This is a genomic window from Pseudoalteromonas sp. Hal040 (assembly GCF_037162425.1).
GTDB classification, from domain to species: Bacteria; Pseudomonadota; Gammaproteobacteria; order Enterobacterales; family Alteromonadaceae; genus Pseudoalteromonas; species Pseudoalteromonas gelatinilytica.
The window spans coordinates 807,400-865,070 of the sequence record NZ_JARLUU010000002.1 but is presented as its reverse complement, the minus strand read 5'-3'; the positions used below and the strand labels follow the sequence as shown (position 1 = coordinate 865,070).

Sequence of the window (57,671 nt, the reverse complement as noted above, 5' to 3'; positions counted from 1 at the left end):
TTGTGTGGCTTTTCGGTAATGATTTTTTAGTTTAGTTAGTAAAAAACTGATCTGATACCAATTTGCAATAATGCTTAATTAAGTAACTAAAAAAATGGGTAGGCAATGCCTACCCAAGCAGGGGATTAAATTGGGGGATCACATGTTGTTTCAAATTAACGACGCTAAGTTTGCCTAGCATCCATTACAGTTGTGTTGCACATTCGTGATAGTTTAAAGACAGTTGTAAAGCCCCTTTACAAGCTATTATGGTCAACATAAATAAGCTCGTCTGTTTTAAAACCATACTCTTTTGCTGTGTTTATAAAGTCCTGCATTTGCTGTTTTGTCACGGTCGGTGTGCGCGACAAAAACCATAAATACTCTTTGTTATAGCCAGTAATATAAGCGTATTGATAGTCTTGCTTATCTAATTCAAATACTACATATGAGCTATAGAATGGCCCAAAGAATGATACCTCTAAGTGACCTATGTCTTGTTGCTCTGCAAACTTCGCTTTACCTTCAGCTTGCTGCCATTCTTTATCTTCAGCGCTGTAACCTTTATTGATAACTTTTACACTGCCATCAGGGTTGATTGAGTATTCAGCGGTAATCCCCTCAAGGCCGCGTTCAAATGAATGATCTAAACGTGCAATTTCGTACCAAGTCCCTGTGTATTTGTTTAACTCAAAATTATCGACGGGTTTGATGTTGTCTGGCACGCCTGTACACGCAGATAAAATGGCTGTGATACATAAAATCCCGATTAACTTTAATGGTGTTTGCACGTTTTTACTCCCTTTAAAAATTAAACAAATTAATACGTTAATAGCACTAATTTAGTTCAATTACGGTAAACTATTAATGTCTAAAATTAAAGATAGAGAACAGCATGAAAATTTGGGTTGATGCAGACGCCTGCCCCGTCGTTATTAAAGAAATATTATTTCGTGCCGCAGAGCGCACACAAACCTTCACCACATTAGTGGCGAACCATGCGATGCGAGTACCCCCTTCAAAGTATATTAGCCGTTTGCAGGTATCTTCGGGGTTTGATATTGCCGATAACGAAATTGTTAAGCGCATCGAACCAAATGATTTGGTGATCACCGGTGATATTCCTTTAGCTGCTGAAGTTATCGAAAAAGGCGCACAAGCGCTTAATCCACGCGGTGAGTTGTATACGACTGAAAACATTCGCTCACGTTTAAATGTTCGTGATTTTATGGAAACAATGCGCTCAAGTGGCGTTGAAATGGCCGGTGGCCCACCGCCGTTAAGCCAGGCTGACCGACAAAACTTTGCAAATAATCTTGATCGAATCCTCGCTAAAAAGTCATGAGTGTCGTTAATAGTGCGCCACTGCAAGGTTTTGGTGATGAGGCGTTTAAAGTCGCTGTTTATATAGAAAAGCGCCCGCCGATGCCTGCTTGGCAACAGCTTGACCATTTGCATGCAATGCAACCCGGCCAGATAAACGAAATAAACCAAGCGTGTGGAAATGGTTGGCGCAAAGTTTTTAACGTGTATGGCAAAATGCTGTTTGCACTACCAAGTGAATATTATGATTTCGCTAAAAAAGCAGCTGACTGGCAGAGCTATCGCGATGATCAACTGCTGCAAGCACATAGCCAAACTGCATTACTGTTTAGCCCGCCGATATTAGGCAAACCAGAGCAATTACATATAATTGCAGGGCGAACTCATGCTAAACAGCTTATAAATGATGGGCTTTTACATTGCCAATTAACTTGGCTCGATGATGAATTTGCTATTAGTAAATCTGATAAAGTGATTGTCTGCCCTTATTTTGACTATCGCCAGTTGAGTAATATTAAAATTGCACGACTTAGTCAGCTTGTTGCCGATATTTTTTCTTAGTTTCTGGTTTATTGCGTTATTGAGTTAGCAAACTAAGCTTTAAATACTGTAAAGCTTATTAGTGCTCTAGATGAAAATATTGGTTGTTGACGATATGCCTCTTATGCGCCACGTGTTGATAAACATGTTGCGTAGGCTTGAGTATAAGGATATAACGGAGGCGACTGATGGTGCTCAAGCGTTTGGCTTACTCGAAAAACACAGCTTTGATCTGGTGATTACTGATTTGCACATGCCGAAAATGGATGGTAAATGTTTGCTTAATCATATTCGCGAAAACCCAGTCCTAAGTGATTTACCTGTATTGATGGTAACCTGTGAAGACAGCAAGCAAACAGTAAGCGAGATGATAACAGCAAAAGTGAACGGCTTTATTATCAAACCATTTTGTTTAAATACACTGCAAAAACAGTTAAGTCGAATTGTTAAACCAGAATAACCTGTTAAAAACTGGAGTTAAGAGCGATGTTTAAGCATTTAACAATAGTAAGTTTATTCACTGCCAGCACTGCAATGGCGAGTGCTGAACAATTGACTTTGTATACTGAAGTGTTCCCTCCCTATAACTTTGTGGAGCACAATCAGCTCACCGGTATTAACACCAAAATCATGGAATCTTTGTGCGAAAGAGCCAAGTTGAGCTGTACGTTTAGTGTATTGCCTTGGAAGCGTGCAATATCACTAACCCTCGCCCAACCGAATGCAGGCATTTACTCTACTTCACGTACCGCAAAGCGAGAAACTCAATTTTACTGGGTTGGCCCTTTGGTATCTGGGCATTCATGTTTATACCGTTTAAATAATCGCAACGACATTAAAGTAACGAGTACACAGTCGTTGCAAAACTACACCATTGGCGTATCTCGTGGTGATGTATATCAAACCGTTCTTGCTGATTTTAACCTCACTGAAGGCCAGCAATTTTTAACTTACTCAAAAAAGTTCGAAGAGCTTAAAATGTTTAAGCAAGGCAAGCATGATTTGCTTATTGGCTCCTCTCTCACTCTGTCATCACAATTGATGAATGTAGGTATGAGACCAGACCAAGTCACACCGGTATTTGAGTTAAAGCACCCTGCTTTAGTGGGTAATTACTTGGCACTTAACAAAAACACATCCCCAGAGGTGGTCACTAAGCTGCAACACGCTCTCGATACCATAAAGCAAGAAAACCTGGTTGATCCTCTTGTTGATCAGTTTGTAGAAGAGGATAGGCACTCTCACGGCGAAGCATCCAAAGTCTCAGAGCAGTGCTTAAATGGCTCTGCTATTTATTAAGTTGGAGTGATTTTAGGTAAGTTAGCCGCTATTTTTCTTATTTTAGAAGTCAATCGCGATTTTTCGCGCTAGAACGCAAAGCCATTGCCTCATCTTTAATTGCTTTTTATAGTGGTTAAAAAATAACAAGGGCAAAAAACTATGAAACCAACTCCACTCATTAAAAGCTTAGTGCTAGCAATATGCTTAGGCACAACAGGCGCCACTCAAGCTTACGATCGCATCACAGGCCATAACTTTGCTAGTCGTTCTGAAGTCATCGCACAATCAGGTATGGTTGCAACATCACAGCCGTTAGCTACGCAAGTGGGCTTACAAGTATTAAAAGACGGTGGTAATGCCATTGATGCAGCTATTGCGGCAAATGCAGTACTTGGTCTGGTTGAACCGACCGGGTGTGGAATTGGTGGCGATTTATTTGCCATTGTTTGGGATAACATAAGCAAGCAACTTTACGGTTTAAATGCCTCAGGCCGTTCACCACAAAGCTTGTCTTTTGATACTTTAAAAGCGCAAGGTGACTACATTCCTGCTTATGGGCCCTTGCCCGTGTCGGTACCTGGTGCGGTAGATGGTTGGTTTGAGTTACATAAAAAGTTTGGCAAAACACCAATGAAAGCCTTACTCCAACCAGCTATCGACTACGCTGAAAATGGCTTCCCTGTTTCTGAATTGATTGCCTATTACATGCAAAAAAGTGTGGCTGCACGAGGTAAATACCCAGGCTTTAAAGATGTTTATATGCCTGATGGGGCAATGCCAGAAAAAGGGGAAATCTTTAAGAACCCTGCCCTTGCAAACACCTATCGCAAAATTGCCAAAGGCGGCCGCGATGCCTTTTATAAAGGCGATATTGCTAAAGAAATTGGTCGCTATATGAAAGAAAACGGCGGCTACTTATCGTATGAAGATTTAGCTGCGCACCATAGTGAATGGGTTAAGCCTGTGAGCGCCGATTATAGAGGGTATACGCTTTGGGAATTGCCACCAAATGGTCAAGGTATTGCTGCACAGCAAATTCTCAATATTCTTGAAGGTTACGATATCAAAGCAATGGGCTTTGATAGCCCAGAATACGTACATACCTTTGTTGAAGCGAAAAAACTCGCGTTTGCAGATCGTGCAAAGTACTACGCCGATCCAGCATTTAACACCATTCCCGTACAAACACTCATTTCGCAGCAATATGCTGACCAAAGACGCAAACTGATAGACCCTAATAAAGCCGCAAAACGCGACCATGCAGGCCCAGTAGAAGGCGATACCATTTATATGACGACCGCTGATAAAGACGGCAACATGGTTTCACTTATTCAAAGTAATTACCGAGGCATGGGCTCAGGTATGACACCGGCAAAATTAGGTTTTGTATTGCAAAACCGTGGCGAAATGTTCGCCCTTAAAAAAGGCCACATGAACCAATATGAGCCAGGCAAACGACCATTTCATACAATCATTCCTGCGTTTGTCACCAAAGATGGTAAGCCATATATGAGTTATGGCGTAATGGGCGGTGCAACACAGCCACAAATGCATGCTCAAATACTGATCAACATGATTGATTTTGGCATGAACCTGCAAGAAGCCGGTGATGCACCGCGTATTCTGCACACAGGTTCATCGCAACCAACCGGTGAGATCATGGAAGACGGTGGTTTTGTTAGCTTAGAGTCAGGTTTTTCAATGGAAACCCGCCGCGAGTTAATGAAAAAAGGCCACACCTTACAAGACGCGGTTGGCCCATACGGTGGTTATCAAGCAATATTGAAAGACCCAAAAACCGGCGTTTATTACGGTGCATCTGAAACCCGCAAAGACGGCCAGGCCGCGGGGTATTAGGCTATTGTAGGTTGGGTAGAGCGCGCCGAAACCCAACAAACTTAGGTAAAGTTAGCGAGTTACAAGGGGAAAGAGTAAAGGCGCTTTAAGCTGTAAGTCATAAGCTTTAAGTCGTTGATGCCTACTCGCTGCTGAGATGGATTAGTTACCGTAGGCGTGAAATTTATTTCGCGCGATGGTTAATAGCTCGTAGGTTGGGTAGAGCGGAGCGAAACCCAACAAGTTAGCGAGTTTCAAGAGTAAAGTTAGCGAGTTTTGAGGCAGCAGCGTTTTACATCGCGTAGGCGTGAAATTTATTTCGCGCGATGGTTCTAACTCATAACCACATACTCTGCAAATATTATGAAAGTAAGCGTTGAGCCATTTTTCTTTCTGAATATCTTTAGCATCAATAAAAAATTTATAGTTAGCAATGCATTACGTTATTTGTTAATAGTAGATTTATTAAACATAATGAGCGTGGCATCGGCATAAATATGCGCGAAGTGTGCACGATAAAATGTTAGTTAACAAAGGGACTTTGGTGGTGTTTGAGAGTATTGCGATCTATTCAGGATTAATTGCAACAATCTGGATTTTCATTGGTGTATATGTAGCAGGTAGGTTTTATACTGGTTATAGCCATTCTAAGCAATTTTGTAGTGAGTTAGGTGCGACTGGTAGCCCAACTGAAAAATTGTCTCCTTTAATTAATAATTATCCTCTTGGTTTTCTATTTTGCTTTTTCGGTTGGTATCTGGCTCAACTCTCAAATGTTTCAACTTTAGTGAATGTTGCGGGTTGGTTAGTTATAGCTCATGGTGTAGGTACATGGGTCGCAGGTTACTTTCCAATGGACGCCGATCCATTTACTAAGCATCCAACTTTTAATTGTAAGGTACATTCTTGGGCTGGTTTTATCATGTTGCTTTCATTCGTTATTGCACCGATATTAGTTGCTATAAGTCCAACAACTGAAATTATCCCGTTATATTTCCGTATTTTTTCATTGCTTTCTGTTGTCGCGACTGGTTTATTTTCTTTTTGCAATGGCCAAAGCTGTAAAATCCCAAAGTAATCCTGGCATCTATCATCGTATTTCATATGGCTTTCAGCTAATTTGGCTAAGTGTTTTTTCATTAGTATTGGTGTAATTGTGAACTAACAAGTCATTAAACCAGAACAAAACAGTTGGTTTTTGCTCGTGCCTCGCTTATTTTAACCTGTTATTTGAGGCGTTAGCTTTTACTCAAGGAGAGAGTTTATCAAATACGCAGAAGAATATTCAAAACCTGAACAAATTAGAATAAAAGCATTAATTATTTTAGCTTGCGCTTTAGCCGTGATAATTAGCATAAAATGGTTTATTCCATTTTTAGAATGGTATGTAGATACCGTTCACTGTCACACTCCTTTCGGTTATTCTGGGATTTCAGTCTTATGGTATTCAACCTTTGTCGGATTTCCTTTGTTAAGTGCTATTTTTATCGGTCTATTTACACTACCTGTAGGTATTAAGGGGTTTATGCATGGACAGTTCCCACCGAAGGGAGTAAAAGTGCTTCAACCTACAAAGATTCTTACTGGATGGCGCGCAAATCTTAAGTTAACTGCACATATACTTATTCCTCTGTTTTTTTATTTTTTTCTATTTGGGGCTATTTTCAAGTTGATGAAATGCCAAATATAAAGGATGATTTTGATTACAGTGTATGTAAAAGCTAACAAGCGCATTAAGCTAGAGACTGCCAACAGTTTGCTCAGTTGCAAACATTTTAAAGACAAAGACTTATAACAGGCAATCAAAATAGAATCCGAAAAGCTTGGCTCAGGCTTGTTCCTTGCCGATTATTGCGACGTTATATTACTAAATTATCATGGAGTGTAATTCTTAAATGGAAGTTAAAATATTCACAAAAATCATAAAGCCTAAACAAAGTTTTTGGCCTAGTTCACCTACATCATCTGATTGTGGTTTAGAAACTGAAATCAATCTTTGGTTAGCCTCTCAACCTGATATAGAAATTAAAAATATTACTCAATCACAAAGCGGTGGTTCATGGATGCCTGCAACGGTAATCGTAACTGTTTGGTATAAAGTAAAATAACAAGAAAGTTAAGCTAGACTACTAACTAGTTGGGTTTCGCCGCGCTCTACCCAACCTACAAAACATCGCGCGAAATAAATTTCACGCCTATGTGTTGGAACTTTACTCTTTTCCCTTGTAGCTCGCTAACTTGTTGGGTTTCGTCGCGCTCTACCCAACCTACGAGCTGACAGCTCTAGTAAACCCCTAACTCCCAACCACATACCCTGCAAAACCAAGCACTTTAAAGTACTGTTTTGGGGTGCTGAAGCGGGTTTCATTCATTAATTCTGCAAAACGAATTCGGTCTAATGGGTAAAAATCGTGCTCTAGGTTGTGGCGCATGCGTTCTACGCCGACTTCGGTTAAACCTAACTGCGTACACAGCTGTAGTTGAGATTCGCGCTCAAAAGTGGTTTCTGGGCGCATTAAATCGGCAATGTATAAGTTGCTCGATTTCTTAAGCTTGCTGTGAATCGCTTTTAATAGCGCTTTTTTATCGCCGTTATCTTCAACAAAATGCATGACCAGTAAACACAGTGCTGCGTCACATTGAGTGTCGATGTCGTTGATATCACCGCAGTGTACTGTTACGCGATCGCTGATATTGTGCTGGCCAAACTGTTGCTCGGCAATATCGAGCATGTCTTGTGAAATATCTTGAGCAATAAATTGCCAGCTTGGTTTTAGCGCCGCTAATTCGATGATTTCTTTACCAGTTCCGGCACCAACCACTAAAATGCACGCATCATCGCTCAGCGTGGTTGCTAATTGGGCGGCGGTTGCTTGATGTAATAGCTCATAACCTGGAACTAGGCGCAAAATGCGTTCGTCGTAGTGATTTGCTTCTTCGTGATTAAAAGTTGGCATGCTAATCCTTTAAATAACTGAGATGGTCGAATAACCACCTGGTTTTTTCGCTATATGCACTTGGGTGGCAACGCGTTCGGTCATTTCTGATACGTGCGAAATAACCCCTACTTTGCGGCCTTGTGCTTGTAGTGAATCAAGAGCATCCATCGCGATGCTTAACGTTTCACTGTCCAACGTACCAAACCCTTCGTCGATAAACAAAGAGTTTATTTGCACTTTATTCGACGACAATGAAGCAAGCCCAAGCGCTAGTGCTAACGATACTAAAAATGACTCACCCCCCGATAATGTATTAACAGAGCGCTGCTCATCGGCCATGTCTTTATCGATAATAGCGATATCGAGCGTTTGCCCTATGGCTGTTAATTTGTAGCGTTTATTTAGTGTCTGTAAGTGACTATTCGCGTAGTGCAGCAGTATTTTTAAAGTTTGTGTTTGCGCTAAATTACGCATGGTTTTGCCGCTGGCATCCCCCAATACCTTATTGAGTAAATGCCAGTGCTCATAGCTTTTTTGTTGTTCCACTAATAGCTTTTGTTTATCAGCCAGCGCTTGGCTATTTTGTTGATGGGTTTTAAGCTCAGTCGCAACTTGCAATAATGCGTTGTTCGTTTGTACTTGTTGCTCTGTGGATTGATTAAGCTGTAATTGCAGCTCATCTTCACCGAGAGCTGGCTTGTCTTTTTGATGCTGAGCCAGCGCCTGCTGTCGTTGTTTTAAAAGAGCCTCTGCGTCTTTTAAGCTACTTTCGCTGGTGTGGTAATCTGCCAGAGTTTGTTTTATTTCAGTGGGGCTTATCGTTAATAACTGACTAACGGCTTGCTCATCTAAGCTTGGGTGCTGTGCTTTAAAATCGTTAAACCACAGACTAAAGCGCTCATTAAGTGCCGCTTGCTCTGCAGTGAGTTCTTTTTCACGCTCGTCAAAATTGGCGATTTGAATGGCTTGTTCGTCACGCGCCTTCACCGCATTACTATGGTTTGTCTGGGCAAGTTGCAGTGCCTGCTGCGCTGAATCTATCGCCTTTTCAAGCTCTGCTATAAACTCATCTACCGATATCGCCTCGTTACTAAATAAGCCCTCGCGCTTTGATTTTATCTGCGTGAGTTCGTTTTGAGTTTGGCTTAGTTGCTCGTTGCACTGAGTTAAATAGGTATGTGCTTCGTTTAGCTGCGGCGTTACATGTGCAAGGTGCTGCTCAATGGCTTTTAAGCTAGTTTTAAGCTCATCTGCCGTTTGCAGCGAAGCTTGATAAGCCTCAACATGCTCTGAAATGACCTCTAAAGAAATGCTTTGTGTATTAAGTGCTTGCCACCAAGTTGCACTGGCGAACTGTTGATTCAATGTCGTATAAAGTTGCTGATGCTCATCATTGAGCTCATTTAAACGAGTTTGCAGATTATTCAGCTGTTGCTGCAATTCGTTTAATTGCTGCTCTTTGCTATGTAGCGCTTGTCCTTGCTGATTATACTCAGCTTGCTTAGCCGCAAGCGTGTTTTGCAGTTGTTGTTGCTGCTCGAGGGTTTTGTAATATTGCTGTTTTTGCAAGCTTAGCTGTTGCTGACGCTCGTTTAACTGATCTTCGGTTAAATCATTTAGCTCAGTACGATTAGCCGCCATGGTTTCTTTGAGGCTCTGTTGTTGCGCGCTCAGTTCTGAGATTTGCCCGTTTAACGAGCTTATCTGTTGGCTGCATGCCGCCAGCTCATTACTTTTAGCTTGCTGTAATGCGTGTAGAGTATTTAAGTGCTGTTTGGCGTTAGTTAACTGGTTGGTAAAGTCGTTAATAAGTTGACTAAATTGCTCGTTTACCATTTCTTCATGCATAAACGGGTGCTCTTTTGAGCCACATACTGCACACGGCTCCCCTACCTTTAAAGTGGCGCGTAACTGGCTAACCCCTTCACTGGCTCTTAACTGCACTTGCTGTAAGTTTTGCTCACAAAACGAAACCTGCTGCTGTGCTTGCTCTGCACCTTGCTGCGCATCTTTTAATGCTGTTTGTAGTTGCTGCTCAGTTTGGCTTAATGTGTTTATCTGGGTTTGCCAATTTTTTAACTGCTGATGATTAGTTTGCCACACTTGGCGCTTTTCAATCAGGTGCTTAATCGCCTCAAGCCCCGCATCAATATCTGCCATTGATTGGGTGTTTAAACTCGATTTAAAGGCGGTATCTTGCTCATTTAGGCGGTTAATTTCTTGCTCAAGGGCTTGGTATTGGGTTTTGCACTGCTGCGCGGCTGTTTGCTGTTCATCAATTTTAGGTTGAAGAGCTTTTACGTTTTGCTGTGATTGGCTAATTGTGTGCTGTTGCTGGCTAAAGCGGCTTAACTCACTTTTATAGAATGACCAGTCTTTCGCTAATGGTTGCCATTGTGCGTGTGTTTCTAAATAGCCATTGATTTGCGCTTGTTGCTCTAGCTGTTTTTGCTGCTCGGCTTTATGGCTATTTAGTGTATTAGTCAGCTCTTGATGATGGTGCTTCGCTTTCTCTGCTTGTACTTTTTGCGCCGCTGCTTGCTGGTTTAATACGGCAAGTTGCTTATCTAACTCACGGGCCTGGCTAATAATAGGTTGCGCGTCTTTTTGTGCTTGCTTTGCTTGGTTTAGTCGCGTGGTTTGCTTTTCAAGCGTTTGCTCAGCGTCTTTGATCAGTGTTTTATGGTCAACGTTTAAAAGCTGCTCGCGGTTTTTGTTAAGTTGTCCATGTTGAGCAGTAATCGAAGTGACGCGTTCACGGTTATCTTTTATTTCTAGGCATTGCTGAGCTTGTTTCGCTTCAGTGGCTTTTTCAGCAAGCGCGTGTATTTGCTGCTGTAACTCTTGCTTTGCTTGCTCAGCTTGGTTTAGCTGTTGCTGCTGCTGAGATGCTTGCTTGTACCACGCTTGGTACTGCTCAAATTGTTTTATTTGTTTTTGTAACTCAGCAAGTTTAGCCTCAAGCGCTTTTTGTTCTGTTTGTTTAGTTTCGACCTGTTCAGGACTTAAAACCTGATAGTTACTTAAACTTAATTTTAACTGCTCTAATGCTTGCAGCTGATCACGATGGCGTTCAAAAATTCGCTGACCAATACGGCTAAATTTATCGGTGCCAGTTAAGCATTCAAGTAGTTGCGCACGCTCATCCCCGGTTGCTTTTAAAAACGCAGCAAATTCATGTTGCGCAAGAAGTACTGCGCGTGAGAACTGCTCAAAGCTCAAACCAATAATACGCTCGATTTCTTTCCCTGCCGCGCTTCTGTCAGCGATTAGGGCTTCATCAGGTAATGAATAAAGGCTATGTTGTGCGGGTTGTAATTTGCCGTCAGCGCGATTTCGCGCTCGGCTAAAGCTTAACCTTGCTCGGTACTGTTGTTTATCTTGGCCAACAAAGTCGACTTCGGCAAAGCCCTGCCCTGCCCCGCGGCGTAATAAATTACGCGAGTCATTGAGTTTGATATTGTCGCCGTTAAAGTCAATTTTATTGCCTGTATCGCCGCGTAATCTTGCTGTTTTGTTATAAAGCGCTAAGCAAATGGCATCGAGTAAAGTACTTTTACCCGCCCCGGTATCACCGGTGATTGCAAACAACCCTGCTTCTTTTAAAGGCGAAGCGCTAAAGTCGACTTCGGCGTCTAAGATAGAGGCGAGTTGATGAACACGAACTGCTAAAATTTTCATAGTAGGTCCTCTGCATTCAACTCATCGATCACTTGGCTTAGTAAGCCTTCTAGCTCTTTTGGCACCGCCTGCCCTGCCATATCTTTATTATTTGCAAATGCTTGCTCTAAAAGTGAATGTGGGTTTAGTGCTTCAATTTGCGAGACATCTTCAAATAGGGTTTGTTCATCGTATTGCTGATTGCCCTGCTGACGTACCCTTTCAATACCACAAAACTTAACCTGCTTACCTTCAAGGGCGTGTTCTATTTGCTCTCTAAAAGTGGTGTCAGTGTCATGGGCGCTCAATTTAACCCGCAGGTATGGCGCTAAACCTTCATCCGTTAAATCGAGCTGTTTTATAAGCTCGCAGAGTTCGTTCAGTGGCACACAGTCTTTTTCTGGTAGCAAAATGACTTTACAAAAGCTAGGAATGTAAAGGGGGTTTACAGATGTACCTGAGTCACTAATCTCGACTAGCACAACTTGATGCTGATAGCGTCTTTCAGAAAATGACATCGGCATTGGCGTGCCACTGTAGCGAATGGTCTCTTTCTTCGCGACGCTTTGAGCCTTATGAAGATGCCCTAGCGCGACATAATCAGGTTGATCAGTAAATATGCTTGCCGATATCGCATCTTCACCACCAATAACTAAGTTACGTTCAGAATCAGATGAGATGTCTCCGCCTTTTGCATGTAGGTGGCCCATGGCAATTAATGGCGCGTTAGGTAATTCGCTTACTGCTTGTAATGCATCTTTGTAAGCAAGGGCAACGGCTTGGTTGTAACTTAACGGTTGCTCTTGTTGGCGGTTATAGCTGCTTAAATCACTGCTACGTAAAAATGGCATGGCAACAACATGCGCATCACCGTTTTTTGTGCTGATGGGCAGTACAACTTCATGAGGAACATTGCTATCAAAGCGGCCAACAACATAGGTATCAAACTGAGCCAATAAAGGCTTTGCCGCCATAATACGATTTGCTGAATCATGGTTGCCAGCAATAATCACTATGTGTAAGTCAGGGCAATGCTGCTTAGTGGTTTTAATAAATTGGTAGAGTTGGTTTTCTGCGCTGGCAGGAGGTGTTGCCGTATGATAAATGTCACCCGCAACCAGTAGTAAGTCAATCTTCTCTGACACAAGCGTATCGGTTAACCAAGCTAGAAATGCTTGATGCTCATCGAATCGAGAATGCTCGTAGAATTGTTGGCCTAAATGCCAATCAGATGTATGAAGGACTTTCATTAAACGCTCTTATTATTTGTTAAGAGCGTCAATATACCTAAGCTGAGCCAAGATGCCCAGCCTGGTTTGTTAACTTAAGCTATACCAAGCAAAAACCACCATTGGCAAAGCTAACAATGCCATTATCATAGGTACTTTAAGCGCTTTCGTTTGCTTAGCTTGTAAAATCTTAAGGGCATTTGTTTCATTACATGCCGCTACTTTGTCGATATAAAAATACCCTGAATCTAGGTACTGTTTACAATTTTGTTCGTCCGCTGGAATTGCAATTAGTTCTTGTTGTTTTTTTAGGATATAGAAATCCATACGCTCACCGAATTCTATGCTGATTACCAAACATTTTGGGGTTTAAATTCATGCTTCGCAGACCCCAAAATCAAAAAAGTGGGCGATTTTAAATACAAATGGCAGTAAATTTCAATAGCAAATGTCGCAAAATTTAATTTATTGCAAAAATAATGGCAATTAAGGATAAAATTACCAGTGTAGTCGGGTAAATTAGCCATTTTTTAGACCCATTTACACCAGGAGATGTACGAGATAATGCATCTGACTCATCGCAGGCTGCAATGACCTCGACAAATTCAAATCCGCGTTCTTTGTACTCGTTTAGAATTGATTCTTGAGCAGGAATGGCTGCTAAACGAGAGTCTTTTTTTACAATATAAAACTTCATCTAATCACCCTTTCATCATTAACTAGAATTTAAGCAGAGTATCTACTAATTAACTGTAATACTTTGGGATGAATTAGTGCTGAACTAAAATTAACCAGTGTTGTGTAAACCCCCTTTACAGGACTTTATTTAAGGCGAATTCACTGAAAAAAATTGGCTCGCTTAGATGTGCTGAATACTACCTGAAAAATCCCGCACTTTATCGTTATTTTATTGCAACTTTGTTAGCAGTTTGCGATGGTACGCTGGCAAATTAATTACAGGATTAACAATGAAAAAAGCAGTTCTTAAGTTGAGTGCTTTGGTATTGCCTTTAGCAGTATCTTCAGCTGTCATGGCGTCATCTGTTGAGCAAACTAAAGGCTCATTCGTTGACAAGTTCCGTCAGCTAGATGAAGCTCTTCCAACTCCAAACGTATATCGTAGTGCAGCAGGTGAACCCGCTGAACATTACTGGCAACAGCAAGTAAACTATGACATTGATGCAAAGCTTGATGAAAAGAAACGCCGCTTAACAGCAAGCCAAACTATCGAATACAAAAATAACTCGCCGCACACGTTAAAGTACCTTTGGTTACAACTAGACCAAAATATCTTTAAATCTGACTCAATTGCTGAAATGACATCTACTTTCAATGGTAAAACATTGCAAGGTGACCCTCAGCCTAAAGAAACTAAATTGAGCTTAGGTCAGTTACGTCGTCAGCAATTCATGGCCGACAACGAGCTGGGTTATCAAATCGCCAATGTTAAAGACGAAGACGGAAAAGAGCTTAAAGTTACAGTCGTTGATACCTTAATGCGTATTGACCTTAACAAGCCACTTAAACCGGGTAAAGACGTTGAGTTCAGCATGGACTTCGCCTTTAACATTGTTGAAGAAGATGCCGTTGGTGCACGTTCAGGTTATGAACACTTTGAAGAAGATGGCAACGATATCTTCTTATTAGCACAGTGGTTCCCTCGTCTTGCTGCATACACTGATTATGAAGCATGGACGAACAAAGCCTTCTTAGGCAGTGGTGAGTTTACGCTTGAATTTGGTAACTATGATGTTGAGTTAACCGTACCTGCTGACCACATCGTATCGGCAACGGGTAAACTTGATAACCCAAGCAGCGTTCTGACGAGCACACAGCGTAAGCGCCTTGAGCAAGCTGAAGATGCTAAACGTCCTGTTTTCATCGTGACTGAAGAAGAAGCGTTAGAAAACGAGAAAGAAGGCACAGACAAAACAAAAACATGGCACTTTAAAGCTGAAAACGTACGTGACTTTGCATGGGCGTCTTCACGTAAATTTATGTGGGATGCAAAAGGCTATCATCAAGGTGGTAAAGATCAGCCGTTAGTAATGGCGATGTCTTTCTACCCGAAAGAAGGTGGCGACCTTTGGAAGAAATATTCGACCGAAGCTGTTGTTCATACAATGCAAGTGTATTCGCGCTTCTCGTTTGACTACCCTTACCCTGTGGCTCAGTCTGTAAATGGCCCTGTAGGTGGTATGGAATACCCAATGATCACCTTCAATGGTCCGCGTACTGACCTACAAGACGATGGTACTCGTACTTATTCTCAAGCAGAAAAACGCTTCTTAATCGGCGTTGTTATCCACGAAGTAGGTCACATTTACTTCCCTATGGTGGTTAACTCTGATGAACGTCAATGGACGTGGATGGATGAAGGTCTAAACAGCTTCTTAGATGGTGTTGCTGGTCGTGAATGGGACCACACAATTCCTTGGGGTGTTGAGCCACGCGATGTTGTTGATTACATGAAGTCTGAAAACCAAGTGCCAGTGATGACACAGTCAGACAGCGTATTACGTTTAGGTCCGAATGCTTATACTAAGCCAGCTGCTGCACTTAACATTTTACGCGAAGTGATCCTTGGCCGTGAATTATTCGACTTTGCATTTAAAGAATATGCACAGCGTTGGAAGTACAAACGCCCTACTCCTGCAGATTTCTTCCGTACTATGGAAGAAGCGTCAGGTGTTGACCTAGATTGGTTCTGGCGTGGTTGGTTCTACACCACAGATCACGTTGATATCTCGCTAGACAAGGTTTACCAACTGCGTTTAGATACTAAAAACCCTGATATCGACTTTAATCGTTTACGTGATATCGAAGCTGACAAGCCAATGCCGTTATTCGTAAAACGTAATAAAGAAGAAGGTAAAAAACTGTGGGTTGAAGAAAACCCTGATGTAACTGACTTCTATGACGAAAACGACCGCTTTACGGTAACTAATAAAGAGCGCAACGCGTATAACAAATTCCTGAAAGGTTTAGAGCCTTGGGAGCGTAAAACGTTTGAGCGTGCAATCAAAGAAGATAAAAACTACTACGTACTTGAGTTCTCAAACTTAGGTGGCTTAGTCATGCCTATCTTACTTGAGCTTACTTATGAAGATGGTACGAAAGAAGAGCAGTACATTCCTGCTGAAATCTGGCGTCGTAATCACAAGCATGTACAAAAGCTCATTGTTACAGAAAAAGGTAAAAACCTAGTGTCTGTTACCGTCGATCCACGCTGGGAAACAGCGGATGTTGATGTAGAAAACAACAACTACCCGCGTCGTATTATTCCATCGCGTATCGAAGTGTACAAACGTGAGAAGAGTAAAGCGAAAGTCAGCCGCGATATCATGCAAGATATTAAAACTGAACTGAAAAATGACGACGATAAAGATGCCCAGGAGCAAAAATAATGCGCTTTGCTGCGATTATTTTTGCTTTGTTACTGAGTGCGCCAACCATGGCGCACCAGTTAAAAGCATCTGTAACAACGGTGCTGTTTAATAAACGCACCAACAACATAGAGCTGATGCATCGTTTTTATTTACACGATACAGAGCACGCCGTCGACCATTTGTTTGACGGCAACGCTGATATCTTAAGTAATAAAGAAGACCAAAAGCGTTTTGCTGATTATGTTGAGTCACATATTGCTCTACAAACTTTAGATGGCAAGCCACTTGAGTTGAAAGAAGTCGGTGCACAAGTTGATGGTAAATTCTTTTGGGTTTATCAAGAAGTCACGATCCCTGAGGGAATTCATGGCATTCGAATGAGCAACGGAGCACTACGCGACCTTTGGCCAACGCAAGTGAATATGGTTAATATTGAAGGTAAAGGTAAGGTAAAAACACTGACCTTTAGCCAAGATGATACCTGGCTTGAAGCTAGATTTGAGTCGGTAAATCCAGAGTAATACCAAGCCAAAAGGATTAAAAAAGTCACTTTTTTAATCCTTTGATCCTTTAATTAACCCATTTCGTAAACTATCTTATTAATGGGCATCAACATTTTCCCAATTCTCATATACAGGGATTTATATGACTATCCATGACAACAATATTCGTGGCGTAATCTTTGACTTAGATGGTACTTTGGTTTCATCGGAGTTAGACTTTTCACTCATCAAAGCGCAGGTAGGCTGTCCTCTTGAGAGCGATTTACTGGCGCATATTGCTTCGTTACCTTCGCCTTACATGCGCGAAGAAGCGATGAATATCGTTCATCAGCATGAGCTTATTGATGCACAGCACGCTCATTTATTGCCAGGCGTTGCAGAGGCGATAACCAGACTGAAAGAAAATAACATTCCGATGGCGATTGTAACTCGCAACTACGACCGTGCAGCGGCGATTAAATTAAAAAATAACCCCTTACCAATAGAAACTGTACTGACTCGCTCTGATGCGCCAGCTAAGCCTGATCCAAGTGCCCTGAATGCAATTGCAACATTATGGGAACTTGACCAATCAGAGTTACTTTATGTCGGCGATTACCTATTTGATATTCAGGCTGCGCATAATGCCAATATGCGAGCTTGCTTATATGCACCAGATGAAATTCCTGAATATGCGAATCAAGCTGATTATGTGTTGCACCATTTTTCAGAACTGCCTACTTTAGTCGGCTCTTTTCAAGAAAATAATATGTTATGTTAAATGGCTTTGTTTTTTCTTTTTCCTGAGATTTATTGTTAGTTTTTTATTTTTCAAAATGTCCTAGTACTAGCCCAAGCGGTCATGAGTTGCTAAAATATCGGCAATTATCAAATGTATTCATAGAGGCATAAGATGGGCAGAGCATTTGAAGTCCGCAAAAACGCCATGGCTAAAACAGCCAATGCAAAAACTAAAGTAAATTCTAAGTACGGTAAAGAAATCTACGTTGTTGCTAAAAATGGCGAACCAGATCCAGAAGTAAACCAAGCGCTAAAGCGTATTATTGAGCGTGCGAAAAGAGACCAAGTTCCAGCACACGTAATCGACAATGCAATCAAAAAAGCGGCCGGTGGAGCAGGGGAAGATTATTCTCCAGCACGTTACGAAGGCTACGGCCCAGGTAACTGTATGGTTATTGTGGACTGTTTAACTGATAACCCTAACCGTACTATCAAAGATGTACGTTTACCGTTTACAAAAACAGATTCAAAAATTGGTACACCGGGTTGTGTTGCACATATGTTCGATCACTTAGCTGTATTAGGCTTTGCTGGCGAAGACGACGAAGTTGTACTTGAAGCGCTAATGATGGCTGATGTAGACGTAACAGATGTAGAAGTAGAAGACGGTAAAGTGTCTGTTTTCGCTCCACATACTGAGTACTACAAAGCAAAAACAGCCCTTGAAGAAGCATTTGAAGGTATTAACTTTGAAGTAGATGAAATCACGTTTGTTCCACAAGTTCATACTGACATCACTGATCCAGATGATATCGCAAACTTTGAAAAGTTTATTTCTATGCTTGATGACTGTGATGACGTACAAAACGTTTATCACAATGCGATTGTCAAAAACTAATTTTTAAAAAATTAGTACGTAAAAAGGGGCATTTGGTAACAAATGCCCCTTTTTTAATAGATTTTTATTATGCCATGAATGGTGGCTATTCACAGTAGTTATGAGTTTAGTCAAAAAAAGCAGCCCTTGGGCTGCTATGAACGACACATGAAACTCGAAGGGGAGTTGTGTAGTGGCTAATTTAACGACTTATACTTTATACGGAACGCATGCAATAATGGTTCAGTATAGCCACTAGGTTGTTTAACACCCTCTAATACAAGGGCTAAAGCTGCTTGATAAGCAACGTTTTGTGCTAAAGTTTCGGCTGAATCAGCCATATTATTGTAGGCAGGATCACCTTCATTTTGTCCATCAACAACTTTTGCCATGCGTGCCATGGTTTTTCTAATTTGCTCTTCAGAACAAACGCCATGATACAGCCAGTTGGCCATGTGCTGGCTTGAAATACGCAGTGTGGCACGGTCTTCCATTAAACCGACATGGTTGATGTCTGGTACTTTTGAGCAACCAATACCTTGGTCAATCCAACGTACAACATAACCTAAAATACCCTGAGCATTGTTATCAAGTTCGGCTTGAATATCTTCTTTGCTTAAGCTGCTGGCATCTTTCATAAGCGGTGGAGTGAGTAAGCTGGTAAGGCTTGCTTGTTTTCGGTCCATAAGCGCTTTTTGACAGGCAAATACATCAATATCGTGATAATGCATTGCATGCAGAGTTGCAGCAGTAGGAGAGGGCACCCACGCGGTATTTGCACCACTTTTCGGATGACCACTTTTTTGTTCCATCATTAACGCCATTTTATCTGGCATTGGCCACATACCTTTACCAATTTGTGCTTTACCACTGAGGCCTGTAGCTAAGCCAATATCAACGTTGCGGTCTTCGTATGCGCTGATCCAAGGTTCAAGTTTAATAGCGCCTTTTGGCAGTACTACACCTGCTTGCATTGAAGTATGAATTTCGTCGCCAGTACGGTCTAAGAAACCGGTATTGATGAATACCACACGCTTTTTAGCTTCGAAAATACACGCTTTTAAATTAGCTGAAGTGCGGCGCTCTTCATCCATAATACCCATTTTAATGGTGTTTGCTGGTAAGCCTAACAGCTGCTCAACACGGGTAAACAGGGTATTAGTGAAGGCCACTTCTTCTGGACCATGCATTTTTGGCTTAACAATATTAATGCTATTGGCCGTTGAATTTTTAAGGTTGCTTGTGCCTTTTAAATCATGAAGCGTCGCGGTGCTGGTGATAATGGCATCCATAATGCCTTCAAACACGTCATTGCCTTCACTATCTTGGATAGCAGGGTTAGTCATTAAATGGCCAACGTTACGCACAAACATCATGCTACGGCCTTTTAGCGTGATTGTTTCGCCATTTACACCTTGATATTGGCGATCTTCTGCTAAACGACGCTCAATGGTTTTACCTTCTTTGGTAAATGCTTCTACAAGGTTTCCTTGCATTAAACCAAGCCAGTTTTGATAAACGTTTACTTTGTCTTCGGCATCAACGGCAGCAACCGAATCTTCACAGTCCATAATCGTTGTAAGGGCTGCTTCAAGTAGTACATCTTTAAGGCCAGCTTTATCTGCTTGGCCGATTGGGTGATGATGGTCAATTTGCAGCTCAATATGTAAGCCATTATTTTTCAATAAGATAGCGCTTGGGTTTTGCGCTTCACCTTGGTAGCCAATAAGTTGTTCAGGGTTTGCTAAACGAACCTGACTACTGTCACGTAATGTGATTAAAAGCTCATTATTTACAACCGAATAGCTGGTGCTTTCGATGTGTGAGCCATTTGCTAAAGGCAATGCTTTATCTAGGAACTGGCGGGCATAAGCCATTACTTTAAAGCCACGCACAGGGTTGTATGTAGAGCCTTTTTCAGCGCCGTCGTCTTCACTCAACACATCAGTGCCGTATAGCGCATCATACAAAGAGCCCCAGCGAGCATTTGCTGCGTTTAAGGCAAAGCGTGCATTGCTTACTGGCACCACGAGCTGCGGCCCCGCTGTGCTTGCGATTTCAGGCTCAACTTGCTCTGTTTCTATGCTGAAACTAGCGGGTTCAGGAACGAGGTAGCCAATCTCTTCAAGGAATGCTTGATAATTCGCTGCATCCCATACAGGGTGCTGCTTGTGATAGTCATCAATCTTAGCTTGCAGTTGTTCGCGTTTTTCTAAAAGCGCACGATTGATAGGTGTTAGTTCGTTGACGATATCAGCAAAACCTTGCCAAAAAGTGTCTGTGTTAATGCCTGTTCCTGGTAAAAGTTGCTGTTCAACAAACTGTGCAAGTTGTTGATCAACGCTTAAACCGTTAAGTGAGAGAGTGGTCATAATAATGTCCTTTAAACGAGCTTAAATTGATCATTCATGGCTCAACCATATCGTAAAAAAGGCTAACAAGCAGGTTATTTGTCATTCACTGAAAATATAGTGGCAATAACAACTATAAATTTACTAAATCCAAAAAATCCGCCTAATGTTGAATTAAGCGCTACGAAGCAAACGCCAAGTAGCCACTCTCACTAACAAAAAATAGATAACCCGTTCGAAGGATTTTTATTATGACAACATATCAACGCGAAACCGATAACTTAGCTACTTTATGTCAAACACAAGGCAAAACGTGGCAGTCAATCAACCCTGAATACGCAAGCCGTATGCGCTTACAAAACCGTTTTCGTACGGGTCTAGACATTGCTCAATACACTGCAGACATTATGCGTGCAGACATGGCAGCTTACGATGCTGACCACAGCCAATACACACAATCATTAGGTTGTTGGCATGGTTTCACTGCACAGCAAATGATGATGGCAATTAAACGTCACAACAAAACAACTAAACGCAGCTATGTATACCTAAGTGGCTGGATGGTTGCGGCACTTCGCTCTGAGTTTGGTCCATTACCTGACCAAAGTATGCATGAAAAAACATCTGTTCCAGCGCTAATTGAAGAAATCTACACTTTCTTAAAGCAAGCTGATGCACGTGAACTTGACCACCTTTACAAAGACTTAGACGAAGCGAAAGCAAACGGTGGTGATGTTCAAGCAGTACTAAATAAAATCGATAACTTCGAAAGCCATGTTGTGCCAATTATTGCTGATATCGATGCGGGTTTCGGTAACGAAGAAGCAACTTACCTACTTGCTAAAAAGATGATTGAAGCAGGTGCATGTGCTATCCAAATCGAGAACCAAGTATCTGACGCAAAACAATGTGGTCACCAAGCGGGTAAAGTAACTGTACCGCATGAAGATTTCTTAGCAAAAATTAATGCAGTTCGTTACGCATTCTTAGAGCTTGGTATTGATAACGGTATTATCGTTGCTCGTACTGACTCATTAGGTGCAAGCCTTACTCAAAAAGTGCCTGTATCTAAAACACCTGGCGACCTTGCTAGCCAATACACGTCGTTCCTTGAAACAACACCAGTAAACAGTGTGGATGACTTAAACGAAGGCGACACAGCAATGAAGCTTAATGGTCAGCTGTGCAAACCAACACGTTTAGATAATGGTTTATACCAGTTCCGTGAAGGCACAGAGAAAGACCGCGTAGTTCTAGACTGTGTAACTAGCTTACAATCAGGTGCAGACTTACTGTGGATTGAAACAGAAAAACCAAACGTTAAACAAATCGCAGAGCTTGTTAACCGCGTTAAAGAGCAAGTACCTAATGCTAAGCTGGTATACAACAACTCTCCGTCGTTCAACTGGACACTTAAATTCCGTGAGCAAGTATATGCTGAGTGGCAAGAGCAAGGTAAAGACCTATCTGCTTACCCAAGCATCGATGACAATAAGGCATTAATGGCACCAGAAATGGATGACACAGAGCTTGCAGCGGCAGCAGACGTACTTGTACAAAACTTCCAAAAAGATGGTGCACGTGAAGCGGGTATCTTCCACCACTTAATCACGCTACCAACTTACCATACAGCGGCGCTAAGCACTGATATTCTATCAGAAGGCTATTTCGGCGACCTAGGCATGCTAGCGTATGTTCGCGACGTACAACGTCAAGAAATTCGCCGTGAGCAAGCATCAGTGAAACACCAAGACTTAGCAGGTTCTAACATTGGTGATACTCATAAAGAGTACTTCTCTGGTGAAAATGCGCTTAAAGCCGGTGGTGAAGCAAATACCATGAACCAGTTCTAACCAAGTTGTAATTTCCTTTATAGCTATTCAATAATGTTGTTAGGGGCCTTCGGGCCCTTTTTCGCTTTTTAGCCGTCAGCTTTCAGCCATCAGCCATCAGACTCGCATCTCGCACCTCGCAACCCGTATCTCGCAACTCGCACCTCGCACCTCGCACCTCGTAGGTTCGGATCACTCTTTAACCAAGTCTTGGATCAGCCGTTTACTAGCTTTATAAAAATACAGATCACGTATTTACCAGCCTAAGAATTTTAGATCAGGATTTAACTACCTCTGCCTTATAAGCCTTAATTTAGGGCTTATTGCATTATTACAGCCTCTAGAATGGTTAAAATTGGCTCATATAAACGGCAATTTAATGCTGTTTTGTAAAATCTAGAGATTTATAAACCGATTTTTTATTAACTCACTCAAGCCATAAACCGATTTTTTACCAACTCAGCACCCTTACAAACCAAAATTTTACTAACTGAAGCTAGGTTTCTAGCGGCACAAACCGATTTTTTACTAACTCAAGTTACTGATTTTGGCTATAAACCGATTTTTTACTAACTGCTTTTGGATTAATGTCCGATATTTGAAAATGTATGTAAGGAGTTACTCACATTTTGACTGTAAAGGGGGTTTACAGGAAAAGAGAGCTATCAGCTTTCAGCTATCAGATTGAAATTCTAAAGTTAGAAGGGGAAGTTAGAAAGGGGAAAGAAGCATCGGGTTTATCCCGCGTTGTGGTTTTATTAAATGACGTTTCGGATATGGCGCGATATAAAATCGCGCCACAATGCTTTGCTAACTTGCTAACTTGCTAACTTGCTAACTTGCTAACTTGCTAACTTGCAACTACTTACTATGTTTATCAAACCACCATTGAATATAAGCGACTTTGGTCATTAGGTTTGATGGGCGAGCGGTAATGCCATGTGAGGCATTAGGAATACGCACCATCGCTGTATCAACACCTTGTAGCTTTAACGCTTGGTAAAATTGCTCGGTTTCAGAAATCGGGGTGCGATAGTCTGATTCGCCGGTTAACAGCATAGTGGGCGTTTTTACATTGCCCACATAGCTAATTGGAGAGCGCTTCATATAATGCTCAATATTGTCCCATGGCTTACCTGGGAACCAATAGTCAGCAAAGAAAGGATAGAAGTCAGCAGTTAGTACAAAGCTGATCCAATTGATGACAGGTTTAGCAACAACAGCGGCTGCAAAGCGGTCTGTATGACCCACAATCCATGCAGTTAAAACACCGCCACCTGAACCGCCGGTAACAAACAACTTACTCTCATCAATAAAGCCCTTATTGATGACAGCATCAACACCTGTCATTAAGTCATCAAAGTCATTACTTGGGTAGTTATGATGAATTGTTTGCGCAAATTCTTTGCCGTATGAGTCACTGCCGCGCGGGTTCATATAAAGTACAACATTACCTTTGGCAGCGTATAATTGTACTTCAGGGCTAAAGTGAGGGCCGTAGTTTGCAACAGGGCCGCCGTGGATCTCTAAAACAAGTGGGTACTTTTTGTTTTTATCAAAACCCGGTGGGTAAGCAATCCAACCTTGAATAGCCAAGCCATCGTGGCTTGATTTAACCCAAATTTCTTCAACTTTGGCCAGCTCTTTGTCGCCCAGCGCATCTTCATTTAATTGCGTTAATCGTGCGGTTTTACCGCGCTTAATTAATGCTACATCAGCTGGACGCTGGGTATCTGCAAGTGTGAATGCAACTTCACCATCTTCGCTCACATCAAAGTCACCACCTGAATATGGGCGACCAAAGGCAACACTTCCAATCTCTGAGGTAATTACCTTATGTTTACCACTACGCGGCTGGTAAGCTAGGTGTGTTTTACCTTCGCTATCGTAGCTAAAATAAAGGCCGCTACCACTATCATCCCATTTTATATCTTCGACACTACGGTCTAAATCAGCAGTGAGCACTGAGGTTTTTCCTGATTTCAAATCAAGTAAATAAATGTCGTTATTTTCATAGTTAGTCTTTTTGTCGTCGTAGCCTGTGTATGCCAGATAACGACCATTTGGCGAGACTTTAGGGCGTGAATCTGGGCCTTTACGGTCTGTTATTTGGGTAATTGAACGATCCGCTAAGCTAAGTTTATAGATTTCAGATTCAGTTGGGTGTAATTCATTGTCTTCATGACGATTAGCCGAGAAATAAAACGCATCGCCTTGTTCGTTAAAGCTAATAGCACCACCATGATCAAAATCACCAGAGCTTAATTGACGTGCATTGCCGCCCGTTGCACTGATGATAAAAAAGTGATGATAGCCTTTTTCAGAGTAGCCACCGCCATCGGCACGGTAATAGGTATCGTCAATATATTTAGCTGGCTCTGCCCACTTAGCGCCTTCTGGCTTACCCGGTAAAGACACTGGGCTTGCTGATTTTGCTGGCACAAACTGGCTAAACACCAATTGTTTGCCATCTGGTGTCCAAGTTAATCCGCCAGGGCTTTGCGTTAGGTTACTAATTTTTGCTACGTTACCGGTTTTTAACCATTTTACATAGATTTGGCTGCTACCATCTCGGGTAGAAATAAACGCTAAACGAGTTTCATCTGGTGACAATACTGGAGAGTAGTCCATATGCACGCCAAACGTTAGCGGTAGCATGGTTTTACCATCTGGGTTTACTGACCAAATATTACTGACTTTACGGTCACTTTTGATATCCATGCGATTACGCACAAAGTAAATTGTATCGCCATTTTTTGTCATTTCTATTTGGTTGGCGTATTCAAGATCAAAAACATTTTCAAGTTGAAAGGTATTGCTAGCTCCTGCATGGCTGTAAAAGCTGGCTGCTGCAAGCAGTGCTAAAGACGTTTTAAACTTCATTTTATTTCCTTGTTAGTGAGCAGAAATTAGGGCGTGTTAACCTGTTATAAAGTAACAACCATTAGAAATATAGTCCATTGCGATGAATGGAGAAATCAATAGACAGATGGTCATTTCCCTTTTATGTTGAGTACAGACACTTTTAAACGTAAGGAGCACACAATGATAGGTTACACCATGTTAGGCACTAACAACCTAGCTAAAGCAGTAAAGTATTACGATGAATTGTTCGCTACCCTAAACGCCGAGCGCTTTTTAGAAACTGACCGCTTTGTCGCATGGAGCACAGGTCAAGATAAGCCCGGTTTTGCGATTACCAAACCTTATAACGATGAAAAAGCCACAGTAGGTAACGGCACTATGATTGCTCTGGCAGTCGAAACCCCAGCCCAAGTAGATGCCTTTTATAAGAAGGCCATAGAATTAGGTGGCACAGACGAAGGCGCCCCCGGCCCACGCGAAATGCCCGGCTTTTATGCGGGATACTTTAGAGACTTAGACGGTAACAAACTTAATGTGTTTTGTTTTACGCATGGGTGAGGGGAGTGAGCTGTCAGCTTTCAGCCGTCAGCTATCAGATTGAAAGTTAACAGGCGCTAGGCTCTAGGAAACAGGGCCTAGCTTATGTAGCTTTATGCCGCGTAACTCTTAACTTTACTTTGGCTCTATGCTTACATGGCGTGCTAGTAACATCGTGTAATATCAGGCAACTTCTATTCTACATTCAGTAAGCCAAGTCCTTTATTCGATATTTTAAACTCGATACCTGAAGAGCTGGGGCCGTATAAAATGGGCTAGAAACAAATAGCAGAGCACTGGGATATATATCATGTGTTTATTAACAAAGAGGTGGGTTGATGTATAAGCAGAGTGATATCAAATCATCAAGTTGGCAAGAGCATGTTATTCAGAAAAGCAATTTGTATTTTGGTACTAATGGACCTTGTCCAAAAGTTATTTCTGCAAATATAGCTGAGGGTGCATTAATTTTAGGAGCTGAATCAGTTGAAATAAAGAAAGTTGCTAAGTTTTGGTGCATTTGTGCAAATTTTGATTGGCTAAACGCTAAAAATGAAAATGGTGTTTATGGGGCTAAGATATTTAATCAATTTTGCCCATTCCAGGAGGCTGGTTCAAATTCTATTCGTTTTGAATGTATGGCATTTTTATTTTCTAAAACACTGATCCTTTTAAGTAAAAATGATGTAACGTTAATTAAAGGGACTGAGGATGATTTAGAACTTTTTACTAATACTTTAAGTCAGCTAAAATATAACGAAGTAGTCATTGCTTTTGAGTTTTCACCTGAATAGAGAAACATCAAAAAAATCGACTGTTAATTGTGAATCTGTTTCAAGTACCAATTAGAACAATAGATCTCATAGTAAGCAAAGCGAACTTTTTTAGAAAACGCGCTAAAGCACGACCTACAACTCGCAAAAAGTCGCGCGAATTAAATTTCACGCCTACAAGAAAGTAGGGGGTTATCTTAAGCTGTGATTAGTAAGCTGTTGTTCGGCGCTAAAGCACCTCCTACCTCGCATTTTACATCTCGAATCTCGTACTTCGCACCTCTTTTCTAGCAACTTAAAAACACTCACCACTCCAAAGTTGTATTTATTTTAGGAAATAGTTGTCTTTTTCACTATTTATTGGTGGAAATATCAACTATGCTTTTGCGTGGATACTTCATTGTATTGATTTATATGAGGTTATATTGTTGGTTCGATAATTGCTCCAGTCTTTTTACCAACACTTTTAAAGGAAATAAAAATGAAAAATACGCTAACGCTTACCCTTCTTGCTGTACTGCTTTTGGTTCTGTATTCACAGTTCACAGAATTAGCCTATAAATTTGGTTTTGCTGAGCTCAAATTAAATGCGGTTTTGGAAAACAGTGAGCATATGAAAGTAAAGTGTGATGCATACTCACTAGGCTTTTTTGATGAAATAAAACTTCAAAATAAATTTCAAAAATGTATCAATGACTATGAAGCTGAAGGCTACGAAATCGTGAGCAGAACAGACCAATAATCGTTTTGAGTAGGCGCCATGCTCGCATGGCGCGCCGCTGCATCGCACAACTGCCAGCGCTTCGCGCGAAATAAATTTCTCGCCTACAAAAACTGATGGCTGACGGCTGAAAGCTGACAGCTAAAAGTCAGAACTCCTACCAACTTCCGCTTATTTTCATTACACTGCTCCAATACAAAAATAATTATAAAAATTGAGAATGATCATGACGTCGAAATTGCTTAAATCTCTTTGCTGTGTATTTGCACTTAGCCTTGTGGGCTGTGGTGGAGGTGAGGTGTTTACTGCCCCTGCTAGTAGCGAATTTGCCCATGGCAATGAGCTACTAAGTGCTACGGCGCTAACCGAGGATGCGAGTCACGCGTTAGTGGCAACCCAATCTGAGGTGTGTGTTTGGGATAATCAGTTAAAAGCGCGCCTATACGATTGTATAACAGGGCAGGGCGCTGAACATGTTGAGCTTGCGGGCTTTAGCGCTAACAAATCTCGTTTTTTCATTTCAAATCGATTATCGGTGACTTTATACGATACTCGCACTGGGCGTAGCATTGGTACTTGGCTTACCGGGCAAGAAATCGCCAGAGACATCGCTATTTCAGCCTTAGGCGATACGTTGGTTATCGCTTATCGTAGCGGCAAGGCTGAGGTGATAAATACCCGTACAGGTGATACTAAGCTTTTTGATATTCATCGTTTAGATATTAATAGCGTTGCGTTATCGGCTGATGGTCAGTGGGCGTTTACTGGTTCAAGCGACAAGTACGTAAAGCTTTGGTCAACGAGCGATGGCAGCACTCGTTTTGAAGAGCGTTTAGCGACCAGAGTGAATCACGTTACTTTAAATAAAACAGCAAGCTTGGGCTTCGCAATTGACTCGGTTGATGATCGTGTATTCTTTGATTTAGCCAATAAAAAAGAACTTGCTGAGTTGGCCTCATACTCTAACTTTATTGAGTTCACCGCATCGCAATTTATTAATCAAGATAAATGGCTATTAACGGGCTCACCAAAAATGAAGATGCGTTTATACCGTGTTGCAGATGGTGAATTAATCGCAGAATACGAAGCTAAACAACAGCGCCAGCGAACGTCAGTACTGAGTGTGGCGTACGATGGTAAGCAGCTATATTCAGAAACCAGTGACGGCCTATTGCAAGCTTGGCCATTTGATAAAATAAGCACTAAATAACATTAAAAAAAAACGCCTACTCTGAGTAGGCGTTTGTTTTTGAGTGCGATTAAATTAGTAATCAAACTTATGCTTGGTAAACAAGCTTTGTACTTGTTGCCATACTGCACCAGGTTTGCCATCGCCAACTAACTTGCCATTTACTTTTACAACTGGGCCAACTTCTTTAGTGGCGCTGGTGATCCATACTTCGTCGGCATCAAGTAATTCTTCTTTACTAATAATGCGTTCTTGCACGTTAAAGTCACTGTAACTGTGAAGAATATTGAGGATTAACCAACGGGTGATCCCCGGTAAAATTTGGTTATCAAGTGGAGGCGTGCTGATCACACCCTCTTTTACAATAAACACATTACTTGAACTGGCTTCGGTAATTTCTTCTAAACGGTTAAATAAAATGGTTTCTTTGTTACCCGCTGCTGCACCGTGCTGGTAATGGATAACGTTGCCAAGCAGTGCCGTTGATTTAATATGACAACGTTGCCAGCGACGGTCTTGTTCAAGCGATACGGTGTAAGTTGTTGCGCTATCTATGTCGCTTTTTGGCTCTGCTGGAATTTCAAACGCAAACGCAAATACGGTCGGGGTAATATTAGTTGGGTAACCGTGGGCACGTTTAGTATCAGCACCGCGGCTCACGTGTAAATATATCCCTAGGTTATCACCTTGGTTTTTCTCACATAAATCATTACAGATTTTACGCCACGTATCGGCACTGTAATCGAGCTTAATTTCAAGCTCGTTTAAACCGTTATTCATACGTTCAATATGTGCGCCAAAGCCAAGCATTTTGCCTTGGTATGATGGGATCACTTCGTAGATGCCATCGCCAAATAAGAAGCCGCGATCCATTGGTGAAATCTTTGCTTCATCAGCGCCAAGGTATTCACCGTTTAGGTATACCGTGCCCATTGTTAAACCTCATTCTCTGTCGTAAAGCCGCCAAGTTGGCGAAGCCGAGTTATTAATTGTTGACCATGCATTGCATGCAGGCCGTCTTCGGTGAGCTCATTTTTATGGGTGACGCCATCGACACTACCGCGCTCACTTAGGTAATGCAAAATGTTGAGTGGCTCAATATCAGCCAGCAAATCGGTGTTATACCAGCGACTTAAAAAGGCAATGAGTCCGTATGCTGCCCAGTTAGATACATCGGCGAGTAACAGCTCATCGCAAGGAGTTAAACAAGGAGTGATGTTTAGTGCTTGCATATGCTGTGCAAGGTTACCCATGCCTATTTCGTTACCGCCATCACCAATCGCTATGGTGGGGCAAGGTGCTTCTGTTACAAAAAAATCAAAGCAGCCGCAATGCTCCGAAATATCAATACCGCGCATATTATAATAACGCTGATGCTCGTTAAGCCCCGGACGTTCTATTGATAAAACACAATTAGGTTTTAGGTGCTCAAGGGCTTTAATGCTAAAAGTGTGCGCATTATCAATGCTATTAATTGGCAGCTCAAAACAGTTAAAGTCATTTTTCAAGGCACTGTAAAGGGGGTTGCCAGTAACCAAAATGGGCTGTTTATCAAGCTTTTCGAGTACCTTGTAAAGTGCAATTGCACCAACAGGACCATCGGTTTCGAAAGTATTGTTAACCGCAAAGCCCGTACCTATCAACACAGTACCTTGTGCTTGATGAAGGTGTTTTGCTGCGCGTAAATACGTACCCGTAAGTTGTTTTGCGTATAAATACTGCATTCCACGTGGGTTTTGTTCAACCATCATGGTTTCAATTTGTTGGCTGAGCGCGCTGTCGCTTAGGCTTGCTGACATAGTGCTTTAATCTCTTGAATGAGCGCAATACCCGCTTCATTATCGCCATGTACACACAGGCTATCGGCATTAAGTGCCAGCTGCTGACCACTTCGTGTAGTGACTGTGCCATGTGCAACTAACTGTTTAACCTGCGCCATTAGTGCCGCTTTGTCGTGTACGCTGCCCGCTAAAGAACGTGCAACAAGTTTACCTTCGTCTGTGTATTGACGGTCGGCAAACGCTTCTAAAATGAGTTCTAGTTGAAGATCGTTTGCTTGTACTTTGTGTTTGGCAGCTTGGTTGGTCGCTAAAATCATTAATTTTAATGGTTTTGCATAACTTGCCACTGCACGCATAACGATATTCAGCGTTTGCTCGTCACTCATCATATCGTTATACAATGCACCATGTGGCTTAACATATTCGAGCGTTAAACCATGTATTGCAGCCATACCATCAATTGCAGCAATTTGATAATGCAGGCAATTGGTCAGCTCTTTTTCGCTCATAGCCATTGAGCGGCGACCAAAGCCTTGCTTATCTGGGTAACTTGGGTGCGCGCCAACTATTACTTTATGCTGCTTGGCGAGGGCTAGGGTGTTTGCCATCACATCGGCATCGCCAGCATGAAAGCCACAAGCAATGTTTGCCATATCAATATGTGGCATAACTTGCTCGTCTAAGCCCATTTTCCACATACCAAAGCTTTCGCCAAGGTCGCAGTTTAGTTTCATCGTCATTTATAACGCTGCCATTTTACTATTTGGAATATCGGTGATCAGCATGTGTCCTGGGCTATGCGTGATACAAAAATCAGGTGCCGCGTTGGCAATCGCAACTTGTGGAGTAACACCGCAGGCCCAAAATACGGGAACTTCGCCTTCTTTAATGGTCACCGCATCACCAAACTCAGGTTTGTTGATATCTTTAATGCCAATTGCTGCAGGGTCGCCAAAATGCACTGGCGCACCATGTACACTTGGAAAACGGCTGCAAATTTGGATGGCGCGAATGGCATCGGCAGGTTTCATTGGGCGCATACTCACAACCATATTGGCGTGGAAAATCCCCGCACTCTGGCAAGCCATATTGGTCACATACATAGGCACATTTTTTTGCTCGCTGATGTTTCTGATCTCAAGACCCGCGGCAATCAGCGCTTCTTCAAATGAGAACGAGCAACCAATTAAAAAGGTGACTAAATCGTCGCGCCAGTGACTCGAAATATCGGTCACTTCTTCAACCATTTGGCCGTGTTTAAAGATGCGGTAACGAGGTAAGTCGCTACGAATATCAATGTCTTCACCAACAGTTGGCATATCGGTAACGCCCGGTATGCGGCTAGTTGCAATGATCGGGCAAGCTTTCGGGTTTGCTTGGCTAAACTGCAAAAAATCAAACGCGTATTGTTTAGGTAAAATCACTAAATTAGCTTGCACAAAGCCCGGTGCAAAGCCCGATGTATTGCCAGTGTAGTCACCCTCGCGTACCATTTTACGAATAGCCGCTGGGGTGGTTAAAGATGCATTTTTTTGCATGTGGCTCTCCTTGAAATTAACACTTGCCCATTGTTGCTACAATAACACTCAGTTCAGGTCATTAATAGTAACGGGCAGCTGCCCTTTAGCAGGGGCTTTCCCTAGTAAAACGTTTGCCAGCGCTGTAAATGCAGGGCCAGCAATTTTTTCATCTGTATCTACATCTATATTGTAAGCATAGGTGGCAAGTACAGCATCGCCAAATTTTCCAAATTGGGCAATATCGTAAGGGGCACGTAAGCTTACAAAAACGGTCTTTTTATGGGCTAATTTTGCTTGTTTTAGTAATGATTCTAATGCTGCAGATTGGTCGGCTTTAGCAATTGCAAACTCAGGGTTATCAGCTAAATCATCCATCCCGCCAACTTCAACAGCACTTTGTTTTGGAGACGCATTAGCGGCAATGATTATGTCGGCTTCGTTAATTTCTTTTAATGTTGCAAGCGGCTTATAACCTTGCAAACTCGTACAGCTAAAGCTAATTAACTTATCGGTGTTATCAATTAACGCCTGCTGCAGAGCATAGCATTTGCGGGTGTCTGGCATAATAATATGCACTTTGCTGCCCGATTTAATGCTAAGCGGTAGGGTGTTTTTCTCGTTTTTCACTTCGGTGATAGCTGCCAATGCTAATTCGGCTTCTACTTTTCTATGGCTTTGATCACCCAGTAACAGCTGCGCTTTTTTGATGGCTGCTTCGTCATCAAGTGAAGAGCTGAGTTTAAACTTTTCTTTAAGTTTTAAAATGCGTGTTGCAGAAACACTCATTTCGTTGGCATTTAACGTGCCACGTTGTACTTCTTGCTCTAATCGCTCAATCAGGGCTTCAAGTACTGCTAAGTCTTTAGGGCTTCTGATTTCGATTGGCATCAGGGCAATATCAACACCCGCTGCAAAGGTATTTACTACCGCTTCAATTGGTTCAAAAAAGTGGCTGATCCCCGCCATATCGAGGGCATCTGTGATCACCACACCTTGATAACCAAGTTCATCACGTAATAAGTCGGTGATGATTTTGCGCGACATCGTTGCAGGTTTGATCATGGTTTTGCCTTCTTTACTGACAAACGTGCTGTCATCAAGGGCTGGGTATTGGATATGTGCAGTCATGATCATACCCGGTTGTTGGTTTTTAATAATTTCTTTAAAAGGGGGAGGTCTTGCTGCCAAATGGTTTCTTTATCATGCATTACTTTTGGCAGGCCTGTGTGGCTATCTACGTTCGTATCGCCATGCCCCGGAAAGTGCTTTAACGATGAAATAACGCCGTTGTTTTCAAACCCTGCCACTTGGGCACCACCTAGTTTTGCAACCAATTGCGGATCTTCACCGTAAGAGCGCACGTTAATAACTGGGTTATCTGGGTTCATGTTTACATCAACCGTGGGTGCATAGTTAACATTAACACCTAGTGCCAATAGCTCGTCGGCAATAATGCGTGCAGACTCAGTCGCGAAGTGGGTACCATGTTCTTTATAGGTCGCGCCAATCGACATGTTACCGGTAAACGACGTACCTACATCACGAGGAATTCGGGCAACTCGGCCACCTTCTTGGTCTATCGAAATAAATAGCGGTAAGCCTAACTCTGACTTAGCAGCGGCTTTTTGTAGTTCATTGTTAAGTTTGATTACTTGCGGCACGGTATCGATATTTTCTGCAAATAAAATCACCCCACCAATGTTATGTTTAGTGATGATATTTGCTAAATCGGCCGGCAGCTCTGTCACCGGTGTACGGCATTTTTGCTCACCCGGGTCTTGCTCGCAGTAATAACGTAGGTCAAGCATGAGCTTTTGCCCTAACTGTTGTTTTAAAGTTAATGCAGACTCAGCAAATGATGATTGTAATGGCATGAAACATCCTAATCCGATAACCAGTGACGATAGTGCAAACTTATTTAACACAGCAAGCTCCAAAGCAAAACGCTTATTTAGTTTTTAGAATAAATTATTCTCGATGTTAATGGGTTTTTAAATATAAATACAGTATTTTTTTGCTACCCTAACGGTTTTTTAGTCCGACTGCAAAAAGCTAAGTTAGATCACCAAATAGGGCTAATAGGCTTAAATAACCAAACCTTTATACTGACGAAAAGCGTGGCAGGTTGATAATTTATCAATTTAATGGGTCGCTTTTTAGTACAATTTAAAGTAATAATATATTCCATAATCATCAGCGTAAATATGACAAGCCTGGGGGCGAGATGGCTTTAACTCGATTGCACGCATTTAAACAGCAAATTAAACCTTTTTTACCAGAGTCTGCATTAATAGAAGATTACTCGCGCCGTTATGCGTACGGAACAGACGCCAGCTTTTATCGATTAATACCTGAATTAATTGTATTAGTGAGCAATCAAAATCAAGCAAGGCAAGTGATCATTGCTGCCAACGAGCAACACGTACCCATCACATTTCGCGCCGCTGGAACGAGTTTGTCTGGGCAAGCAATTACCGATTCGGTATTGGTTTTGTTGTGCGATAGTTGGAGCAAGTTTGAGATACTTGATGACGCCGAGGCAATACGGTTACAACCGGCGATCATTGGTGCTCGAGTAAATCAAGTATTAGCCCCGTTTGGTAAAAAAATTGGCCCTGATCCCGCATCTATTAATAGCTGCAAAATAGCGGGGATGGCGGCAAATAACTCATCAGGCATGTGTTGTGGAGTGGCGCAAAACAGCTACCACACAGTAAAAGATATGACCCTCATTTTTGCCGATGGCACAGTGCTTAATACGGCTGATAGCCAAAGCTGTAATGACTTTTTGCAAAGCCATAGCCCTTGGGTTGATGAGCTAATGAGCCTTGTTGAGAGCGTAAAGCAAAACCCCGATTTGAGTGAGCGCATTGCCCATAAATACCGTTTAAAAAATACCACGGGTTATGGTTTAAATGCGCTGCTGGATTTTTCTGATCCAATCGAAATCATTAAGCACTTAATTATCGGCTCTGAAGGTACGTTAGCTTTTATCGCTGATATCACCTACCACACCGTGGTTGAGCATCAGTACAAACACACAGGTTTCTTTATTTTTGACGATATCAGCAAGGTGTGTGAGCTGGTACAAAGGCTGAGTGAACTTGATGTTGCGGCCGTTGAGCTGCTAGATAAACGTGCTCTGATGTCGGTGTCTGAGCATGCCACAATGCCAAAAGAAGTGGCCAGCTACCCTGAGCAATCAGCGGCACTGCTAATTGAGTTAAGAGCTGAAAATGCACAGGCTCTTGATGCGCTCACAAAGGTCACCGAGCAACTTCTTGCTGAGTTTAAGCAAAGTCAACTGGCAGCGATTGAGTTTTCAGCAGACAGCGCCCGTAATGCGGCACTTTGGAATATCCGTAAAGGCACGTTTCCTGCGGTTGGCGCAGTGCGCGAAACTGGCACCACTGTAATTATTGAAGATGTTGCCTTTGCTCTTGATAAATTAGCTGAGGGCGTGAATGCGCTGCATCAATTATTTATTAAATATGGTTATGATGAAGCCATTATTTTTGGGCATGCGCTTGCCGGGAATCTGCATTTTGTATTCACCCAAGCTTTTGATACACCTGAACAAGTAAGCCGATACGAGCAATTTATGGCTGATGTGGCGAACTTAGTGGCGGTTGAACTAAAAGGGTCATTAAAAGCTGAGCATGGCACTGGGCGTAACATGGCACCGTTTGTTGCTACTGAATGGGGAGACGATGGCTTCGCGGTGATGGTTGCGCTTAAAGCACTATTCGATAAACAAAATATTCTTAACCCTGGGGTTATTATTAATCACGACAAAAATGCTCACACTCAGCATTTAAAAGTCATGCCAAAAAGTGATGATATTATCGATACCTGTATTGAATGTGGCTTTTGCGAAGTGGTTTGCCCATCAAAAGGGCTTAGCTTAACACCGAGGCAGCGTATTACTTTATGGCGACACCGCACAGAGCTACACAATCAATTACTAACAACCGAAGATGTAGCAAGCAAACAGAAATTAAATCAAAAGCTCAGTGTTATCGAGGCCGACTTTAAATACCTTGGTATTGATTCGTGCGCGGCAACGGGTCTTTGCGGTCTTAAATGCCCGGTGGGAATAAACACGGGCGAATTTATAAAATCGCTCAGAGCAGAGCAAGCCTTATCAAACAAAGTTGCACGGTCATTATCACGCTTTGCCAGCAAGCATTTTGCGGTTGTTGCAACGGGTGCACGATTTGGTTTAACCGTGATGCAGGTGCTCGAAAAAGCAATCGGCAGCAGTAACCTAAGAAGCCTGAGTAAACCTGCTAATAAGTTACTTGGTACACCGCTGTATTACTCGGCGTGGCCAAGGGCCGAACAGCCAATTAATAGAAAGCTTCAACAACCCCAACAAGCGAAAAAGTTGGTGTATATGCCAAGCTGCGCAAGCCGGATTTTTGCGGCTGATAAACTTGCCGATGATAAGCGCCCACTGCTAGATGTTATTTATTCACTCGCTGCCAAAGCTGGCTATGAAGTGCTACTTCCGAAACAAGTAGATTCACTTTGTTGCGGTATGCCATTTGCTAGCAAAGGCTTTAATAAAGAGTTTAAAAACAAAAGTGAGCAGTTACTTACTGAGCTCGAGGCGCTTTCAAGTAATGGCCAATACCCCATTGTTTTTGATGCTAGCCCTTGTGCACTTACTACCTTAAATGCTGCGCAAAATACGGCACTCACAATTTATGAAAGTGCTGATTTTGCTGCCAAGCATTTACTACCTAATTTGCAAGTCACGCCCGTAAATGAGCCGGTGATGCTCCATGTTACTTGTAGTTCTAAGCGATTAGGTAAAGAGCAAAGCCTAGTATCACTTGCCAAGGCATGTAGTAATGAGGTGATTATTCCAGCTGATATTGAGTGCTGTGGTTTTGCCGGTGATAAGGGCTTTAACTTGCCAGAACTCAATGGCAACGCGTTAAAAACTCTTAAACAACACGTGCCAAAAAACTGTAGTCAGGGTGTATCTAATAGCCGTAGTTGCGAAATTGGTTTAACTGAACACAGTGGTATTAGTTATCAGTCAATTTTGTATCTACTCGATAAGCAAAGCCATGCAATATAACAGGGCTTAATTGCTAATTTGATGAGCCAGTTGCTGACTGGCTCATCTATTTTTAAAGCTTACACTTTCCAAAAAATGCCTTTGCGGTAGCAGATGTACATCACCCCATAAGACACCACTAAAAACAGCAGTGAAAAGCTAAAAGAAGCGAGGTAATCATTGCTGATCACTAATTGTATTAGGCCATAAATATAGCCTTTTAAACTGCTATTGCCGAGCGGGATCATAATTAATAGCCGTGCAAACACGCCTGCGAACATAAAAAATAATATTGCATTCGCACCAAATACAATAAACGGAGCGCCCCAGCTGCGCAGCTTATAAATATCTAAAATAGCACTGCACAGTGCATAGAAAATCGCTGCCAGCCCTGAGCTGAGTAGCACATAGCTCGGCGTCCATAACGCTTTATTGATAGGTGTTATTGGTGCAATCGCATAGCTAGCAATAACGGCTAATGCGCCCAGTAAGATAAGTGTACAGGCTTGTTTTTTAAGGTCGGGTTGCTTAGTTAAATAAACCGCAGCCAACATGCCGCTAAGCGCACTTGCAATGGCAGGCAGTGTTGAGAACAGCCCTTCAGGATCAAATGGCAGTGGCTTAGCATTGGCATAATACAGGTGATGACTACCAAGTACGGCATTGTCTATGAAGGCACTTAAATTATTGCCATGTAGCCATAAGCCACTCACTTCCTCGCCGCTTGGCAAGGTATACGGGATATAAAGCATGGTGGCACCATAAAAAAATAAAAGAGCGATGCAAGTAATGGCTATTTTCTTAGGCGATAAATAGAGATAAGAACACAGAGCAGCTAAATAGACTAAACCGATACGTTGCAGTACGCCCAACACACGCAGTTGCAATAACTTGTCATCAAGCCAGCTAAAAGAAGGGTCTCGAAAGTTGTAATAAAACAAGGCTAAAAACCAACCGAGGGCAATGAGTTTAATGGTACGAATAACCCCTGCTTTTAGTATGTGTTGATCACTGACCCCTTTAGCACGCAAGCTATTTACTGAAAGCGTGATAGACATGCCGACAATAAAAATAAAAAACGGAAAAATTAAATCGGTAGGTGTCCAACCATGCCACTGTGCATGTTTCAAAGGCCAATACATCGCTCCCCAACTACCTGGGTTATTCACTAATATCATGGCGGTAATAGTCAAGCCCCGCATTACATCTAACGCCATGAGGCGATGTGAAGGGAGTTTATTGATGATTTCAGCACAGTGTTGACACATAGGAAAACTTTATTGTTGTATTTTTCTTATAGTGTAATAAATTATTACATCAAAGCAAGCTGCTATTTGAACAATATACATCGCATGTATTAGCCGTTCTTTTAACTGTCTTAAGTTTATAGTTTATTAAATTCAATATGTTAAATCACGAGAGCTGTTAATGAGTGGCTTTGATGCCGTTCATGGTCAACGAGCGCTTGGTAGCTGAAGTTATTAAACAGAGTTACTTTAATTAATTAGAGTAATTGCACTCATTTGTTTGCGCTAAATCAAATTATGACAAAAGTTTTATAGAGGTACATAGAACATCTTGCTAGTATAAAGGTATTAGATGTTCCCGATATGGACTTTGGGCCCCATGTGTGAGAAGTACCGTGCTTAATAGTCTTAGTCGTGGTTTAAATCTACGTCGCTTAATTTTAGTGTTAGCGTTTTCTGCAACGCTTATAACCTTTCTAAATAGTTATTACTCGAGCTATCAAGTTCAGAAGCAACAACTAATAGATAAAACTCTTAATAATCATAAAGCATACGCCGCCAAGTTGGTGTCAGCGACAGATAACTTTTTACTTAATGCTCAGCAACAGCTCGCCTATGTAGGTAAAATTCTTGAAGATGACTTTAATAATCAAGGCTTAATAAATGCAGAAGCAGACAGATTAAGGCTACAAACTAGTAGTTTTAATTCGACCATTATTGTTAATGCACAGGGCAATATTTTAGGCGTTTCGCCAAAGTCATTGAAGCTACAAAACCGTAAAGTAGATAGCTTTGGCACTAAAGCCGCTTTATCGTATCGCACCCCAATGATCAGCGAGCCGTATATTTCGATGGCGGGCAATTTATTGATCTTTATATCGCAGCCATTATTCGATAAACAAAGTAATTTTATTGGCTATGTAGGCGGCACATTATACTTAAAACGCACCAGTATCCTTAATGAATTGCTGCAAGTTCATTACTATCAAGACGGCTCTTATTTGTATGTGGTTGATGAAAATCATCGCTTACTGTATCACCCAGATAAAAGCCGGATTGGTGAGCAAGTATTCGATAACCAAGTAATTGAAGAAGTACTAAAAGGAAACGCTGGCACACAGCTTGTTACCAACAGCAAAGGCGTTGAAATGCTTGCAGGCTACGCACCTATGACGGTCGCTCCTTGGGGAGTCGTCACTCAGCGCCCACTCGAAAACACCCTTGCTCCGCTTGATGATTTAATGTGGCAAGTGTTTGTAAAGACCGCCCCAATTGGTTTGCTGACATTTATATTCATTTGGGTATTAGCACGTTTAATTGCTCAGCCTTTAAGGCAGTTAGCCGAAACTGCAAATACGTTAGATCGGCCTTCAACGTCACTTGAGCTGACACAAATTCGCTCATGGTACTTTGAAAGTAATGAGCTCAGAAAAGCCATGTTAAAAGGGGTCGGGCTATTACAAAGTAAAATAGGGCTATTGCGCCAAGAAGCGCAAACGGATCCCCTCACTTGCCTGCATAATCGCCGTAGCCTCGATATGCAAATTAGCCATTTGATAGCTCAGCGTTGTCCTTTTGCTGTATTGGCTATCGATATCGATCATTTTAAACGGGTGAACGATGAGTTTGGTCATGACATTGGTGATGTAGTACTTCAGTCGTTAGCTAAAATTTTGTTAGATGTTACTCGTGATGGTGATGTGGTTGCCCGCACTGGCGGTGAAGAATTCATTGTGATTATGCCAAGAGTAGAAGCAAAACGAGCATATCAACTGGCTGAGCGTTTGCGTATGCGGGTGTCAGAAAGCTACATTGACCCGGTTGGTTGCATTAATGTATCGATTGGTATTTCGGGCTGGCCAATTGAGCAGTTAAACATTGATGAAGTATTTAAACTTGCTGATCAGGCTTTATATCAAGCTAAAAAAACAGGGCGTAACCGCTCGGTTGTCGATGCAACATATAGCCAAGACCTTACACCCGTTTCTGAGCCTTCAATCTTGGAATAAGTTATTTAATGTGCAATAGTGGATGCTATTAAGTTATTTATGGAAAATCAAAATGGCATTCACATTGTTGGCTCGTTTAACTAAATCCACTTCTTTGTTAGGTATTGCGCTTATGAGTGCAAGTACTGCTTATGCCAACCCAAGCGATGATAAACGTAGCGAATTTGTGGATGTAGGTGCTTTGCTACCGAATGCTGTGTTAGATATCCGTTATTTTGGTCATCATAACTTTGTTGGCAAACCAGTTGATGGTTACAACGCACCTAAATGTTTATTGCATAGCACAGCTGCTACGGCTCTTAAAAATGTGCAAATAGCAGCGCAAACCCAAGGTCTGAGCTTAAAAATATTTGATTGTTATCGCCCGCGACGCGCCGTTGATCACTTTGTGCGTTGGGTTAACGATTTAGAAGATACCCGCACTAAAGCTGAGTTTTATCCAAACTTAGGCAAAGACAAGCTGCTTGGTGATTACATCGCCGCTAAATCGGGTCACAGCCGTGGCTCAACGATTGATTTAACGTTAGTTGATGCAAAAGGCAAAGAGCTCGATATGGGCTCACCATTTGATATGTTCGACACTCTTTCTAACACCGACGACCCGCGCATTAGTGCAGAGCAAAAAGCCAATCGATACAAATTAAAAAGCCTGATGACTGAGGCCGGTTTCGCGCCTTATTCAATGGAATGGTGGCATTTTACCTACCAACCGCAAGCATATCCCGCCACCTATTTTGATTTTGTGGTGGAGTAGGTAAAACAGCTTTAAGCTTTCAGCTTTAAGGTTTAAGCCGAAAAGTATTGTTTTTGAATGTTGAGTTAGCTTGATTAAATGGCGTTGAATGTTAGACACGCCATGCAAGCATGACGCCTACGGTTTGATGTAGGCGTGAAACTTGTTTCACGCGTCTGACGGCTGATAGCTGAAGGCTGACAGCTCCTTCTAGAACCTAGCTCATGATGACGCGGGATAAACCCGCTGCTACAAGTAGGGGGAAACTTGTTTCGCGCGTCTGACGGCTGATAGCTGAAGGCTGACAGCTTCTCTACTACATCACCTCTTTTATCGGTGAATAATCAACTTTAATTTCAACAACATCGACATTGGCATTTTGTTTAAAAGCGTTTTGTACTTTTAATAAATCAGTGTCTTTTTCAGCAAGGTAGCGATAGCTTTTGTTGGTCATTTTTTTCAGCGTATATTGGCTGCTAAGCTCTACTGGTAAGTTGTTTTCTTTTAGCGTTAAGTAAATTGCCCCAGTGGCGATGCCGCGCTCTTGTATTGCGTGATTAAAGACTTCTGTGCCTTTGGTTAAAGTTGGTGCATCAAAGGTAATTTTTTCACCATTATTACTAAAAGCATTCGTCGATTTTTGTTTGTTGATTTCGACTGCTTTTTTAACATCTTTAACTGAAATTTGTTCTTTTTGTGAACTGGGTGTTGGCTGTTGTACTGTATCTTGCTCGCTTATTTCATTTTTTTGACAGCCTGATACTAGTACCAATGCTAGTGTAAGTGCTTGTATCTTAATTGTTTGCTTCATTTTAATCCTGTTTGTCTGTTACTTTTGTTTACAATTAATTCTATTTTTTAAGTGCTGTATTGGGTACATTGGACTTGGTTATGATTGTTAACCGAAAATAAAAATATAACAATAGGGAACGTAAGGAATGTCTCAATTCAAAGTAACAGCTGTTGCTACTATGGTAACGGCTATCTTGGCATCATCTCAAGTGCAAGCTAGTGAACAAACTCGCTTCTATAATGCCTCAAGCGTTAGCTCTCAAGTGCAATTCAACCCTCAAGTATCTCAGCAACGTGCATTAGCTGAGCGCAGAACTGTATCGGGTCACAAATCAATTTTCGATGAGCAGTTAGGTAAAGCTACGTTCTTATGGAATGCAGTTGGCCAAGCTAAACCTGATATGGCGATGGTGCTTCCTGAGCAACGCAATGCCTATGCTGCAGATTTTTATTTAAATGCCTTAACGGGTGTTAGCACCGCTAAAAAAGGCGTCTCAAACGCAGTATTAACGGATTTATCTGAGCAAAAGCTTGGTTCAATCACAGCTAAATATAAGCAAAAAGTACATGACATTGAAGTATTCAACCGCGAATACAACCTGATCATGGACAAAGAATATAACCTAGTTGCAGGTTCTGGCTATTTTGCTAACACAAGTTCAAATGCAACGCAGTCGTTCGCACCGCTTGCTGAATTTGTAGGTGCAGAGCAAAGCATTAAACGTGCAATTAAAGAACTTGCTGATATCGACGTGTCACTAACTAAGTCAACAGAACAAGGTGACTATGTTAAATACACTGTGTCTAACCAAAACGGTGACAAAATTGTATTAGGTCAGCCTCGTGCTAAGAAAGTATTCTTTGAAGTAGCGGGCGAGCTGCAATCTGCATACTATGTTGAAGTAGAAGTTGCTGATAAAAACAGCTTAGAAAGCGATTACTTCAGCTACGTTATCGGCGCGCAGAACAGCAAAGTTTATTTCAAGAAAGACTTAAAAGCACACGCGGCAGACTTTAACTACCGTGTATGGGCTGACGAAGATGGTTACCCGTGGGAAGGCCCACACGGTGACGTGATCCCAGCTGATGGCCCAGATCAAGTTGATGAAACTGAAATATTAGATGCGCCACTTGTAAGCTTGTCTTACTACAAAAAATTAAGCACGATGGATCCGTGGCTTGCAGACGATGCTACAACAACATCAGGTAACAACGTATTTGCTTACGCTGATGTAATCGCACCTCAAGGTTACACAGAAGGTGACTTCACTGCTGAAACTACATCAGATTTCACATTCGATTACCCTTACCAAGTTGATCAAGTAGCAAACAGTTACGACAACCGTAAAGCGGCGATCGTTAACTTGTTCTACATGAACAACTTCTTACACGATTTCTTCTATGACCATGGTTTTGACGAAACATCAAATGTTGCGCAAGTATCAAACTACGGCCGTGGTGGTGTAGAAGGCGACCCAATCGAAGCACAAGCGCAAGATAATAGTGGTTTAAATAACGCAAACATGTCTACGCCTGCTGACGGTGCAAGCCCTCGCATGCAAATGTACCTATACAACTCAAAAGACGCAAAAGTTGGCGTTGACTACGGTGTGGTTGTCACATCTGACGCAACGATTGGTCTTCTTGAATCATCAAAAGTATCTGGCTTTGGTCAAATGCAATTTGCTGATATCGCAGGCGAAGTTGTTCGTTTAGTTGACGGTAATAACGTTGATTCTGGTAGCGTAACAGACGGTTGTGAACCTGCAACAAATGCGGCTGAACTAGCTGGCAAAATTGCGCTAGTCGATCGTGGTTCTTGTAACTTCACAGCAAAAGTTCTACACGCTCAAGAAGCAGGTGCAATTGGTGCTATCGTTGTAAACAACAACCCAGATACAGATGAGCCAGCGCCGATGGGCGGTGAAGACGATGCAGTGATCATTCCTAACATGGGTCTGAACTATGCTGACGGCCACGCACTTTACGATGGTATCGCTGCAGGCGACACTGTAACGGTTAACATGTTCAATAAAGCAACGTTAAAAGACGGTACGCTAGATAACGGTATTATTGCTCACGAATGGGGTCACTATATCAGTAACCGTTTAGTGGGTAACTCATCAGGTCTTATCAACTTCCAAGGCCGTGCGATGGGCGAAGGTTGGGGTGATTTCCACTCTCTTATGTTTATTGCTAAAGCTGATGACATTAACATCGCAGGTAACGACAAGTTCCAAAAAGCTTACGGTAGCGGTACTTTCGTAGAAGACTTCTACTATGGTATTCGTCGTGTTCCATATTCAACAAATATGGAAGTAAACCCGCTGTCTTTCCGTCACATTACTGAAAATGAAGGCGCTGATGTAGGTATTGCACCAACAAGTGTTGCTTCACCACACGCAGCAGGTGAAATTTGGGCAACTATGCTTTGGGAAAGCTATGTAGCACTTATTAACGAGCACGGCTTTGAAGATGCGCAAAACCGCATGGCTAACTATTTAGTTGCTGGTTACAAGCTAACTCCTGTTGCTCCGCTATATACTGAAGCACGTGATGCTATCTTAGCTGCAGCGTACGCGGTTGACCCAGAAGATTACAAACTAATCTTAGGTGCATTCGCTAAGCGTGGGATGGGCTTAGGTGCTAAAGCGCCAGAGCGTTTCAGTGAAGATTTAACTGGCGTTGTTGAATCTGACAAAATGAAACTTGCTAGCTTCACATTCAAAGATGTGGCAATGAATGCAAACTACAACGGTGCTGAATTAGGTTATTGTTCAAACGATAACGTGCTAGATAAAGGCGAAACAGGTACATTAACTGTTAGCATCATGAACACCGGTAGTGAAGTACTAACGGGTACACAAGCACAGTTAACAGTTGTTAGCGGTCACGATGTAACATTCGAAAATGATGGTTTAATCACATTCGACGATACAAACCCGTATGCTTCGCAAACAAGCGCGCCTATCACGTTTACACTAAATGATGCAGGCACTGCTGATACACTTGAAATCGAAGTGTCATTCCCAGAGCTGTCTGCAGATGACGAAATTGTTGAAGCTACAAGCGATACAGTATCTTACCTTGTGAACATGGACTTTGAAGATAAAGCACCAGTGAGCTCACAAACAGCTGACGATATGGAAGTAGCAGGTGCATCATTACGTGATTGGAAAGAAAACGTAATGACAGGTGACGGCTTAGCAGTTGGCACACAAAGCATGGCAACGGGCGGTAATATCAACTTCTTTAACAGCTTTGGCTTTGGTCTTGGCGAGCAAACAATGTACCTAAACAACAATGACTTCCAGTCTGATGTTGCAGTTGAGTCAAGAGAGTTTGATATCGGTTTTGCGGGTGACTTTGAAGTTTCATTCTGGCACTTCTACCTAATCGAAAACGAATGGGATGGTGGTGTTGTAGAGATCAGCGTAAACGGCGGTAACTGGGTTGATGTTACTGAAATGGGCGGTACATTTGATGTTGGTTACGACGGTCCATTAATCGAAAACGACGCGCAAGCACTACAAGATCGCGATACTTTCACAGGTAACAATGTGGATGGCAGCGGTGCTTACGGTAACTACGAAACAATTCGTTTCGGTACTGAACTAAACGGTAACCGTGCAAAATTACGTTTCCGTATGTCATCAGACAGTGCAGTACGTGAGTTCGGCTGGTGGATTGATAACGTAACTGTTAGCAATGTAACATCACCAATCTTCTCAAATGTAATTGCAGGTGATGCATTAGCATGTGATAACGCACTTCCATTAGTGTCTGTATCGGGTGATGCGTCTGTTTCTGAGTCTGCTTCAGGTACATTAACAGCAACAGCGTCAGACCGTAACAGTGATGACACGCTAAGCTACACGTGGACGCAACTAAGCGGTACTACAGCAACACTTACAGGTGCTGACACAGCGACTCTAGGCTTCACGCCAGGTGCTATTTCAAGCGATGATGAGTTAGTATTTGAAGTAACAGTGAGCGATGGTACAGACTCTGTATCTGAGCAGTTCACAGTTGCTGTAACTAACGAAGCTGAGCCAGTAGAAGAGAAGAAAGTAACTAAATCTAGCAATGGTAGCTTTGGTTTCTTAACACTACTACTTGCACCACTAGCGCTAATCGGCCGTCGCCGTAAACGTAAATAAGACTTTTAAATAGTGATAACAAAGCCCTTGCAGCTCGCTGCAAGGGCTTTTTTGCTTTTAAGTTAGCTGGGTGAAGTTAGCGAGGGGAAAGGTACGAGGGGAAAGGTACGAGGGGAAAGGTACGAGGGGAAAGGTACGAGATGCGAGATAGAGATACGAGATACGAGATACGACGTAGCAGCGATTTTACATCGCGTCCTAGAGCCTAACACCCAGAACTTAGCACCTGATGACGCGGGATAAACCCGCTGCTACAAGTAGGCGTGAAACTTGTTTCGCGCGTCTGACGCTGAAGGCTGACCATTCTGGTTTATGTTTGATTCGGCACAAAAGTACCTCCTACAATACCTCTTATAACACTCCAAAAGAGGCATTTTTTGCGAAGAACACTCGGCCTAAACAACCCCACAGATCGGCTGACATCTAACATCTGACCTCTAACGACTAAAAGCCAGCGATTTTACATCGCGTCCTAGAGCCTAGCGCCTTTTTGTAGGCGTGAAACCTGTTTCGCGCTGACGGCTGATAGCTGAAGGCTGACAGCTCCTTTTACTATCTTTGTGGGGTTATCAACACTCGATAACCCCACATTTCTGACTTACAGCTTAGAGCTTAAAGCTTAAAGCTTAAAGCTCAAGGTAAGCTATTGAACCGTTGCTTTTAGGCCGCGGCGTTTTAATAACGCTGACGTGTCTGGCTCTTGACCTCGGAATGCTTTGAACGATTCCATTAAGTCACGTGAGTTACCCACTTCTAAAATTTCTTTACGGTATTTTTCACCCATTTCGCGAGTTAAACCACCTTGCTCTTGAACATATGCAAAGGCGTCTGCCGCTAAGATTTCACTCCACATGTAAGCGTAGTAACCCGCTGAGTAACCGCCGCCCATTGAGTGTGAGAAGAAGGCTGACTTATAACGTGGTGGTACAAATGGTACATCAACACCATGTTTTGCAAGTGCTTGTTGCTCAAACTTTTCAATGTCTTGTAATGGTGCATCAGCAGAAAGTGAATGCCATTCCATATCAAGTAGTGCAGCTGCAACGTACTCTAGGGTATCAAAACCTTGGTTAAAGCTACGCGATTGAATTACTTTTTTCAGTAGCTCATCAGGAATTGGCTCGCCAGTTTTATGGTGTTTTGCATAGTTAGCGATAACTTCAGGGTACATTGCCCAATCTTCTTCAAAAGTTGATGGGAACTCAACGAAGTCACGTGATACTGAGGTGCCAGATAGAGTCGGGTACTTCACGTTTGAGAACATGCCGTGTAAGCCATGACCTAGCTCGTGGAAAATCGTTGTTGCTTCATCATAGCTGATAAGCGTAGGTTCGCCATTCGCGCCTTTTTGAATGTTCATAACGTTTACGACAACTGGCTTTTGTTCTTTAAGGCCAGATTGTTTAACGAATGAGCTCATCCATGCACCGCCACGCTTACCTTCACGAGCGAAGTAGTCAGCAAAGAAAATGGCTAAGCTATTACCATTTTCATCAAATAACTCATAGGCTTTTACATCAGGGTGGTAAACCGGAATATCGTTACGTGGTTTAAAGGTGATGCCGTATAAACGGTTCATGGTGAAGAATACGCCGTCTTCTAGAACACGGTTGAACTCGAAATATTCTTTCACTGCATTTTCGTCAAGGTTGTATTTATCTTTACGCACTTGCTCTGCGTAGAATAACCAATCCCATGGCTGTAATTTGAACTGCTCACCTGACTCATCAATCTTAGCTTGAATAGCCGCCGCTTCAGCGTTGACGTTCTGCATTAATGCAGGGATCATGCTCGCAAACATATCAAATACAGCTTGTGGTTTTTTCGCCATTTGCGACTCTAAACCAAAATCAGCCCAGCTGTCGTAACCTAATAGTTTCGCTTTTTGAGCACGTAAGTGAGCAAGTTCTGCCACGATATCACGGTTACTATTTTCGCCCGATAATGCACGCTCAGCCGATGCACGCCATACTTTTTCACGTAAATCGCGGTTTTTCAGTGTTGCCAGAATAGGCTGACGCGTGGTGTTTGTGATCTTAATTAGGTATTTACCAGGGTGGCCTGCTTCTGCAGCGGCATTGGCAAGCTGCTCAATTTGACCTGCTGGTAAGCCCTCAAGCTCTGCTTTGTCATCCACTAAAACAATATTTTTTTTAGTCAGCGCTAATAAGTTTTGTGAGAACTGAGTTGTTAAGCTCGAGTGCTTTGTATTGATATCACGAATTTGTTGTTTTTGCTCTGCACTTAATTTTGCACCAGCACGCACAAAACGTTTGTAGTAAACGACTAATAAACGCTTTTCTTCAGCAGTTAAGGCAAGGCTGTCAGCTTCGCTGTGAATAGCCGCTACTTTTTCAAAGAGTGCTTTATTTAAGAAAATGTTGTCGCTATGAGCCGCTAGTTTTGGCGCTAATTCTTTTTGTAATTCACGACGTGCCGGGTTTGAATCCGTACCCGCTAGATTATAAAAAATACTGCGTGTGCGTGTTAATAGCTCACCACTTTTCTCAAGCGCAACAATCGTATTGGCAAAATCAGGCTTTGCTGGATTGTTGATAATAGCTTGCACTTCAGCCATTTGCTCAGACATGCCTTTATTAAATGCCGGCATGAAATGTTCATCTTTAATCGCACTGAAATCAGGCGTTTCGTATTGTAATACGCTTTTCACAAACAGTGGGTTAGCTTGCTCATTTGCAGCAACAGGTGCTGATTGCTCTGATTTAGGCGTTGATGTTGTTGTTTGCGGTTCTGAACAGGCTGTAAGTAACAGCGCAGAACTGATCGCGGTTGCGATTAGGTGTTTCATAGTTTTTCTCTTGTCATTTTTAAAATTAAATTGTGTCGATATAACCTTGCACATACGTTTTATAAGCTCTTGATTTGCATAGCGGTTAAAACGGATTACAAAAAGATGCTAAAAAAGCACTTATATGAGGCAGGTATCACCATGTGATCAATGAGCCCAGCATACTGTGTCTTATTACAATTGACCTCATACGTTGCGATAAGGTGATTATTGGCTGCGATAAGCCGTTAAAATTCTCTAAGATCGGAAAGCCACTTATAACTTTACAGCTTAAATAGCCCAACCCAATTGATCTTTTTGACTCATAACAGTGTCCAAATAAAAACTTTGTGGTATGTTATATTGTAACAAATTGGTCTGCAATCAATCTTGCCATGGAGTGCATTTTTTTACGATAAGTTGCAAATGTTGCTGAATAAGCAAGGAGTCATATGGCTATCATAATCAAACACGCCTGCGTTGTTAATGAAGGGCAGCGCGCATTAAATGATGTAAGAATTGTTGGTGATCGAATCGCTGAAATTGCTGCAGATATCAGCGCTAAGGCAAATGATAAGGTAATTGATGCAAGCGGCCTGTTGCTATTACCAGGCATGATCGACGATCAAGTACATTTTAGAGAGCCAGGTTTAACCCACAAAGGTACGATCGCCAGTGAATCCGCCGCCGCAGTGGCTGGTGGCATTACAAGTTTTATGGAAATGCCCAATGTCTCACCATCGACTACCACGGCAAAAGCACTTGCAGATAAATACGCGATAGCGGCGCAAACGAGCGCCGCGAATTATGCTTTTTATTTTGGCGCAACCCCAGACAACCTCAATGAAATTAAAGCTCTTGATGCCAAAAAGGTATGTGGTGTTAAAGTGTTTATGGGGGCATCAACAGGCGATTTACTGGTTGAGCACCCGCATGCTCTAGAGGCCATTTTTCGTGAAAGCCCAGTACTCATTGCCACCCATTGCGAGCAAGGAGAAGTTATTCAACAAAATCAGCGCCGTTTAGCAAAGCGCTATGGCGAGTTACGAATCGAACATCACCCATTAATTCGTGATGAGTTAGCGTGTTATGCATCATCATCGTATGCCGTATCGCTAGCAAAACACTATGGCTCACAGTTACATGTTTTACACCTTACAACAGCAAAAGAACTAGAGCTATTTAGTAACGCACCCATAGAGCAAAAGCACATAACTGCCGAAGCTTGCGTGCATCATTTGTGGTTTAACCAAGATGATTACGCAAACTATGGCAATCAAATTAAATGTAACCCTGCCATAAAATCAGAGCAAGACCGCCAAGCGCTACTCTCAGCAGTACGCGATGGTCGCATTGATATTATTGCTACCGATCATGCCCCTCATACTTGGCAAGAAAAACAGCAACAATACAGCGCTGCACCTGCTGGGCTCCCACTCGTCGAGCATGCATTACTGTCGTTACTTGAGCAGGTAAAACGTGGTGCGTTGAGCCTTGAGCAAGTCGTAGAAAAAACAGCGCATAACGTGGCAAAGCGATTTGCTATCAAAGAGCGGGGGTTTATCAGAGAAGGTTATTTTGCTGATTTAGTCCTGGTTGACCCAAATGCAGAAAAGCACGTTGAGCATACAAACACACATTACTTATGCCAATGGACTCCTTTCAATGGCACCACTTTTTCACACCGAATAACACATACCTTTGTCAATGGTGAGTGTGTCTTTGATGGGCAACAAGTGACCCCGCATAAGCAGGCCGCAAAGGCCTTAACATTCAATCGTTAAAAGAAGTCGATATGCAATTACCCGATATTACCTCGCACTCTAATGCAGATTTTCAGTCACCTTTAAAATGGGTCGGCATGGAAAAAATAGCATTGCCTTTGAAGCTTGCACAAACTCATGTTGATGTGCACATCAATACCAAAGCTGATGTGTTCGTTAGCCTTGATAGCGATGCAAAAGGCATTCATATGTCACGTCTATATTTATTACTTAATCAGCAATTGGCTAAACAAAGCTTAACGAGTCAACGTGTTAGTGAGTTTATGGAGGCCGTTTTAGCATCACAAAAAGGCTTAAGTAAAGGCGCAAAATTGGTGCTGCAATTTGATTTACCACAGCTAAAACCAGCGCTGCTTAGCGACCATGCCGGATACAATGCTTACCCTGTCGTTTTAACGATTACTAAGCAGCAATCGCTCACCATTAACTTAAAAGTCGATGTTGCCTACAGCAGCACCTGTCCATGCTCAGCGGCATTATCGAGGCAGCTTTTGAGCGAGGCAGTCGATAAGCAATTTATTGATGAGCATATAGATAAAGCCTCTTTACTCAATTGGCTTGCAAGTGAACAGGGCTCAATTGCAACTCCCCATAGCCAGCGCTCTTATGCGTATGTCGATGTCACTTTTAGTAGTGAAAAGCTACCTGATATTAGCGGCTTTATCTCAGTATGCGAGCAAGCCATTGGTACGCCAGTGCAAACCGCCGTGAAGCGTGAAGATGAACAAGCATTTGCTGCCCTTAACGCAAAAAACTTACTGTTTTGCGAAGATGCCGCAAGGCGATTAAAGCAGTGTTTCGAAACCATGCCGGGTATTGCTGATTACCAATTTAAAGTTGAACACCAAGAAAGCTTACATGGCCACAATGCCGTGGTTTATGAGTCTAAATATTAGGTTCATGAAGCTTAAGTGGTTTACAAACTTTGACATTTGCGGTCGCAAATTATTGCTATTGGCTAGCATAATGACAATGATACGAGCGCTAAAAAGCTAAACATAACAAATATAAAGGACGACTATGCGTTTTAAATTTATTGCTGCTGCAGTGGGTCTCGCTGTAGCAAATGTTGCTGTTGCCGACGAAGGCATGTGGCAACCTCACCAGCTACCAGAACTTGAATCTATCCTAAAAGCGAAAGGCTTGAGCATTGATGTAGAGTCAATTTCAAAACTGACTGAGTTTCCGATGAATGCGGTAATTAGCCTTGGTGGCTGTACCGCTTCGTTTGTTTCACCAAAAGGCTTAGTTGTAACAAACCATCACTGTGCCTATGGTTCGATTCAATATAACTCAACGACCGAGAACAATATTTTAGAAAATGGCTTTTTAGCTAAAACAACGGGCGAAGAAGTGCCAGCATCTCCAGGTTCTCGTGTTTATGTGACAGAGCAAGTGACCGACGTTACAGAAAAAGTAAATAAAGGGACTGAACAGCTAACCGGAAAAGCACGCTTTGATGCCATTGAAGCAAATGAAAAAGCACTTGTTAGCGAGTGTGAGCAAGACAAGAGCTATCGCTGTAATGTGTATACTTTCCATGGTGGTCTTGAGTATTACCTAATTAAATCGCTTGAAATAAAAGATGTACGTTTAGCCTATGCGCCAGCGATGGGCGTCGGTAAATACGGCGGTGATATCGACAACTGGATGTGGCCGCGGCACACAGGTGATTTCTCGTTCTATCGCGCGTATGTTGGCAAAGATGGCAAGCCAGCTGAATATTCAGAAGACAACGTGCCGTACCAAAGTGATGCGTTTTTAAAAGTAAGTGCTAAAGGCGTACAAGAAGGCGATTTTGTGATGGTTACCGGTTATCCGGGCAGCACAAACCGTTACCGTATTTCGCCTGAAGTTGACTATGTGTTTAATACAGCCTATCCATTAGCGCGTAAATATAACTCTAAATATGTCTCGTTAATTGAAGAAAATGCCCCGGATGGTTCAGAGGCACGTATCGCTTATGAAAGCACGATTGCGGGTTACAACAACTACATTAAAAACTACGGCTCAATGATTGAGAGCTTCAATAAAGGGTCAATGTATAGCCGTAAGCAACAATTCGAAAGAGATCTTACTGCTTGGATCAATCAAGATAGCAAACGCAAAGCTAAATACGGACAAGTACTTGCTGATTTAAAGGCGTTAGTTGCACAGTCACAAGAGCATAACCAGCGCGACCGTATGTTAGGGTATGTACACCGTTCACAAATGATGTCATCGGCACGCATGCTATACCGTTTAGCTTATGAAAAACAAAAGCCAGACGCTGAGCGCGAAAGCGGTTATCAAGAGCGTGATATGCCACGCATTAAATCACGTTTAGAAAGCATGAGTCGTCGTTATGATGAAACCGTTGATAAAGCCATTTTACTGTACTTTATTGAGCAGTATGCAGCCTTACCAAGCGATGAGCGCGTTGCAGAGGTCGATCAAGCACTTGGTTTGAGCAATGGCTTTGATAAGCAAAAACAACAAGCTTTACTGGATGATATGTATGCTAAATCGGTTCTTGCAGATGAAAGCAAACGTTTATGGATGACAGAACTTGACCTTGCACAGTTAAAGCAAAGTAGCGATCCATTCATTCAGTATGCTCATGCAATCTTTGCAGTCACAAAAGATATTGAAGATGCGAAAAAAGAGCTGGCCGGTAAACAGCAAGCTGCTCGCCCTGCATTAATGGAAGCAATCATTGCTTATAACAAGGCACTTAATAAGCCTGTTTATGCAGATGCTAACAGCACCTTACGTGTAACTTACGGTACGGTAGGCGGCTATTCACCGCAAGATGGCTTAGTGGCAACCCCCTTTACATCGTTAGAAGGCCTGCTTGCTAAAAATACTGGTGTTGAACCATTCAACTCACCAGAAAAGCAAAATCAGTTAATTAAGCAAAAGCTTTATGGTGATTACACAGGCGGTATGAATACTGTTCCGGTTAACTTTTTATCGAATGTAGATACCACAGGTGGTAACTCAGGCTCTCCAACGTTAAACGGTAATGCTGAGCTCGTTGGTTTGTTATTTGATGGTGTTTACGAAAGCATTATTGGTGATTGGGATTATGATGAAAACTTAAATCGCTCAATTCACGTTGATTCACGATACATGTTGTGGGTGATGGATAAAGTTGATAATGCTCAAAACCTACTTAAAGAGATGACTATCGTTAAGTAATCTAAGTTTAACGTTAATTTAAGCATTAAAATGCCAGTCTAACAGACTGGCATTTTTGTTTTTAATAAAAATAAAAACATTAAATTTCATGAGGTTGAAAAATATTTATAAAAATTAATTTTTCTTAAGTTTTATTTAAGTTTCGCTCGATAAATTTTACACATAACCTAAGTGGAGCGAACAATTATGCTTTCAGTTCAACAATCACATCAAACTCAAGTTCAAGAGCCGGCCTTTGTTTGCACTCGTGAAGGAGGTCAATTCCGTGACCGTCTCGAGAGTAATATCAAGCAAGGTTTTGCTGCAGCTTATGATGCGAAAATTTCACAGTTCATGCCGCTACTGTGTGAGCTTAATGTTGATGATGAAGTATGTACGTTAGGTCTTCGCTCTGCATCACAGCCTTTGTTTATTGAACAATACCTCCCTGCGTCTATTGAGCACTTTGTCGGTGCCAAGCGTGAGCACATTTTTGAGCTAGGTAATTTATGCTCAACGCATCGAAAAGCCACCTTGGCACATTTTGTTTTAATGAACGAAGCACTCTATCAAGCAGGGGCAAAATATTTAGTGTTTTGTGCAACCCGTAAAGTGAGAGCGCTATTAAAGATGCTGGGTGTAAATTGTAAAGAAATCGGTGTTGCCAATGCACAAGCACTACAAGATCCAGCAAGCTGGGGGAGCTATTACGACAATCAACCAACCATTTGTGTGGTTGACCTAAACGAAGCACATCAACGTGTATTAAATACCCCCGTTTTATTCAATATCAAACAGCAGTGTTTACAGTCATCCCTTGAATTGGCTGTCTATTTGGAGGCGTTATGAGCTGGTTAACACAGTTACCGCATAAGGATAGCGACACCTTGATGGTTTGCCATCAAAGTGAGGGTGTGCGCTCACTAACTAAAAAAGAATTTACTGAACAAGTGACTCGCTTGCTTCCTACATTGGCTGAATTTGATGCCCAGGGTGTTGCTTATCAATTAGATAACACACCCGCTTGGTGTGTATTAGAAGCTGCGCTTAGCGAGCTTCAAAGAGTGGCGATTCCACTACCCACGTTTTTTACTGCCCAGCAAATTGCGTTTGGTTTGCAAAACAGTGGGGCAGGGTTATTTGTATGTGACCGTGCTTACGAAGGTGAGCATGCAAAATTAGTGGCGCTAGTGGATGTATGTAAGCATTACCCTTTATATGTTTATCAATTGAGTAATACACAGTCTGTACCTTATTTTGCAAACACGCAAAAGATTACCTTTACGTCGGGTTCAACGGGCACACCTAAAGGGGTGTGTTTATCGCTTGAGAGCCAGATGCAGGTAGCGACCTCACTTTATCAAAGCATTGGTTTAGAAAAACCAAACCATTTATGTTTACTGCCGTTACCGGTCTTGCTTGAGAATTTAGCCGGTGTGTATGCGCCGCTATTAGCAGGTGGCACGGTTAACTTAGTGCCTTTAGCGGAACTTGGTTTTTCTGGTGCACAGTTACTTGAACCACGCAAATTGATAGCAGCAATTGAACGCACTGAGCCAAATACCCTTATTTTAGTGCCTGAGTTACTGACTTGTTTAGTGGCTTTTGCAAAGCAAGGCTGGCAAGCACCTAAAAGCTTAAAGTTTATTGCTGTAGGTGGTGCGGTTGTAAGCCAAGCGCTTATTAAGCAAGCCCGTGAGCTCGGGTTACCCGTTTATCAAGGCTATGGTTTATCTGAATCTTCATCGGTGGTGAGCCTAAATACACAGACTGATGATGACATCGACACCGCGGGGCGAGTGCTTAAGCACATTCAATACAAAATTGAAAATGGCCAGCTTTATATCAAAGGCTCATTGTTTTTGGGGTACTTAGGTCAAGCTGCGCAAAATGCTGACGATTGGTATGCAACCGGCGATCTCGTTACTGAGCAAGCAGGTCGCTTGATTATTCAGGGCCGCTTGAAAAATCAGCTTATCACCAGCTTTGGGCGCAATATCAGTGCCGAGTGGCCAGAGTCGTTATTGCTTAGCCACAGCCAAGTACAACAAGCGGTGGTGATTGGCGAAGGCCAGGCATTTTTAGCCGCGCTTATCTATGCAAACCAAGCGATGAGTGACGCTGAACTTGCTGCCCATATTACGGCACAAAACGCGCAACTACCCGAATACGCACAGATCAGAAGATGGCATCGAATGGCAGAGCCTATGAGCCACACGCAAGGTTTATTAACCAGCAATAATCGCCCTAAACGCGATGTTATTAATCAATTTTTTGCTACAGAGATTTCAGCACTTTATCAAGAGGCGACGAGCATGAGTCAATTTTTCAATACATTACAAGCCGAAACACAGAAAGAACGTGACTACCTTTTAGCTGCGCCGATTATTGGCCGCGTTTTTAAAGGTGAAGTAAGCCTAAGTGAATATGCATCGTTCTTAACGCAAGCTTATCACCATGTTAAGCATACAGTACCACTGCTGATGGCAGTCGGTGCAAAGCTGAGCGATAAACAAGAGTGGCTGCGCGAAGCTGTTGCAGAATACATCGAAGAAGAGTTAGGCCACCAAGAATGGGTGCTAAACGATATTGCAGCATGCGGTTTTGATAAAGAGCTAGTACGTCATTCTCGTCCACAGTTTTCGACCGAATTAATGGTGTCGTACGCCTACGATGCAATTAATCGCGGTAACCCATTGGCATTCTTTGGCATGGTTCATGTGCTTGAAGGCACTTCGATTGCATTAGCCGATAATGCAGCAGGGCAAATCCGTGAGGTTGTAGGTTTACCTAAAAAGGCGTTTACCTACCTTACTTCGCACGGTGCACTTGATATTGAACATGTGAAGTTTTTCGAAAATCTTATGAACAAAATTGATAACGAGGACGACCAGCAAGCCATCATTCACGCCGCAAAATGTTTTTATAAACTGTACGGCAATATTTTCCGTGACCTCGATTCAGAACCTTTCTTTAGCGAGGCTGACTTGGAGCAAAGCGCATGAGTAGCCCAGTTTGTGTGCTAACCGGTGCAACAGGGGGGATTGGTCGTGCTATTGCCCTTCGCCTTGCAAAAGAAGGTTGGCGTTTATTACTTGTTGGTCGAAATGTGAAGCAACTTGCTGCGCTGCAATTGGAATGTGGCAATGATGCTGAGTATTTTCAGGCTGACCTAAGTAACAGCGAATCTCGCGACGATCTTGCTAAGTTTGCTCAGCAAATTGGCGGGGCAACGTTACTAATCAATAACGCAGGCGTTAATGTAATGCAGGGGTTTAGTGAAATTAGCGAACAGCAAATTGATCACCTGTTAAATATTAATCTGCATGTGCCTATTAAATTGTGTCAGCTGTTTTTACCACAAGTGACCCGCAATAAAGGCACGATTGTCAATATTGGTTCATCGTTTGGCAGCATTGGTTATCCGTATCAAACCTTGTACTGTGCAAGCAAGTTTGGCCTAAGAGGGATGACCGAAGCCCTTGCCAGAGAGCTCAGCCACAGCGATGTCAAAGTATTGTATTTAGCGCCTCGTGCCACCGATACCGCGATTAATTCGCCACAAGTACGCGCGATGAACAAAGAGCTGGGTAACACCATGGATCCGCCAGAAAAAGTGGCTGATGCATTAATAGATTTAATTAAATCAAAAAAACGTCGTCGTTTTATTGGTTTTCCAGAAACATTATTTGCCCGTATTAACGGTGCATTTCCATCACTTGTTGATAACGCAATAGCAAAACAACTTCCTAAAATTAAAAGTTTTTTTGCCAACTAAATTGATTAAGGTTAATGATTATGACTAAACTAAATTTTAAAGCCCTAATGATGTTAGGTGTTATCATGGCTGCGCCTGCAAAAGCCGACTTTAATAGCGATTTAAGTTCGGTGCAAAAGCAGTGGGCAGTGGTTAATTACGAATTAGTTGATGATGCGCAGTTAGATGCATTCGAAAAGTTAGCGAGCGAAACCGCAGAGTTTACCAAAGCCAACGACCAGCAAGCAGCCAGCCATATTTGGTACGGCATTGTGTTATCTAGCTATGCAGGTGCAAAAGGGGGTTTAGGTGCACTAGGTCTTGCAAAA

42 protein-coding genes and 3 pseudogenes (2 of these 45 only partly in view) are annotated in these 57,671 nt (G+C 42.3%); 29 read left to right on the top strand and 16 right to left on the bottom strand.

The window, feature by feature from the left end:
* Positions 1–30: the end of a DUF3325 domain-containing protein gene (locus P4S60_RS21420; protein ID WP_337117512.1), read on the top strand. Its footprint begins 306 nt before the window's first position; the window shows 30 of its 336 coding nt (coding positions 307–336); its start codon lies beyond the left edge, outside the window; it ends in the stop codon at positions 28–30.
* A gap of 206 nt (positions 31–236) precedes the next feature.
* Here the strand turns inward: P4S60_RS21420 and P4S60_RS21415 are convergent, their stop codons facing one another.
* Positions 237–770, bottom strand: a complete 534-nt coding sequence (locus P4S60_RS21415) for a lipocalin family protein (RefSeq protein ID WP_337117511.1) — start codon at positions 768–770, stop codon at positions 237–239.
* 104 nt (positions 771–874) lie between these two features.
* Here P4S60_RS21415 and P4S60_RS21410 point away from each other — a divergent pair, with 104 nt between their 5' ends.
* From P4S60_RS21410 to P4S60_RS21380, 7 genes and pseudogenes are all read left to right on the top strand, one after another.
* Positions 875–1,324, top strand: a complete 450-nt coding sequence (locus tag P4S60_RS21410; protein ID WP_054563136.1) for a YaiI/YqxD family protein — start codon at positions 875–877, stop codon at positions 1,322–1,324.
* Positions 1,321–1,863 carry a DUF6942 family protein gene (locus tag P4S60_RS21405; protein ID WP_337117510.1) on the top strand — a complete coding sequence of 181 codons (543 nt, stop codon included), beginning with the start codon at positions 1,321–1,323 and terminating at the stop codon, positions 1,861–1,863. The genes P4S60_RS21410 and P4S60_RS21405 overlap by 4 nt, the downstream gene beginning before the upstream one ends.
* 70 nt (positions 1,864–1,933) lie before the next feature.
* On the top strand, positions 1,934–2,302 hold the full coding sequence (locus P4S60_RS21400) for a response regulator (RefSeq protein ID WP_337117509.1): 369 nt from the start codon (positions 1,934–1,936) through the stop codon (positions 2,300–2,302).
* A gap of 26 nt (positions 2,303–2,328) precedes the next feature.
* The gene (locus tag P4S60_RS21395; protein WP_337117508.1) at positions 2,329–3,141 is read left to right on the top strand and encodes a substrate-binding periplasmic protein; all 813 of its coding nucleotides are present in this window, start codon (positions 2,329–2,331) and stop codon (positions 3,139–3,141) included.
* 141 nt (positions 3,142–3,282) lie between these two features.
* Positions 3,283–4,980: a gamma-glutamyltransferase gene (gene ggt, locus P4S60_RS21390; RefSeq protein ID WP_337117507.1), complete on the top strand. Its 1,698-nt coding sequence runs from the start codon at positions 3,283–3,285 to the stop codon at positions 4,978–4,980.
* Between the two features lie 526 nt (positions 4,981–5,506).
* Positions 5,507–6,113, top strand: a pseudogene (locus P4S60_RS21385) (DUF998 domain-containing protein).
* Between the two features lie 741 nt (positions 6,114–6,854).
* Positions 6,855–7,067, top strand: a complete 213-nt coding sequence (locus P4S60_RS21380; protein ID WP_138556508.1) for a hypothetical protein — start codon at positions 6,855–6,857, stop codon at positions 7,065–7,067.
* 186 nt (positions 7,068–7,253) lie between these two features.
* Here the strand turns inward: P4S60_RS21380 and P4S60_RS21375 are convergent, their stop codons facing one another.
* The 5 genes from P4S60_RS21375 to P4S60_RS21355 all read right to left on the bottom strand — a co-directional run bounded on the left by P4S60_RS21375 (position 7,254) and on the right by P4S60_RS21355 (position 13,484).
* Positions 7,254–7,916, bottom strand: a complete 663-nt coding sequence (locus tag P4S60_RS21375) for a class I SAM-dependent methyltransferase (protein WP_337117506.1) — start codon at positions 7,914–7,916, stop codon at positions 7,254–7,256.
* Between the two features lie 9 nt (positions 7,917–7,925).
* The gene (locus P4S60_RS21370; RefSeq protein ID WP_337117505.1) at positions 7,926–11,579 is read right to left on the bottom strand and encodes an SbcC/MukB-like Walker B domain-containing protein; all 3,654 of its coding nucleotides are present in this window, start codon (positions 11,577–11,579) and stop codon (positions 7,926–7,928) included.
* Positions 11,576–12,808, bottom strand: a complete 1,233-nt coding sequence (locus P4S60_RS21365) for an exonuclease SbcCD subunit D C-terminal domain-containing protein (protein ID WP_337117504.1) — start codon at positions 12,806–12,808, stop codon at positions 11,576–11,578. Before P4S60_RS21365 ends, P4S60_RS21370 begins: the two co-directional genes overlap by 4 nt.
* A 69-nt stretch (positions 12,809–12,877) precedes the next feature.
* Entirely contained in the window at positions 12,878–13,114 is a 237-nt protein-coding gene (locus P4S60_RS21360; RefSeq protein WP_054553375.1) for a hypothetical protein, read from the bottom strand.
* 133 nt (positions 13,115–13,247) lie between these two features.
* Positions 13,248–13,484, bottom strand: a complete 237-nt coding sequence (locus P4S60_RS21355) for a hypothetical protein (protein WP_063703853.1) — start codon at positions 13,482–13,484, stop codon at positions 13,248–13,250.
* A 271-nt stretch (positions 13,485–13,755) separates the two neighbouring features.
* On the opposite strand from P4S60_RS21355, the gene P4S60_RS21350 reads away from it, so the two are divergent.
* From P4S60_RS21350 to P4S60_RS21335, 4 genes are all read left to right on the top strand, one after another.
* Positions 13,756–16,194: a M1 family metallopeptidase gene (locus P4S60_RS21350; RefSeq protein WP_063703856.1), complete on the top strand. Its 2,439-nt coding sequence runs from the start codon at positions 13,756–13,758 to the stop codon at positions 16,192–16,194.
* Positions 16,194–16,697 carry a DUF6702 family protein gene (locus P4S60_RS21345; RefSeq protein WP_063703858.1) on the top strand — a complete coding sequence of 168 codons (504 nt, stop codon included), beginning with the start codon at positions 16,194–16,196 and terminating at the stop codon, positions 16,695–16,697. Before P4S60_RS21350 ends, P4S60_RS21345 begins: the two co-directional genes overlap by 1 nt.
* Positions 16,698–16,821: 124 nt before the next feature.
* A complete protein-coding gene (locus P4S60_RS21340) occupies positions 16,822–17,439 on the top strand; it encodes an HAD family hydrolase (protein ID WP_337117503.1) in 618 nt (205 codons plus the stop codon).
* A 132-nt stretch (positions 17,440–17,571) separates the two neighbouring features.
* Positions 17,572–18,297 carry a YebC/PmpR family DNA-binding transcriptional regulator gene (locus P4S60_RS21335; protein WP_063703863.1) on the top strand — a complete coding sequence of 242 codons (726 nt, stop codon included), beginning with the start codon at positions 17,572–17,574 and terminating at the stop codon, positions 18,295–18,297.
* Positions 18,298–18,473: 176 nt separating this feature from the next.
* Here P4S60_RS21335 and P4S60_RS21330 read toward each other — a convergent pair whose 3' ends face one another.
* The gene (locus P4S60_RS21330) at positions 18,474–20,648 is read right to left on the bottom strand and encodes a malate synthase G (RefSeq protein WP_442961517.1); all 2,175 of its coding nucleotides are present in this window, start codon (positions 20,646–20,648) and stop codon (positions 18,474–18,476) included.
* A gap of 230 nt (positions 20,649–20,878) precedes the next feature.
* On the opposite strand from P4S60_RS21330, the gene P4S60_RS21325 reads away from it, so the two are divergent.
* The gene (locus P4S60_RS21325; protein WP_054563156.1) at positions 20,879–22,480 is read left to right on the top strand and encodes an isocitrate lyase; all 1,602 of its coding nucleotides are present in this window, start codon (positions 20,879–20,881) and stop codon (positions 22,478–22,480) included.
* Positions 22,481–23,320: 840 nt separating this feature from the next.
* On the opposite strand, the gene P4S60_RS21320 is transcribed toward P4S60_RS21325, so the two are convergent.
* Positions 23,321–25,342, bottom strand: a complete 2,022-nt coding sequence (locus P4S60_RS21320; protein WP_337117502.1) for a S9 family peptidase — start codon at positions 25,340–25,342, stop codon at positions 23,321–23,323.
* Between the two features lie 162 nt (positions 25,343–25,504).
* On the opposite strand from P4S60_RS21320, the gene P4S60_RS21315 reads away from it, so the two are divergent.
* From P4S60_RS21315 to P4S60_RS21300, 4 genes are all read left to right on the top strand, one after another.
* Positions 25,505–25,882 (top strand): VOC family protein, encoded by a 378-nt coding sequence (locus tag P4S60_RS21315; RefSeq protein ID WP_054553384.1) that lies wholly within the window; start codon positions 25,505–25,507, stop codon positions 25,880–25,882.
* Between the two features lie 317 nt (positions 25,883–26,199).
* Positions 26,200–26,655, top strand: coding sequence for a hypothetical protein (locus P4S60_RS21310; RefSeq protein WP_337117501.1), 456 nt, complete (start codon positions 26,200–26,202; stop codon positions 26,653–26,655).
* A gap of 460 nt (positions 26,656–27,115) precedes the next feature.
* Positions 27,116–27,376, top strand: a complete 261-nt coding sequence (locus P4S60_RS21305) for a hypothetical protein (RefSeq protein ID WP_054553385.1) — start codon at positions 27,116–27,118, stop codon at positions 27,374–27,376.
* A 205-nt stretch (positions 27,377–27,581) separates the two neighbouring features.
* Positions 27,582–28,565 (top strand): WD40 repeat domain-containing protein, encoded by a 984-nt coding sequence (locus P4S60_RS21300; RefSeq protein WP_337117500.1) that lies wholly within the window; start codon positions 27,582–27,584, stop codon positions 28,563–28,565.
* 54 nt (positions 28,566–28,619) lie between these two features.
* Here P4S60_RS21300 and P4S60_RS21295 read toward each other — a convergent pair whose 3' ends face one another.
* From P4S60_RS21295 to P4S60_RS21275, 5 genes and pseudogenes are all read right to left on the bottom strand, one after another.
* Positions 28,620–29,477 carry an aminotransferase class IV gene (locus tag P4S60_RS21295; protein ID WP_119852758.1) on the bottom strand — a complete coding sequence of 286 codons (858 nt, stop codon included), beginning with the start codon at positions 29,475–29,477 and terminating at the stop codon, positions 28,620–28,622.
* Positions 29,478–29,479: 2 nt separating this feature from the next.
* A complete protein-coding gene (locus tag P4S60_RS21290) occupies positions 29,480–30,343 on the bottom strand; it encodes a glutamate cyclase domain-containing protein (RefSeq protein ID WP_337117499.1) in 864 nt (287 codons plus the stop codon).
* Positions 30,328–31,059: a 5-oxoprolinase subunit PxpA gene (locus tag P4S60_RS21285; RefSeq protein ID WP_337117543.1), complete on the bottom strand. Its 732-nt coding sequence runs from the start codon at positions 31,057–31,059 to the stop codon at positions 30,328–30,330. Before P4S60_RS21285 ends, P4S60_RS21290 begins: the two co-directional genes overlap by 16 nt.
* Before the next feature lie 6 nt (positions 31,060–31,065).
* A complete protein-coding gene (locus tag P4S60_RS21280) occupies positions 31,066–31,863 on the bottom strand; it encodes a putative hydro-lyase (RefSeq protein WP_054563164.1) in 798 nt (265 codons plus the stop codon).
* Between the two features lie 48 nt (positions 31,864–31,911).
* Positions 31,912–33,719 (bottom strand): annotated as a pseudogene (locus tag P4S60_RS21275) (glycoside hydrolase family 3 protein).
* A gap of 350 nt (positions 33,720–34,069) precedes the next feature.
* Here P4S60_RS21275 and P4S60_RS21270 point away from each other — a divergent pair.
* The gene (locus tag P4S60_RS21270) at positions 34,070–36,934 is read left to right on the top strand and encodes an FAD-binding and (Fe-S)-binding domain-containing protein (protein WP_337117498.1); all 2,865 of its coding nucleotides are present in this window, start codon (positions 34,070–34,072) and stop codon (positions 36,932–36,934) included.
* A 59-nt stretch (positions 36,935–36,993) separates the two neighbouring features.
* On the opposite strand, the gene P4S60_RS21265 is transcribed toward P4S60_RS21270, so the two are convergent.
* The gene (locus tag P4S60_RS21265; protein WP_337117497.1) at positions 36,994–38,181 is read right to left on the bottom strand and encodes an acyltransferase family protein; all 1,188 of its coding nucleotides are present in this window, start codon (positions 38,179–38,181) and stop codon (positions 36,994–36,996) included.
* Between the two features lie 374 nt (positions 38,182–38,555).
* Here P4S60_RS21265 and P4S60_RS21260 point away from each other — a divergent pair, with 374 nt between their 5' ends.
* Positions 38,556–40,169, top strand: a complete 1,614-nt coding sequence (locus P4S60_RS21260; protein WP_337117496.1) for a sensor domain-containing diguanylate cyclase — start codon at positions 38,556–38,558, stop codon at positions 40,167–40,169.
* A 52-nt stretch (positions 40,170–40,221) separates the two neighbouring features.
* Positions 40,222–40,923 carry a M15 family metallopeptidase gene (locus tag P4S60_RS21255; RefSeq protein ID WP_337117495.1) on the top strand — a complete coding sequence of 234 codons (702 nt, stop codon included), beginning with the start codon at positions 40,222–40,224 and terminating at the stop codon, positions 40,921–40,923.
* Between the two features lie 295 nt (positions 40,924–41,218).
* Here P4S60_RS21255 and P4S60_RS21250 read toward each other — a convergent pair whose 3' ends face one another.
* Positions 41,219–41,713 (bottom strand): hypothetical protein, encoded by a 495-nt coding sequence (locus P4S60_RS21250; RefSeq protein ID WP_337117494.1) that lies wholly within the window; start codon positions 41,711–41,713, stop codon positions 41,219–41,221.
* Between the two features lie 127 nt (positions 41,714–41,840).
* On the opposite strand from P4S60_RS21250, the gene P4S60_RS21245 reads away from it, so the two are divergent.
* Positions 41,841–45,854 (top strand): rhombosortase-dependent M36 family metallopeptidase, encoded by a 4,014-nt coding sequence (locus tag P4S60_RS21245; RefSeq protein ID WP_337117493.1) that lies wholly within the window; start codon positions 41,841–41,843, stop codon positions 45,852–45,854.
* Between the two features lie 643 nt (positions 45,855–46,497).
* On the opposite strand, the gene P4S60_RS21240 is transcribed toward P4S60_RS21245, so the two are convergent.
* Positions 46,498–48,663 (bottom strand): M3 family metallopeptidase, encoded by a 2,166-nt coding sequence (locus P4S60_RS21240; protein ID WP_337117492.1) that lies wholly within the window; start codon positions 48,661–48,663, stop codon positions 46,498–46,500.
* Between the two features lie 431 nt (positions 48,664–49,094).
* Between P4S60_RS21240 and P4S60_RS21235 the strand changes: the two genes are divergently transcribed.
* From P4S60_RS21235 to P4S60_RS21200, 8 genes and pseudogenes are all read left to right on the top strand, one after another.
* Entirely contained in the window at positions 49,095–50,426 is a 1,332-nt protein-coding gene (locus P4S60_RS21235; RefSeq protein WP_337117491.1) for a dihydroorotase, read from the top strand.
* 11 nt (positions 50,427–50,437) lie between these two features.
* Entirely contained in the window at positions 50,438–51,322 is an 885-nt protein-coding gene (gene folE2, locus P4S60_RS21230) for a GTP cyclohydrolase FolE2 (RefSeq protein WP_337117490.1), read from the top strand.
* Positions 51,323–51,446: 124 nt separating this feature from the next.
* Entirely contained in the window at positions 51,447–53,606 is a 2,160-nt protein-coding gene (locus tag P4S60_RS21225) for a S46 family peptidase (RefSeq protein ID WP_337117489.1), read from the top strand.
* 186 nt (positions 53,607–53,792) lie between these two features.
* Positions 53,793–54,434, top strand: coding sequence for a thermostable hemolysin (locus tag P4S60_RS21220; RefSeq protein ID WP_063703902.1), 642 nt, complete (start codon positions 53,793–53,795; stop codon positions 54,432–54,434).
* A pseudogene (locus tag P4S60_RS21215) lies at positions 54,431–55,888 on the top strand (AMP-binding protein); the annotation flags it as partial. The gene P4S60_RS21220 and the pseudogene P4S60_RS21215, both read left to right, overlap by 4 nt.
* 12 nt (positions 55,889–55,900) lie before the next feature.
* On the top strand, positions 55,901–56,590 hold the full coding sequence (locus P4S60_RS21210; RefSeq protein ID WP_105173768.1) for a TenA family transcriptional regulator: 690 nt from the start codon (positions 55,901–55,903) through the stop codon (positions 56,588–56,590).
* Positions 56,587–57,363 (top strand): SDR family oxidoreductase, encoded by a 777-nt coding sequence (locus P4S60_RS21205; protein WP_054563176.1) that lies wholly within the window; start codon positions 56,587–56,589, stop codon positions 57,361–57,363. The genes P4S60_RS21210 and P4S60_RS21205 overlap by 4 nt, the downstream gene beginning before the upstream one ends.
* Before the next feature lie 20 nt (positions 57,364–57,383).
* Positions 57,384–57,671, top strand: partial view of a tetratricopeptide repeat protein gene (locus P4S60_RS21200; protein ID WP_442961777.1) — the start only. The gene runs 351 nt beyond the window's last position; the window shows 288 of its 639 coding nt (coding positions 1–288); its start codon is at positions 57,384–57,386; its stop codon lies beyond the right edge, outside the window.

Coding starts and splice junctions, on each gene's coding strand:
- P4S60_RS21400 (WP_337117509.1), top strand. CDS start 1,934: ATGAAAATATTGGTTGTTGACGATATGCCTCTTATGCGCCACGTGTTG.
- P4S60_RS21395 (WP_337117508.1), top strand. CDS start 2,329: ATGTTTAAGCATTTAACAATAGTAAGTTTATTCACTGCCAGCACTGCA.
- P4S60_RS21300 (WP_337117500.1), top strand. CDS start 27,582: ATGACGTCGAAATTGCTTAAATCTCTTTGCTGTGTATTTGCACTTAGC.
- P4S60_RS21210 (WP_105173768.1), top strand. CDS start 55,901: ATGAGTCAATTTTTCAATACATTACAAGCCGAAACACAGAAAGAACGT.
- P4S60_RS21350 (WP_063703856.1), top strand. CDS start 13,756: ATGAAAAAAGCAGTTCTTAAGTTGAGTGCTTTGGTATTGCCTTTAGCA.
- P4S60_RS21240 (WP_337117492.1), bottom strand. CDS start 48,663: ATGAAACACCTAATCGCAACCGCGATCAGTTCTGCGCTGTTACTTACA.
- P4S60_RS21250 (WP_337117494.1), bottom strand. CDS start 41,713: ATGAAGCAAACAATTAAGATACAAGCACTTACACTAGCATTGGTACTA.
- P4S60_RS21355 (WP_063703853.1), bottom strand. CDS start 13,484: ATGAAGTTTTATATTGTAAAAAAAGACTCTCGTTTAGCAGCCATTCCT.
- P4S60_RS21255 (WP_337117495.1), top strand. CDS start 40,222: ATGGCATTCACATTGTTGGCTCGTTTAACTAAATCCACTTCTTTGTTA.
- P4S60_RS21285 (WP_337117543.1), bottom strand. CDS start 31,059: ATGAAACTAAACTGCGACCTTGGCGAAAGCTTTGGTATGTGGAAAATG.
- P4S60_RS21280 (WP_054563164.1), bottom strand. CDS start 31,863: ATGCAAAAAAATGCATCTTTAACCACCCCAGCGGCTATTCGTAAAATG.
- P4S60_RS21235 (WP_337117491.1), top strand. CDS start 49,095: ATGGCTATCATAATCAAACACGCCTGCGTTGTTAATGAAGGGCAGCGC.
- P4S60_RS21220 (WP_063703902.1), top strand. CDS start 53,793: ATGCTTTCAGTTCAACAATCACATCAAACTCAAGTTCAAGAGCCGGCC.
- P4S60_RS21290 (WP_337117499.1), bottom strand. CDS start 30,343: ATGTCAGCAAGCCTAAGCGACAGCGCGCTCAGCCAACAAATTGAAACC.
- P4S60_RS21225 (WP_337117489.1), top strand. CDS start 51,447: ATGCGTTTTAAATTTATTGCTGCTGCAGTGGGTCTCGCTGTAGCAAAT.
- P4S60_RS21405 (WP_337117510.1), top strand. CDS start 1,321: ATGAGTGTCGTTAATAGTGCGCCACTGCAAGGTTTTGGTGATGAGGCG.
- P4S60_RS21330 (WP_442961517.1), bottom strand. CDS start 20,648: ATGACCACTCTCTCACTTAACGGTTTAAGCGTTGATCAACAACTTGCA.
- P4S60_RS21305 (WP_054553385.1), top strand. CDS start 27,116: ATGAAAAATACGCTAACGCTTACCCTTCTTGCTGTACTGCTTTTGGTT.
- P4S60_RS21340 (WP_337117503.1), top strand. CDS start 16,822: ATGACTATCCATGACAACAATATTCGTGGCGTAATCTTTGACTTAGAT.
- P4S60_RS21315 (WP_054553384.1), top strand. CDS start 25,505: ATGATAGGTTACACCATGTTAGGCACTAACAACCTAGCTAAAGCAGTA.
- P4S60_RS21335 (WP_063703863.1), top strand. CDS start 17,572: ATGGGCAGAGCATTTGAAGTCCGCAAAAACGCCATGGCTAAAACAGCC.
- P4S60_RS21270 (WP_337117498.1), top strand. CDS start 34,070: ATGGCTTTAACTCGATTGCACGCATTTAAACAGCAAATTAAACCTTTT.
- P4S60_RS21295 (WP_119852758.1), bottom strand. CDS start 29,477: ATGGGCACGGTATACCTAAACGGTGAATACCTTGGCGCTGATGAAGCA.
- P4S60_RS21310 (WP_337117501.1), top strand. CDS start 26,200: ATGTATAAGCAGAGTGATATCAAATCATCAAGTTGGCAAGAGCATGTT.
- P4S60_RS21265 (WP_337117497.1), bottom strand. CDS start 38,181: ATGTGTCAACACTGTGCTGAAATCATCAATAAACTCCCTTCACATCGC.
- P4S60_RS21325 (WP_054563156.1), top strand. CDS start 20,879: ATGACAACATATCAACGCGAAACCGATAACTTAGCTACTTTATGTCAA.
- P4S60_RS21410 (WP_054563136.1), top strand. CDS start 875: ATGAAAATTTGGGTTGATGCAGACGCCTGCCCCGTCGTTATTAAAGAA.
- P4S60_RS21375 (WP_337117506.1), bottom strand. CDS start 7,916: ATGCCAACTTTTAATCACGAAGAAGCAAATCACTACGACGAACGCATT.
- P4S60_RS21245 (WP_337117493.1), top strand. CDS start 41,841: ATGTCTCAATTCAAAGTAACAGCTGTTGCTACTATGGTAACGGCTATC.
- P4S60_RS21205 (WP_054563176.1), top strand. CDS start 56,587: ATGAGTAGCCCAGTTTGTGTGCTAACCGGTGCAACAGGGGGGATTGGT.
- P4S60_RS21320 (WP_337117502.1), bottom strand. CDS start 25,342: ATGAAGTTTAAAACGTCTTTAGCACTGCTTGCAGCAGCCAGCTTTTAC.
- P4S60_RS21365 (WP_337117504.1), bottom strand. CDS start 12,808: ATGAAAGTCCTTCATACATCTGATTGGCATTTAGGCCAACAATTCTAC.
- ggt (WP_337117507.1), top strand. CDS start 3,283: ATGAAACCAACTCCACTCATTAAAAGCTTAGTGCTAGCAATATGCTTA.
- P4S60_RS21380 (WP_138556508.1), top strand. CDS start 6,855: ATGGAAGTTAAAATATTCACAAAAATCATAAAGCCTAAACAAAGTTTT.
- folE2 (WP_337117490.1), top strand. CDS start 50,438: ATGCAATTACCCGATATTACCTCGCACTCTAATGCAGATTTTCAGTCA.
- P4S60_RS21345 (WP_063703858.1), top strand. CDS start 16,194: ATGCGCTTTGCTGCGATTATTTTTGCTTTGTTACTGAGTGCGCCAACC.
- P4S60_RS21360 (WP_054553375.1), bottom strand. CDS start 13,114: ATGGATTTCTATATCCTAAAAAAACAACAAGAACTAATTGCAATTCCA.
- P4S60_RS21370 (WP_337117505.1), bottom strand. CDS start 11,579: ATGAAAATTTTAGCAGTTCGTGTTCATCAACTCGCCTCTATCTTAGAC.